Origin of the sequence: Streptomyces sp. NPDC090077 (assembly GCF_044747545.1) — a bacterium.
In the GTDB taxonomy this organism is placed as follows: Bacteria; Actinomycetota; Actinomycetes; order Streptomycetales; family Streptomycetaceae; genus Streptomyces.
The window spans coordinates 1-57,671 of sequence record NZ_JBIVEG010000006.1 but is presented as its reverse complement, the minus strand read 5'-3'; the positions used below and the strand labels follow the sequence as shown (position 1 = coordinate 57,671).

Genomic DNA, 57,671 nt, shown 5'->3' with positions numbered 1-57,671 from the left:
GCAGGACTACCGGGACGTCGAGGACGGCCCGTACGACGCGATCTCCTCCATCGGCATGGCCGAGCACGTGGGCTCCGAGCGCTACCGCGAGTACGCCGGGATCCTGCACGCGCTGCTGGCCCCCGGCGGCCGGCTGCTCAACCACCAGATCGCGCGGCGCCCGGAGCCCGACGAGCAGGCGTACGAGATCGACGAGTTCATCGACGCGTACGTCTTCCCGGACGGGGAGCTCTCCCCGATCGGCACCACCGTCGGCGAGCTGGAGCGGGCGGGCTTCGAGGTCCGGGACGTGGAGGCGCTGCGCGAGCACTACGCGCTGACCCTGCGGGCCTGGGTGGCCCGTCTGGAGCGGCACTGGGACGAGGCCGTACGGCTGACCTCGCCCGGCCGGGCCCGGGTGTGGCTGCTGTACATGGCGGCGTCCGCGCTGGGCTTCGAGCACAACCGGCTGGGGGTCAACCAGGTCCTGGCGGTGCGCGCCGGTGACGGAGGGGCCTCGGAGGTGCCGCTGCGGGCGCGCGTCTGGGGCACGGGGACCGCGTAGCGGCCCCGCGGCCCCGCGGCCGGGCAACGGGAAGGGCCCCGGGGCGTGTTGCCCCGGGGCCCTTCCTCGTGCGCCGTACCGCTACTCGGTCTTGATGGCGGTCAGCATGTTCAGCCGGGCGGCGCTGCGGGCCGGCCACATGGCGGCCAGGACGCCGACGACGGCGGCCAGCAGCAGGAAGATGCCGATCCGGTCGTAGGGGAGGACCAGTTCGTAGTTCGGCACCGACTTGGCGATGGTGGAGCCGACGGCCCAGGCGAGGAAGACGCCGATGCCGACACCGAGGACCGCGCCGAAGAGCGAGATGACCACGGACTCCAGGCGGATCATGTTCTTGACCCGGGCCCGGTCCAGGCCGATCGCCCGCAGCATGCCGATCTCCTGGGTCCGCTCGAAGACGGACATCGCCAGGGTGTTGACCACGCCGAGCACCGAGATGATCAGCGCCATGCCGAGCAGGCCGTACATGATGTTCAGCATCGTGTTGATGAGGCCGCCCATCTCGTTGCGCATGTCCTGCTGGGTGGCGACGGTCATCGCCGGGTTCTTGCCGAGGGCGTCGATGACGGCCTGCTGGCTCGCCTTGGACTGGCCGTCGGTGGTGTTGACGTAGACCTCGGGGATGTACTGCTGGTCCGTGTGCGCGGCGAGGATCTTGTTGTCGATGACGTACGGGGACAGCAGCCCGTCCAGGTCCTTGTAGACCGCGCCGACCTTCAGGGTGGTCTTCTGGCCGTCCTCGAACTGCGCCTGGAGGGCGGAGCCGACGGTCAGGTTCTGCTTCTTCGCGGTCTTCTCGGCGACGGCGACCTCGCCCTTGCCGAGGCTGTCCAGGGAGCCGCTGACGACCTGGATGTTCAGGACCTGGCCGATGGCGGCCGGGTTGACGCCGGAGGCGGCGCGGAAGCTGTCGCCGATCTTGAAGTAGCCGGCGGCCTGCGGGGAGACCGCCTTGACGCCCGGGGCCTTGGCGAGGGTCTCGGCCACCGACTTGTCCAGGCTGCCGATGCCGCCGGACATGGAGACCTTGTAGTCGGCCTTCAGCTTGTCGGTGCTCATCCGGTCGATGGCCTTGCCCATGGTGACGCCGAGCACGGACATGGTGGTGACGAGGGTGAGGCCGATCGCCAGGGAGGCGGCGGTGACGGCGGTGCGGCGCGGGTTGCGGACGGCGTTCTGCGCGGCCAGCTTGCCGGGGACGCCGAAGACCTTCTGGAGCGCCGGGCGGACGGACGCGATGACCGGCTGGGACAGCAGCGGGAGCAGCACGATCATGCCGATGAGCATGAGGGCCGCGCCGCCGCCGATGACCATGCGGCCGTCGCCGCCCATCGAGACGCCGAGGAAGACGATGCCGATGCCCGCCAGGCTGATCACGGAGCCGATGACGTTGCGGACCACGAGGGACTTGGCGGAGGCCGGCAGGTGCGCGCTGCCCATGGCGGCGATGGGGGCGATCCGGCCGGTGCGCCAGGCGGGCAGCAGGGCGGCGACGGTGGTGACGAGGACGCCGATGACCAGGGCGGCGATGATCGTGCCCGGGGCGACGACCAGGTCCCCGGCGGGGATCTTGGCGCCGATGCCGTCCATCAGGGAGCGCATGCCGACCGCGAGGCCGATGCCGCCGGCCAGGCCGATGGCGGCCGAGAGGGCGCCGACGACCAGGGCCTCGGTGAGCACCGAGCGCATGACCTGGCCGCGGTTGGCGCCGACGGCGCGCAGCAGGGCCAGTTCCTTGGTGCGCTGGGCGACCAGCATGGTGAAGGTGTTGTAGATGAGGAAGACGCCGACGAAGAGGGAGATGCCGGCGAAGGCGAGCAGCATGGTGCTCATGCTGCTCATCCCCTTCTCGATGTCCTTGGCCTGCTGGGCGGCGAGCGCGGCGCCGGTCTGGGCCTTCGCGCTCTTGTCGTTGATCAGCGGCTTGATGTCGGCGAGCAGCTGGTCGGCGGAGGCGCCGGGGGCGGCGGCGACGGAGAGCTCGTCGTAGAAGCCGGGCTGGAGGTAGAGCTCCTGGGCGACCTTGGTGTCGAAGAGGACCAGGCTGCCGCCGGCGTTGACGGCGCCGTCCTCGGTGGTGAAGACGCCGGAGAGGGTGAACTCGCGGACCGGGCCGTTGGTGGCGACGCGGACCTTGTCGCCGGTCTTGTAGCCGCCGGTGGAGGCGGTCTCCTTGTCGAGGGCGACCTGGTCGTCCCGGACCGGGCCGGTGCCGTCGGTGAACGTGTAGCGGGGGTCCTTGCCGTCCTTGACGGGGGCGAAGTTGGAGCCCTTGTTGTCCCAGCCGGAGCCGATCAGCTTGCCGTTCTCGTCGCCGACGCCGGCGAAGCCCGAGACGCGGCCGGAGACCGAGCCGACGCCCTTGACGGCCTTGACCTTCTCCAGGGTCTGCTGGCTGAGGCCGGGGTCGCCCTCCTTCTGGCCGTCCTCGCCGCGGGCCTGGCCGTGCGAGGTGACGGAGACGGCGACGCCGCTGTAGCTCTTGGCCGACTGGCCGGACAGGGCGTTGCTGAGGGTGTCGGTGAAGACGAGGGTGCCGGAGACGAAGGCGACGCCGAGGGTGACGGCGAGCACCGTCATCAGCAGCCTCGCCTTGTGCGCGAGGACGTTGCGCAGGGCGGTACGGAACATGGGGATCTCAGTCCTGGGGCTGGAGGTCTGTCAGGAGGGCTGCGGGGGCTCCGCGGAGCGGGGTGGTCCGGCTCCGGGTCAGCTGGTGCGGCCCTTGGCGTCGAAGGCCTTCATCCGGTCGAGCACGCCGTCGGCGGTGGGCGCGTACATCTCGTCGACGATGCGGCCGTCGGCGAGGAAGATGACGCGGTCCGCGTAGGAGGCGGCGACGGCGTCGTGGGTGACCATCACGACGGTCTGGCCGAGCTCGCGCACCGAGTTGCGCAGGAAGCCGAGGACCTCGGCGCCGGAGCGGGAGTCGAGGTTTCCGGTCGGCTCGTCGCCGAAGATGATCTCGGGGCGGGCGGCGAGGGCGCGGGCCACGGCGACGCGCTGCTGCTGGCCGCCGGAGAGCTGGGTGGGGCGGTGGGAGAGGCGGCCGGAGAGGCCGACCATGTCCACCACGGTGTCCAGCCACTGCTTGTCGGGCTTGCGGCCGGCGATGTCCATGGGGAGGGTGATGTTCTCCAGGGCGGTCAGGGTCGGCAGCAGGTTGAAGGCCTGGAAGATGAAGCCGATCTTGTCCCGGCGCAGCTGGGTCAGCTGCTTGTCCTTGAGGGAGCCGAGCTCGGTGTCGCCGATGCGGACCGAGCCGGAGGAGAAGGTGTCCAGCCCGGCCACGCAGTGCATCAGCGTGGACTTGCCGGAGCCGGAGGGGCCCATGATCGCGGTGAACTGGCCCTGGCCGAAGTCGACGGAGACGTTGTCCAGCGCGACCACCTGGGTCTCGCCCTGGCCGTACACCTTGGAGAGCTGCGTGGCGCGGGCGGCCACGGCCTGTGCGGTGTGCTGCCGGGCGTAGTTCATGGCGGTCACGGGGGGACTCCTGTCGAACAGTTCTGCGGTGGGGCGGGACCTTTCCATCCTCACCGGGGGCACCCCCGCCGGGGATCAGCCGCGGTGCCCGTTCGACGGCCCACTGGAGTCTGACCGCAGGGGGCGCCGTCTCCTCCTCTGGTATGACAGGAGCTAGCCGCGGGGGTCCGCGCGGGGGTCCGGCGCGCGGGGTGGCCCGGGGTGGCGGGCGGGGTGGCGCAGGGCAACGGAATCAGGTCAATCCCGGGGCGGGGCGGCGCATCCTCCGGAAGCGGGCCGACCGTGACTTATCGGGTCTGACGCCCACTCAATCGCCAATAAAATCAGACAACATCGGATAGAGGGCCCCCTGTCGGCGGGGGTGTTCCGGATAGGCTCGTCACTGCCTTCAAGGCATTTTCCACGGGGCCCGCCGCGCCTTGCCCGGATGGTGGAATGGCAGACACGGCGAGCTTAAACCTCGCTGGCCCTCGGGCCGTGCCGGTTCAAGTCCGGCTCCGGGCACACATGCGGCTCTTCCGTTTATCGGCGGCGGTTCGCCGAGCCTTCTCCTAAGATCCTCCTCCAGCAGTAGGGTGCTTTTTTTGCGAGCGCATTACTCTTGAAGGCAAGGCCGCGCACGGTGGCCATGGAGGAGTGAGATGAGGAGCAGTAACCCGGTCTTCTCGCGACGGGGGTTCAGCCGCGACAACGGCGGCTACGCGGGCTTCGAGGCGCAGCACGCGCAGGCCGGGACCGCGACCAACCCGTACGCGACGAATCCTTACGCCACCGACGCGGCCACCGGCATGCCGGCCGCCCCGGCCCGCGGCAACGCGATGACCATCGACGACGTCGTGACCCGCACGGCCATGACGCTCGGCACCCTGATCGTCACCGCGACCCTCGCGTGGATCTTCCTGCCCGTGGACGCGGCCAACGTCGGCATGTCGTACGGCGTCGCCGTGGGCGCGGCGCTCGTCGCGTTCGTGCTCGCCATGGTCCAGAGCTTCAAGAGCAAGCCGTCGTCGGCGCTGATCCTCGGCTACGCGGCGTTCGAGGGCGTCTTCCTCGGCGTCATCTCGATGGTGACCAGCACCTACATCAGCCCCGGCGTGGTCGTCCAGGCCGTGCTCGGCACGATGTGCGTCTTCGCGGCGGTGCTCTTCGCCTACAAGATGCGCTGGATCCGCGTCACCCGCCGCTTCACCGGCTTCGTGATGGCCGCGGCCCTCGGCTTCGTCCTGCTCATGCTGGCGAACTCGCTGTTCATGCTGTTCGGCGGCGGTGACGGCCTCGGCTTCCGCAGCGGCGCCCTCGGCATCGTCTTCGGCATCGTCGGCGTCATCCTCGGCGCCTGCTTCCTCGCCCTGGACTTCAAGCAGGTCGAGGACGGCGTGACGTACGGCGCCCCGCGCGAGGAGTCCTGGCTGGCGGCCTTCGGCCTCACGCTGACCCTGGTGTGGATCTACCTGGAGCTGCTGCGCCTGTTCCAGATCCTCTCGGGCGACGACTAGTCGTACCGGCAGAGCCAGGGGAAGGCCCCGCGAGCGTTCGCTCGCGGGGCCTTCCCGCGTCTGGGCTCGTGAGGGGGGCAACGGGTCGTCGGTGCGATCAGCCGAACCTGCGGGCGGCTCTGCGCAGGCCGTACTCGTGGATGATCGCCTTGGCCTGGCCGTGCGACAGCTCGTGCGCGCCGAGCAGCCAGCTGACCTTGTCCTCGAACCGGACGAGGGAGGGGCCTTCGTCCACGGTGCGGAGCCAGTCGGAGATCTCACGACCGGTGGTCTGGGGGATTCTGTCGATCATGTTGCGGTGGGTCTTCTCGGAGAACTCTACGGACATGGGCGCCTCCGGGGGGTGTCGCCGTGCTGTTCTCTTCACGTCACCGTGCCGCAGAGTTCGCCCGTTGGCAATGGTGCCGGGGCGGCGCGTAAGGTCGGCCGGGTGCTCGATACCTCACCCCTGAACGCCGCCGTGGAACGCTTCGCCGACCGGCTGCGGAGCGCCCCGCAGAGCCGGCTGCAGCGGGGTGCGGCCGCCGAGGCCCTGGAGCTGGCCCGTGAGCTCGCGCTGCGCGCCCAGCGGCTGGAGGACCCGGTCGGGGCGGCTCCGGCGCGCGTGATGCCGGAGGCGGGCCTCTTCACCGTGGGGGACCAGGTGGCGGTGGCCGGCCTCGACCTGGCCGAGGCGCTGCGCGCCGCGGACCGGGAAGGCGCCCCGGACGGCGCGAAGGCCCCGTCCGAGATGCTGGACGAGGCCGTGGCGCTGGTGGAGCGGGCGGAAGTCAGAGCGATGCGATGACGCGGTCCGCGAGGATGTAGACGTTGCTGTCGGGGTCCTCGGAGTCACCGCAGGAGAAGGTCAGGGCGTAGGCGCCGGAGATGCCGGAGCCGCCCAGCAGGACCGGGGCGGTGCCCGAGCGCAGGGCCTCGGCGAGGCGCTCCGCGGTCTCCCGGTGGCCCGGGGTCATGCAGAGCGTGGTGCCGTCGGTGAAGACGTACACGTCGAGGGTGCCCAGCGGGCCCGGACGGACGTCGGCGAGGGCCGTACGGGCCTCCGCGAGCTCCTCCAGGCGGCTGACGGTGCGCTCGTGGTCGGCGCCGGGGCTCGGCTGGACCGGGACGAAGTCGGGGTGCGAGGGGTGGCGGCGGCGGGCCGCGGCCAGCTCGGCCGAATCCTCCGGGTACTCGTCGGCGAGGTCGTCGCCCAGGACCGGCTCCAGGCCGACCAGGTCCGCCTGCCGGGGCAGGAACAGCGGGCTGTCCTCGCCGAGGCCCGGCAGGCCGCCCAGCAGCGACGTGGGGGCCTCCCCGGCGAAGCGGGGGGAGGTGTCGGCGGCGTCGCGGGCCTCCTGCGCGGCCCAGAAGGCCCGCGCCTCGGCCAGCTCGCGCTCGCGCTCCTCGGCCAGGGCCTCGGCCACGGCGGCTCGTATCTCGGCGGCGGGGGACGACGGCACGGCGGCGCGCGCGTGCGGGACGGCCGCGGCGCGCGGGTGCGCCGACACCGCAAGCTCACCGCGCAGGGCGGTGACCTGCTTGCGCAGTCCGTGGACGGCGTGCAGCGCAGCAGCGCCCACGGCCGTGGCAGCGGCCGTGGTCAGCAGCAGGGCAAGAGACATGGCGCTCACTGACTAACTCCTGGTTGATTCGATCCCCCGACTTCCTACATCAGCTTGTCCTGTGCTGTGAATGGCGTGCAGTGCATTACGTCATGAAATGGACAGGTCTTTCGTCCTTACGGATCACAGCTGATGGCGTCTGACCTGGGCAAATGCCGATCCCCCAGGACAAAGGTCACATCCTGGGGGAGATTCGGTCACAGGTCGGCCGCGACGGGATTGGATTTGCCGTCAGTAGAGCGCACCGACCTGGAGGATCCCTTGCGGGGCCTGGGTGCCCCGCTCGATCCGCCGGTCGGCGGGGCCGTCCGGGCTACGAGAGGCGCTCGATCACCATGGCCATGCCCTGGCCGCCGCCGACGCACATCGTCTCCAGGCCGAACTGCTTGTCGTGGAACTGGAGGCTGTTGATCAGCGTGCCGGTGATGCGGGCACCGGTCATCCCGAACGGGTGACCGACGGCGATGGCCCCGCCGTTGACGTTCAGCTTGTCGAGCGGGATCTCCAGGTCGCGGTAGGACGGGATGACCTGGGCCGCGAAGGCCTCGTTGATCTCGAACAGGTCGATGTCGCCGACGGTCAGCCCGGCCCGCTTCAGGGCCTGCTTCGACGCCTCGACCGGGCCCAGGCCCATGATCTCGGGGGACAGGGCGGTGACGCCGGTGGAGACGATCCGGGCCAGCGGGGTCAGGCCCAGCTCCCGCGCCTTGGTGTCGCTCATGATGACGAGCGCGGCGGCGCCGTCGTTGAGCGGGCAGCAGTTGCCGGCCGTGACCAGGCCGTCGGGGCGGAAGACGGGCTTGAGGCCCTCCACGCCCTCCAGGGTGACGCCGGCGCGCGGGCCGTCGTCCTTGCTGACGACGGTGCCGTCCGGGGTGGTGACCGGGGTGATCTCGCGCGCCCAGAAGCCGTTCTTGATGGCCTCCTCGGCCAGGTTCTGGGAGCGGACGCCGAACTCGTCCATGTCCCGGCGGGTCACGCCCTTGAGGCGGGCCAGGTTCTCGGCGGTCTGCCCCATGGAGATGTACGCGTCGGGGATCAGGCCGTCCTCGCGCGGGTCGTGCCAGTCGCTGCCCTCGCTCTGCGCGACGGCGGCCGTGCGGCCCTCGGCGTCGGCGAAGAGCGGGTTGTGGGTCTCCGGCAGGCCGTCGGAGGAGCCCTTCGCGAACCGGGAGACGGTCTCGACGCCGGCGGAGATGAACACGTCGCCCTCGCCCGCCTTGATGGCGTGCAGCGCCATCCGGGAGGTCTGGAGCGAGGAGGAGCAGTAGCGGGTGATCGTGGTGCCGGGCAGGTAGTCCATGCCCATCTGCACGGCGACGATGCGGGCGAGGTTGTGCCCCTGCTCGCCGCCGGGGAGGCCGCAGCCGAGCATCAGGTCGTCGATCTGGCGCGGGTCCAGCTCGGGGACCTTCGCGAGGGCGGCCTGGATGATCGTGGCGGTGAGGTCGTCCGGACGGACGTCCTTGAGCGAGCCCTTGCCGGCGCGCCCGATCGGGGAGCGGGCGGTGGAAACGATGACGGCTTCGGGCATCGGGACTCCAAGGGGTGCGTGCGTCGTTGCGGGACCGCAAGCGAAGTTACCGCCCCGTACGGTCGGGGTCACGGTGCGCAGCGTGTGACCCCGGACTCCTTTTGAACACGCCGCTCGCGCGGCTCGGCAGCGGCCCGCCCGCCCCGGGCGGGGTTACGCCGGGTCCTCGTGGGCGGAGCCGGCGGTGGTGGCCGGTTGTGGGGGCTGGGGTTCCGGGAGGCGCCGGCGGCGGCGGTGTTTCAGCAGGGCCCACGGGCCGCGGGCCGGGGTGACCTCCGTGCCGGGCTCGCCCGCCGCCGCCGAGGCCGCCTTCGCCACCAGCAGCATGTCCTCGTCCCGCGAGACGTCCAGCCGGTCCGAGCCCGGCCACAGCCCCAGCGCCGCGCACAGCGTCGGCAGCATCGCCATCGCCGCCGTCGCGTACCCCTCCGCCGACGGGTGGTAGGAGTCCGGGCCGAACATCTCGCGCGGGTTCGCCGCGAACTCCGGGCCCAGCAGGTCCCCCATCGAGATCGTGCGGGCGCCCAGCGCGACCACGCCGACCGTCTGCGCCGCCGCCAGCTGCCGCGAGACCCGGCGGGCCATCCACCGCAGTGGCTGGTACACCGGCTCGATGGTGCCCAGGTCGGGGCAGGTCCCGACCACCACCTCCGCGCCCGCGAGCCGCAGTCTGCGTACCGCCGCCGTCAGCAGCCGCACCGACTGCGTCAGCGGCATCCGCTTGGTCACGTCGTTCGCGCCGATGATGATCACGCACACGTCCGGCGCCGGCCCGCGCCCGTCCAGCAGCAGGCTCACCTGGCGGTCGAGGTCGTCGGACATGGCCCCGGACAGTGCCACGTTGCGCAGCTCCACCGGCCGCTCGGCCACCGCCGCCAGCCCGGATGCCAGCAGGGCGGCCGGCGTCTGGCGGGCCCGGTGGACGCCCAGTCCGGCCGCGGTGGAGTCGCCCAGCATGCCCATGCGCAGCGGCCCGGGGCTCAGTTCCGGCCCGCCGAACTCGCTCCCGTACAGACCGTCCGCCCGCGGCGGGTCGCCCAGCCCGTTGCCGACCGTGCGCTTCGCGAACTGCACCTCCGCCAGCACCAGCCCGAACGCGGCCACTCCGACCAGCCCGAGTCCGCCACCGCCGTACGCTGCACCCGCCGCGATCCGGCGGGCCGTCCTCGCCCTGGACACCCTTGGAGCCACCTCCTGCGTCGTGTTGACCTACCTGCCCCGTACTGCCGGTCGGCCAATCCCTTTCCGCATACTCTGGCCGGACCTCCCGGAGAACCCGTGGAGTCCCCTTCTTGGAGAACATGGTGCAATTCCACGACTCGATGATCAGCCTCGTCGGCAACACCCCGCTGGTGAAGCTCAACCGCGTGACCGAAGGCCTGCAGGCCACCGTGCTGGCCAAGGTCGAGTACTTCAACCCCGGCGGTTCGGTCAAGGACCGCATCGCCGTCCGGATGATCGAGGCCGCCGAGCAGAGCGGTGCCCTCAAGCCCGGTGGCACCATCGTGGAGCCCACCAGCGGCAACACCGGCGTCGGACTCGCCATCGTGGCCCAGCAGAAGGGCTACAAGTGCATCTTCGTCTGCCCTGACAAGGTGTCGATGGACAAGATCAACGTGATGCGCGCGTACGGCGCCGAGGTCGTGGTCTGCCCCACCGCCGTCGACCCCGAGCACCCGGACTCGTACTACAACGTGTCCGACCGCCTCGCGCGGGAGCCCGGCGCCTGGAAGCCCGACCAGTACAGCAACCCGAACAACCCCCGTTCGCACTACGAGACCACCGGTCCCGAGCTCTGGGAGCAGACCGAGGGGAAGATCACGCACTTCGTGGCGGGCGTCGGCACCGGCGGCACGATCTCCGGCACCGGCAACTACCTCAAGGAGGTCAGCGGCGGGAAGGTCAAGGTCATCGGCGCGGACCCGGAGGGCTCCGTCTACTCCGGCGGCAGCGGCCGCCCGTACCTCGTCGAGGGTGTCGGCGAGGACTTCTGGCCGACCGCCTACGACCCGAACGTCACCGACGAGATCATCGCGGTGTCCGACAAGGACTCCTTCCAGATGACCCGCCGCCTGGCGAAGGAGGAGGGCCTGCTGGTCGGCGGATCCTGCGGCATGGCGGTCGTCGCCGCGCTGCGCGCCGCCGAGGGCCTGGGCCCGGACGACGTGGTCGTCGTGCTGCTGCCGGACAGCGGCCGCGGCTACCTCAGCAAGATCTTCTCGGACGAGTGGATGGCCGGGCACGGCTTCCTGGAGGAGGCGGGCCCCGCGGCGCGCATCGGCGACGTCCTCGCCGACAAGGAGGGCGGCATCCCGTCGCTCGTCCACATGCACCCGGAGGAGACCGTCGGCCAGGCCATCGACGTGCTGCGCGAGTACGGCGTCTCGCAGATGCCGATCGTCAAGCCGGGTGCCGGCCACCCCGACGTGATGGCCGCCGAGGTCATCGGGTCGGTCGTGGAGAAGGAGCTCCTCGCGGCGCTGTTCGCGCAGCGGGCCTCCCTCGGCGACCCGTTGGAGAAGCACATGAGCGCGCCGCTGCCGCAGGTCGGCTCCGGTGAGCCGGTCTCCGAGCTGATGGCGGTGCTGGGCGAGGCCGACGCGGCGATCGTGCTGGTCGAGGGCAAGCCGACCGGTGTGGTGAGCCGCCAGGACCTGCTGGCGTTCCTGGCGAAGACCGCCAAGTAGTCCCCGCGTACGCGGCCGGGGAGGCGGCGGGCCACGGGGCAGCCGTCCTTCCCGGGGCGGGGGTGGTGGGCGGGGACCGCCGCACCCCCGGCGGGCCGGGGGGCGGGACGACGGCGGTCCCCGTCCGGGACACGGGCCGGGTCAGGGCCGTCCGCGTCCGTGGCGCCCGCGCGCTCCGGGAGCCGCTCCGGAGGCGTGCGCAGGTGCCGTGCGAGGTGTCGGCCGGGTCCGCTGCCTTCCCGGTCTCCCGGGCTCCCCTGCCGACGACCACCACTGTGCCGGAGCCGTGTTAAGCGGGTGCTGCCGTCACGTGTCGCGCCCGTACCGTTTGCGCGACGGCCTGGGAGGGGCGACGGCCTAGGGGGTGTCCGCAAAGTCCCGCCTGCCCCGCGGCGCCCGGCACGCACTCTCGCCGCACCGGGCGAAAGCCCGAGTACGTCCAGTACGCGGGCTTCCGCCCGGCACGCCGAGAGCACGCACCGGACACCGCGGAGCCCGCCCTCCGGGCGGACGGCGCCACTTTGCGGACACCCCCTAGGAGCGAGACCGGCGCAGCCGGCCGGTGTGGGCGAGGTTCACGCCCACGATGCCCGCCCAGGTCGCCACCAGGCCGCCGATGCCCTGGGTGATCCCGATGGCCGACAGCGGCACCGCCAGCACCAGCGTGACGATCGCGAAGCCGAAGCGCTCCCCGAAGGCGCTCGCCGCGGACCCGCCGGGGCCCGGCCCGCCGCGGGCCTGGAGCAGCCGCTCCTCCGCGAGCCGGCGCCGGACCTGGGTGTCGACCTTGTCCACGAAGGATTCCACCAGTGCGGCGTCGTACTCGGGCCCGAGCTCCCGCCGGGCCTCCAGCGTGGCGGCGAGTTCCTTCTTGAGCTCTGTCATGAGGCCACCGTAGGAAGGGCCGGTGCGGCCCGCACTGGGGGTAGCCCCCGTATCCGGATCGCGGGCACCGGCTTGCCCCGCTGCATAGACACATGCAGAGTGCAGGGTGACTGAATATCTCACCGGGGACGGGACGGAGGGGGCGGCGATGAACGACAGCCCGGCCGCGAGGCTGCAACAGCTGTTCGAGGGACACCGGCTGACGCCGACCCAGCGGCGGATCGCGCACTGCATGGTGCGCGGCGCGGCGGAGGTGCCGTTCCTGTCGAGCGTGGAACTCGCCGAGCTGGCCGGGGTGAGCCAGCCCTCGGTGACCCGGTTCGCCGTGGCCCTCGGTTTCGACGGGTACCCGGCGCTGCGCCGGCACCTGCGCGAGGTGGCTCCGGCCGGGCGCCCCGAGCCCGCGGCCGAGGGCGAGTACAACGAGTACCAGCAGGCCGTGCAGGGCGAGATCGAGAACCTCCGGCGGCTGTCGGCGATGCTCGCGGACCCGGCGCCGGTCGAGGAGGCGGGCCGGGTGCTCGCGGCCTCGGCGCCGCTCCCGGTGCTGGGGCTGCGGGCGGCGTCCTCGCAGGCGCGCGGGTTCGCGTACTTCGCCGCCAAGGTGCATCCGGACGTGCGCCTGCTCGACGAGGGCGGCTCGATGCTCGCCGACCGGATCGACGCGGCGGCCGCCGCCGGGGCCTCGGCGCTGCTGTGCTTCGCGCTGCCGCGGCACCCGCGCGAGGTGGTGGAGGCCCTGGAGCACGCGCGGGCGGCCGGGCTGACCGCGGTGACGGTCGCCGACTCGGCCTTCGCGCCCGTCGCCCGGCACTCGGACCTGCTGATCCCGGCGCCGGTCGGCACCGGGCTGGCCTTCGACACGGCGTGCGCGCCGATGCTGCTGGGCCGGGTGCTGCTGGAGGCGATGGCGGACGCCCTGCCGGACGCGCAGGCGCGGCTGGAGGACTTCGACGCGCGGGCCGCCGCGCGGGGCCTGTTCGTGGAGTAGCCGCCGGCCGGCCGGTGTCCCGGGCCGGCCCGCCCCTACAGCAGCGCGTCCGCGCGGGCGCCGCCCGCCTCCGCGACGATCTCCGCCGGGGTCTGTGCCGGGCGGGCCAGGGCGAAGCGGACGGGGTCCCGCGGGCCGGGGCCGGCCGTGAAGCCGTGGACCGCCGGGCGGGGGAGGCTGTTGTAGCCGTAGTGGGCCGTGAAGGCGTACGCACCCGTGTCCGGGACGGCGATCACGTCCCCCGGGGAGAGCTCCGGCAGCTCCCGGGCGGTGGCCAGCAGGTCCCCCGCGAAGCAGGCCGGGCCCGCGACGTCCTGGGCCACCGGGGGCCCGGTCCGGGGCGCGCCCCCGGCGTCGTACGCCAGGATCCGCAGCGGCCAGGCCGCCGGCGCGTACACGGTGCGGGTGGCCAGCTGGACCCCCGCGTGGGTCAGGGCGATGCGGCGGCCGCCGGCCGTCTTCGTGTACTCGACCCGCGCCAGCACCAGCCCGTGCTTGGCCAGCAGGGCCCGCCCGAACTCGGTGACCAGCCCGTACGAGCCGTCGAAGAGCGCGGGGACGGCCGCGTGCAGGGCCGTCACGTACTCCGCGAACGACGGCGCGTGCGCGTCCGAGGCGAAGTCCACCGGCAGCCCGCCGCCGATGTCGAGGGTGTCGACCCGGCGCTCCCCGGCCGCCGCGTTGATCTCCTCGGCCAGCCCGTGCAGCTCCCGCACCCCCTCGGCGATCCGCTCCAGCGGCACCCCCTGTGAGCCCGAGTGGACGTGCAGCCGGGTCAGCCAGGGCCGGTCCGCGAAGGCCCGTACGAGCTCCTCGCGGGCGCCGGGGTCGCGCAGGGCGAAGCCGAACTTGGCGGTGGCGGTGGCGGTGGACAGGGCGCCGATGGTGCCGGCGCCGGTCTGCGGGTTGATCCGCAGCCCGACGGGGGAGCGGGTGGGGGCCGCGGCGACCAGGGCGTCGAGGCGCTCCAGCTCCTGCCGGTTGTCGGCGTTGACGGCGATGCCGAGGTCCAGCGCCCCGCGCAGTTCGGCGGCCGTCTTCGCGGGGGAGTCCAGCACGGTCCGTTCCGCCGGGACCCCGGCCGCCCGGACCAGGGCGAGTTCGCCGGGGCTGGCCGCCTCGCAGCCGAGCCCGGCGTCCGCGAGCAGCCGCAGGACGGGCACCAGCGGGGCGGCCTTGACCGCGAAGGTGTGCAGGACGGGCGTGCCGGGTGCCACCGCGGCGGCGAAGGCCTGCGCGAGGGCGGCCGCGGAGGCGCGGATTCCGGCCACGTCGAGCAGGCAGACCACCGGCTCGCGGTCCAGCAGCCCCTGCTCCACGGCGGCCCGTACGGCCCGGTCACGGCGCTCCGCGGCGCCCTGCGTGTGCGTGTCGGCAGCCATGTGCGCCATCCCATCATCAGGCCGACCCGCCCGCAGCTGTTGACTGGAACTATTCATACAGCGAGGATGTGAATGGATTGACCAACATCGGAGGAGGCACCAGCCATGTCAGGACCCCGCCCCGTACGGGCCGCGCGAGGCACCGAGCTCAGCACCCTGGGATGGCAGCAGGAGGCCGCCCTCCGCATGCTGCAGAACAACCTCGACCCCGAGGTCGCCGAGCACCCCGACAAGCTCGTCGTCTACGGCGGCACCGGCAAGGCCGCCCGCGACTGGCGCTCCTTCGACGCGATGGTCCGCACCCTGCGCACCCTCAAGCAGGACGAGACCATGCTGGTCCAGTCCGGCCGCCCGGTCGGCGTGATGCAGACCCACGAGTGGGCGCCGCGCGTCCTGCTCGCCAACTCCAACCTGGTCGGCGACTGGGCCAACTGGGAGGAGTTCCGCCGTCTGGAGCACCTCGGCCTGACCATGTACGGCCAGATGACGGCCGGCTCCTGGATCTACATCGGCACCCAGGGCATCCTCCAGGGCACCTACGAGACCTTCGCGGCCGTCGCCGCCAAGAAGTTCGGCGGCACCCTGGCCGGCACCATCACCCTCACCGCCGGCCTCGGCGGCATGGGCGGCGCCCAGCCGCTGGCCGTGACGATGAACGACGGCGTCGCCATCTGCATCGACGTCGACCCGCGCGCCATCGAGCGCCGCATCGAGCACCGCTACCTGGACGTCAAGGCCGACAACCTGCGCCACGCCCTCCAGCTGGCCGTCGAGGCCCGCGACGCCCGCAAGCCGCTCTCCATCGGCCTCCTCGGCAACGCCGCCGAGCTGCTCCCGCAGATGCTGGCCGAGGGCGCCCCGATCGACATCGTCACCGACCAGACCTCGGCCCACGACCCGCTGTCCTACCTGCCGGTCGGCGTCGCCTTCGAGGACATGGCCGACGCCGCCGCCAAGGACCCGGCCGGCTTCACCACCCGCGCCCGCGAGTCGATGGCCAAGCACGTCGAGGCCATGGTCGGCTTCATGGACGCCGGCTCCGAGGTCTTCGACTACGGCAACTCCATCCGCGGCGAGGCCCAGCTGGCCGGCTACGACCGCGCCTTCGCCTTCCCCGGCTTCGTCCCCGCCTACATCCGCCCGCTGTTCTGCGAGGGCAAGGGCCCCTTCCGCTGGGCCGCCCTGTCCGGCGAGGCCTCGGACATCCACAAGACCGACAAGGCGATGCTGGAGCTGTTCCCGGAGAACGAGTCCCTGCACCGCTGGATCAAGATGGCCGGCGAGCGCGTCCACTTCCAGGGCCTGCCCGCCCGCATCTGCTGGCTCGGCTACGGCGAGCGCGACAAGGCCGGCGAGCGCTTCAACGAGATGGTCGCCGACGGCACCCTCGCCGCCCCGCTGGCCATCGGCCGCGACCACCTCGACTGCGGCTCCGTGGCCTCCCCGTACCGCGAGACCGAGGCCATGCTCGACGGCTCCGACGCGATCGCCGACTGGCCGCTGCTCAACGCCATGGTCAACGTGGCCTCCGGCGCCTCTTGGGTCTCCATCCACCACGGCGGCGGCGTCGGCATGGGCCGCTCCATCCACGCCGGCCAGGTCACCGTGGCCGACGGCACCCCGCTGGCCGGCGAGAAGATCCGCCGCGTCCTCACCAACGACCCCGGCATGGGCGTCATCCGCCACGTCGACGCCGGCTACGACATCGCCGAGAACGTCGCCGACGAGCGCGGCGTCCGCGTCCCGATGCGCGAGGGTGACCAGGCGTGACCTCGCCCCACGACCCGTCCCCGGCCGCGCGGCCGGGGACGGGGTCCTCCTTCCACGGCATGTGGAACGACCTCGCCCCCATCGGCCGCCACGCGGACTCCGGCGGCTACCGCCGCTACGCCTGGACCGGTGCCGACGCCGACTGCCGGGCCTGGTTCCGCGGGCAGGCCGAGGCGCGCGGGCTCGCGTACGAGGTGGACCGCAACGGCAACCAGTGGGCCTGGCTCGGCGACCCCCTCGCGGGCGACGCCGTGGTCACCGGCTCCCACCTGGACTCCGTCCCCGACGGCGGGGCCTTCGACGGCCCCCTCGGCGTGGTGTCCTCCTTCGCCGCCCTGGACGAGCTCCGCGCCCGCGGCGCCACCCTCACCCGGCCCCTGGCCATCACCAACTTCGGTGACGAGGAGGGCGCCCGCTTCGGGCTGGCCTGCGTCGGCTCCCGGCTCGCCGCCGGACAGCTGACCAAGGAGAAGGCGTACGAGCTGCGCGACGCCGACGGCGTCAGCCTCCCGCAGGCCATGGAGGCCGCCGGGTACGACCCGCAGGCCATCGGCGCCGACCCCGAACGCCTCGCCCGCATCGGGGCCTTCGTCGAACTCCACGTCGAACAGGGCCGCGCCCTCGACCTGTCCGGCGACCGCGTCGGCATCGCGTCCGCGATCTGGCCGCACGGCCGCTGGCGGTTCGACTTCCACGGCGAGGCCAACCACGCGGGCACCACCCGCCTGGTGGACCGCCGCGACCCGATGCTCACGTACGCGGAGACCGTCCTGGCCGCCCGCCGGGAGGCGGCCCTCGCCGGTGCCGTCGCCACCTTCGGCAAGATCTCCGTCGAGCCGAACGGCGTCAACGCCATCCCGTCCCTCGTCCGGGGCTGGCTCGACTCCCGCGCCGCCGACCAGGCCACCCTCGACACCGTCGTCACGGCCGTCGAGAAGGCCGCCCGCGAGCACGCCGACCGCGACGGCATCGACCTGAACGTCGTACGGGAGTCCTTCACCCCCGTCGTCGAGTTCGAGCACGCCCTGCGCGACGAGCTGAACCGCCTCCTCGGCGGCTCCGTCCCGGTCCTCGGCACGGGCGCGGGACACGACGCCGGAATCCTCTCCGCCGCGGTCCCGACCGCGATGCTGTTCGTGCGCAACCCCACCGGCGTCTCCCACTCGCCGCGGGAGTTCGCCGCCGAGGACGACTGCGTCGCCGGGGTCCTCGCACTCGCCGACGTACTGGAAGGCCTCGCATGCCGCTGAAGACGTACTGGCTGGAGCACGCCTGGCTCGGCAACACCGTCGAGCCGGGCGTCGCCCTGGAGGCGGGGGCCGACGGGCGGATCGCCGCCCTGCGCACCGGGACGGACACCCCGCCCCCCGGCGCCGAGGTGCTGCGCGGCCTGACCGTCCCGGGCCTGGCGAACGCGCACAGCCACGCCTTCCACCGGGCCCTGCGCTCGGTGGTCCAGGTCGGCTCGGGCACCTTCTGGACCTGGCGCGACGTCATGTACAAGGTCGCCCAGAACCTCACCCCCGAGACCTACTTCGACCTGGCCCGCGCCGTGTACGCGGAGATGGCCCTGGCCGGCGTCACCAACGTCGGCGAGTTCCACTACGTCCACCACGCCCCCGGCGGCACCCCGTACGCCGACCCCAACGCCATGGGCGAGGCCCTGATCGAGGCCGCCGCGGCGGCGGGCATCCGCATCACCCTCCTCGACACCGCCTACCTCTCCTCCGGCTTCGGCGAGGCCCCCAACGAGCACCAGAAGCGGTTCTCCGACGGCACCGCCGACGCCTGGGCCGAGCGGGTCTCCGCCCTCAAGCCCCGCGCGCACGCGCTGATCGGCGCGGCGGTCCACTCCGTGCGCGCCGTCCCCGCGGACCAGCTGGCCACGGTCGCCGGCTGGGCGCAGGACCGGCAGGCCCCGCTGCACGTCCACCTGTCCGAGCAGACGGCCGAGAACGACGCCTGCCGGGCGGCCCACGGGCGCACGCCCACCCAGCTCCTCGCCGACCACGGGGTGCTGGGCCCGCGCACCACCGGCGTGCACAACACGCACCTGACGGACGCGGACATCGCCCTGCTCGGCGGCACCACCACCGGCACCTGCATGTGCCCCACCACCGAACGCGACCTCGCCGACGGCATCGGCCCGGCCGGCCGGCTCCAGCGGGCCGGCAGCCCGCTGTCGCTGGGCAGCGACAGCCACGCCGTGATCGACCTCCTGGAGGAGGCCCGCGCGATGGAGCTGAACGAGCGCCTCGCCAGCCGCACCCGGGGTCACTGGACCGCGAACGCCCTGCTGCGGGCCGCCACCGAAGACGGGCACGCCGCGCTCGGCCTGCCGGACGCGGGCCGCCTGGAGACGGGCGCCCTCGCCGACTTCACCACCATCGCGCTGGACTCCGTGCGCACGGCCGGCCCGCTGCCGCGCCTCGGCGCGGAAACGGCCGTCTTCGCCGCCTCGGCCGCCGACGTCCGCCACACGGTGGTCGGCGGCCGCCACGTGGTCCGCGACGGCGCCCACACCCTGGTCGGGGACGTGGCCGGGGCCCTGACCGACTCGATCGCCGCCGTCCGCGGCTGACAGCCTGGAGCCCCCCGCCCCGCCCCTTCCCGTCCATGGCCCCGTCGGCGTCCGAGGCGCGGGGTCCGGGGCCGCAGGCCCCGGTTCCGGGAAGGGGCGGGGCGGGGGGAACAGACACCTCCGAGAGGAACCCCTCCGTGTCCACCACCCTGATCACCAACATCGGCAGCCTCGTCACCAACGACCCCGCCCTCGGCGACGGCTCGCCGCTCGGCCTCGTCGAGAACGCCGCCCTCGTCATCGACGGCGACACCGTCGCCTGGGCCGGCCCCGCCGCCGCGGCCCCCGCCGCCGACGCGTCCTTCGACGCGCAGGGCCGCGCCGTCATCCCCGGCTTCGTCGACTCGCACAGCCACCTCGTCTTCGCCGGCGACCGCACCGCCGAGTTCAACGCCCGGATGTCCGGCCGCAGCTACTCCGCCGGCGGCATCCGCACCACCGTCGCCGCCACCCGCGCCGCCACCGACGCGGAGCTGGAGGCCAACCTGCTGCGCCACCTCGACGAGGCACGCCGCCAGGGCACCACCACCTTCGAGACCAAGTCCGGCTACGGCCTCACCGTCGCCGACGAGGCCCGCGCCCTGCGCATCGCCTCCGCGCACACCGAGGAGGTCACCTACCTCGGCGCGCACATCGTCTCCCCGGACTACGCCGACGACCCGGCCGGCTACGTGGACCTCGTCACCGGCGAGATGCTGGCGGCCTGCGCCCCGTACGCCCGCTGGGTGGACGTCTTCTGCGAGAAGGGCGCCTTCGACGGCGACCAGGCCCGCGCGATCCTCACCGCCGGCGCCGCCGCCGGGCTGATCCCCCGCGTCCACGCCAACCAGCTCACCTACGGGCCCGGCGTGCAGCTCGCCGTGGAGCTGGAGGCGGCCTCCGCCGACCACTGCACCCACCTCACCGACGCCGACGTGGACGCGCTCGCCCAGGCCGCCGGCACCACCGTCGCGACCCTGCTGCCCGGCGCCGAGTTCTCCACCCGCGCGAAGTGGCCCGACGCCCGCCGGCTGCTGGACGCGGGGGCCACCGTCGCCCTGTCGACGGACTGCAACCCCGGGTCCTCGTACACGAGCTCCATGCCGTTCTGCATCGCCCTCGCCGTCCGGGACATGGGCATGACCCCCGACGAGGCCCTGTGGGCCGCCACCGCCGGCGGGGCCCGCGCGCTGCGCCGCACCGACATCGGCCGGCTGGCCCCCGGCGCCCGCGCGGACCTGGCTCTGCTCGACGCCCCGAGCCACGTCCACCTCGCCTACCGCCCGGGCGTGCCGCTCGTCTCCGCCGTCTGGCAGCGGGGGGTCCGCGCCGCCTGAGCGGGCGGCCGCGCGCCGGCCGCCGAACCGCCCGAAGTGCCGTCTGCCCTTTGTCTTCCCTCCGTAAGGTCCCGGGCGTACCTTGTGCCACCAATCTGATGTGTCGTCAGTAACTTGTGGCCCGAGGGGAAGACGAAGGTGTCCGACCGGAAACGCTCCACCGCACTCGCGCTGGCCTCCGCGCTCGCCGGGGCGGCGGTCCTGCTCACCGCCCCCGCGGCCCACGCCGACGTGGTCGACGTCGAGTACAAGTGCCAGACCCCCATCGGGGACAAGTCGGCGGTCTCGCCCATCGACATCAAGGCCGTCAAGGAGGGCGACGGCTACAAGCTGACGATGTCCTTCCAGAAGGGCGTCTCCTCCAGCCCCATCGAGCTCGGCAAGGGCGCGATGAACCCCAGCGCCGTGATCATGACCGACGGTGCCGAGAAGGTCTCCGTACCGGTCTCCGGCCCGCCCAACCCCGAGGCCGCGCCCGCCAACACCCCCATCAAGATCACCGACCTCTCGGGCACCTACACCCCGAAGAAGAGCGGCAAGGTCACCTTCACCGCGGGCGTCCTCACCATCAAGGCCATGGGGACCACCACCACCTGCACCCCGGGCAACAGCCCGAAGCCGTCCCTGGAGACGGAGGTGACGGCGGCCGGCGGCGGAGCACCGCAGCCCGACGGCGGGGGCGGCGGGGACACCCTCCCGCAGACCGGCCCCGCCGACTCCGCCCTCGCCCTCGGCACCCTCGGCGCCACCGTGCTCCTCTCCGGCGCCGCCGGAACGCTCTGGCTGACCCGGCGCGGCCGGGGGCCCCGGCGGACCGGGTCCTGAACGGAGCCGCCGCCCGTGCTCCCCGCCCCCGGCCGACGCGGCCCCCGCCGGCTCGGCGCCGCGCTCCTCGCCACCGCCACCGTCTGCGGCGCCACCGTCTGCGGCGTCCCGGCCGCGGCCGCCGACGAGCCCGGCTGGACCGCCGGGCCGGCCACCACCCGTCCCGGCCCCGCGCGCCCGTACTTCTACCTCGCCGGCCCCGCCGGCACCGTCCTGGAGGACCGCCTCGCCCTCGACAACCCCGGCGACCGCGAGCAGACCGTCACCCTGCGGGGGGCCGACGCCTACAACGCCCCGGACGGCGCCCTCGCCGTGCGCCCCGCCGCGCCCGGGGCCTCCGGCGCGGGCTCCTGGATCAGCTTCGGCGGCTCCGGCACCGTGAAGCTCCCGCCCCGCACCCGCGCGGTGGTCCCCTTCACCGTCACCGTGCCGCCCGCCGCCCCGCCCGGCGACCACCCCGCCGCCGTCGTCGCGACCGGGGACGGCCGCGAGGCGGGCGTACGGATCCACCTGCGCGTCGCGGGCCCGGCCGTCGCCGCCCTCACCGTCGAGGACGTCTCCGTACGCGGCCACGGCGCGGCCGCCACCGTGCACTACACCCTGGTCAACCGGGGCAACGTGGCCCTGACCCCGGAGCTCGCCCTGAGCGCCGAGGGCCTCCTGCACGAGCCGCCCGCCCGGCCCGCCCGGGCCCTGTCCGTCGAGCTGCTGCCCGGCCGGCGGGTCCGCCTCGCCGAACCCTGGCCCGACGCGCCCGCCCTCGACCGGGTCGCCCTCACCCTCACCGCCACCGCCCCCGGCGCCGCCCCGGCCACCGCCACGGCCGGAGCCTGGCTGGCACCCGGCGGCACCGCCGGACTGGCCGCCGGAGCCCTGTCCGCCCTCGGCGGGACCGCCCTGGCCGCACTGCTCCTCGTACGGGCCCGGCGCGACCGGCGCACCCGGCGCGCGGACCCGCCCGGGGCACCGGGGAGGGCGCCGGCCAGGGCCCGCGAAGACGTGGAACCGCACCGGCACGAGCTGACGGGAGCCCCCAGGTGAGCCGCACGGTCGGCGCGAAGGCCGCATCCCCCCTCGGCGCGGCCCTGGCGGCCCTCGCCCTGGCGCTGCTCGCGGTGCCGGCGCTGCTCCAGGCGGCCGCCCCGGCCGCCGCGGCGGAGGGCGAGCCCGCCGCGGCGCTCTCCCTCCAGGAGGCGGCCAAGGGCACCGAGATCACGGTCACCGGCACCGGCTGGCGGGCGAAGACCCTCGTCATGCTGCTGGTCTGCGGCCAGAACATGATCGGCGGCACCAACAGCTGCGCCAACGCCGACGGGGCCGCCGTCTCCGTCACCGACGACGGCCGCTTCACCGCCCGGCTGCCGGTCGCGGAACCGCCCAAGCCCTGTCCCTGCGTGGTCAACGTGACCTCCGTCAACGGGGACCAGTCCACGGTGGCGGTGCCGATCAGGATCACCGGCCATCCGGTGGCCGAACTGCCCGCCGAGTCCGGCACGGCCCGGCTCGCGATGCTGACCGGGGTCCGGCTGAAGGGCGAGGACGGGGTGCTGACCTGGTTCGGCGCCCCGCCCTCCCGCACGTTCACCGCCACCGTCGGCAACCTCGGCTCCGCCCCGGTCAAGGACCCCGTCTTCCAGCTCGGCACCGCGCAGGGGGTCTTCGCCCCGGTGTGGGAGGAGGCCCGCTGGAAGGGGACGATCCCGCCCGGCGGCAAGGCGGAGGTCGCCCTGGACGTGGCCCTGCCGGCGGGCGCCCACGGCGACTACACCGTCTCCCTCAAGTACGGGGACACCGTCCTGGCCGCCCAGCCCTGGGGCGTGGACCGCCCGTACGGGGTGCTGCTCTTCTGGGGCCTGCTGCTGGTGGTGGTCCCGACGGCGCTCTTCCGGGCCGGCATGGCCGTCGTCGACCGGGTCCGGCCCCGCGCGGCGGGGTCCGCCGGCCGCCACCGGGGCCCGAAGGCCGCCCCGGACCCGGCGGCCGCGGTGACCGCCCGGCTGCCCCGGATCACCGCCGCCGGGGCCCCTCCCGGGGCCGCGCCCCCGGCCCTCCCGTGGTTCACCCCGCAGCCGCCGCCGGATCCCGGGCCGCAGCCGCGGGACCCGGGACCCCCACAGACGTCCGCACCGTCCGATCACAGTCCGACGACGAAAGGACCATCGTGAAGACCCAACGGAGGGCGAGCGCGGCCGTGGTCGCGCTGCTGCTCGGCGGCGCGGGTGTCGCCGTGGCGGCTTCCCCCGCCCAGGCCGCCGAGGCCACGTTCAAGGTCAAGTGCGTACCGCCGGCCGGCGGCGGCGACCCGGTGGAGGGCGAGACCACCGCCAAGATCACCGCACCGGCCACGGCCAAGGTCGGCGACGAGGTCGACGTGTCGTGGGAGACGGTGAAGCCGGCCTCGAACAACACCGACCTGATGGTGATCCCGAAGGACTCGGTCCAGCCCACCGGCTGGCTCGCGGTCGGGGGCGGGGGAGGGGAGGTCAAGGTCGTCGGGGAGAAGAAGAACCCGGAGATCCCGAAGAAGGCCCCCATGGTGATGTCGGTCATGAAGGGCAAGCTGAAGCTGACCAAGACCGGGAAGATCACCGTGACCCCCGGCAAGTACGAGGTCGCGGTGACCTTCTCCTTCGGGACCTTCGTCACCAAGTGCTCCCCGGTGGGCGAGGTGAAGGGCGGGGCGGTCATCGACGTGACGGACGGCGGCGGCACCACCACCGGCGGCGCGACGACGGGCGGGACCACCACCGGCGGCACCACCACCGGCGGCGCGACGACGGGCGGGACCACCACCGGCGGCACCACCACCGGCGGCGCGACGACCGGCGGCTCCACCACCTCGGGCGGCTCGACCACCACCTCGGGCGGCTCCGGTACCACCGGCTCCACCGGCGGCAGCGGCGGCCAGACCGACTTCCCGGGCAAGGCGGTCGAGGTGGCCTACGACTGCGGCGCGGTCGTCCCGGGCGGCATCAAGACCCCGGTCACCGTCAACGCCAAGAAGAACGCGAGCGGCGCCTTCGACCTCACGGTCAAGACCGCCAAGGGCGCCATGGCCGCCCCCATGGCCCTGCCCGCGGGGGCCCTCAAGCCCTCGATGGCCATCAAGCTCGGCGGCGCCGACAGCGGCACGGTCAAGGTCACCGGCCCGGCCAACGCCGAGCCGATCCCGGACAAGGCCCCGGTCAGCCTCAGCGACATGACGGGCACCTACAAGCCCGGCAAGTCGGGCAAGGTGACGCTGAGCCCCGACCAGCTGACGATCGACGTCACGATGGCCCCGGGCTCCACCCCGATCAACGTGCCCTGCAAGGCGTCCAGCAGCGGCGTCTCCCTGGAGCTGGACACCACCGCCCAGCCGGGCGGCTCGGGCTCCACCTCCTCGGGTTCCGCCGCGGCCTCCGGCGGTTCCGCCGCCTCGGGCGGCCTCGCCGAGACCGGCTCCGACGACGACGGCGGCCTCAAGGCCCTCGCCCTGGTCGCCGGCACCGTCATCCTCCTCGGCGGCGCGGTCTTCACCTTCACCCCCTGGCGGCGCCTGCGCGGCACCCGCTAGCCCCTCCCGGTGACGGGGAGTGCGCACCCTTCTGTCCGAGGGTGCGCACTCGGGCTTCGCCGGTGCCGCGAGACCGGGACGGAATCAGGCCCCGATTACCGCCCCCGATGCGTGACGATTAAACATTTGTTGGTGATCCAACCGGCGAGTAACGTCCTCTCGTGATGAGGCCTACGGGGTGTGCATCCTCCATCCCATGGGAATGTCATCCGTTTCCGCCATTGAATGGCAAGAGCTCAAAGTACGGGGTAACAAGTGAAGTTCAAGTCTGTAGTCATCGCAGTCACTGCCGCGTCGGCGATGGCCCTGCTCGGTGCGCCCGCGGCTTCCGCGGCGCCGACGGGTGGTATCGACGGCGGCTGCAAGGCCACCGCCAGCCTGGACAAGCTCGGCCGTCCGACCGCCACGTCCCGCTGCAGTGGCCGGTTCCCCTCGGGGGCCGCCCACCGCGCTGTGATCACCTGTGACATCGTCCAGGGTGCGCGCGAGCACGTCGTCCGGCGGACCTTCCGCAGCGACTGGGCCACCACGGGCTCGGCTGTCTCCGTCGGCTGCGGATTCAAGGCGTTCCTGGTCGGGGCTTCCTCCGAAGTGAAGGGCGCCTGACTTTCAGGGCCCAATTCTTCGATTCGGGTAATCCGTCCGGGGTGTGAATGAATTCGGTCCGGAGCTGACCGTCCGGATATCTCCCGGGATTGTCGGGGAACCAAAAGGGGCGGCCCCGCACACCTTCCGGTGTGCGGGGCCGCCCCTGTGGGGCCGGTGCGTCAGCGCACCTCGCCCATCTGCTCCTTGACGTTCTTGCGGTACATGAAGACCGCGACGCCGGCCAGGACGGCGAGGGTGGCCTCGATGGCGACCGCGACCGTGCCGTTCAGGTCGACGGCGAACACCGCCGGGTCGGACAGGAGGCCGGTGACGGAGTCGCCGGCCGTGACCGCGAGGAACCACACGCCCATCATCTGCGACGCGTACTTGGCCGGGGCCATCTTCGTGGTGACCGACAGGCCGACGGGGGAGATGCACAGCTCGCCCACGGTCATGATCAGGTAGATGCCGACCAGCCACATCGGGGTGACGGCCTGGCCGTTGGCGGCCAGGGCGATCGGGACCAGGAAGAAGAAGAACGACACGCCGATGACGAACAGGCCCGCGGCGAACTTGCCGACCGTCGAGGGCTCCTTGCCCTTGCGGTTCAGCCACAGCCAGATCCAGGCGAAGACCGGGGCCAGGGCCATGACGAAGAGCGGGTTCAGCGACTGGTACCAGGACGAGGGGAACTCGAAGCCGAGCAGAGACCCGGCAGCCTTGGTCTCGCCGAAGGACTGGACGGTGGAGGCACCCTGGTCGTAGATCATCCAGAAGACCGCGGCCGCGACGAAGAACCAGATGTAGCCGGTCATCTTCGACTGCTCGGACCGGTTGAGGTCCTTGTCGCGCTTGATGCGGATCAGCACGCCCGTCGGCACGATCAGGCCGATCACGGTCAGCGGGATGGTCGCCCAGGCCTTGGTGAACATGCCGGCCATGCCCACGGCGGTGTAGAACACGGCGACGACCGCGACAACGGCGACGATCTTGCGGATCCAGGCGGAGCGCTCGTCGGCCGACAGCGGCTTCGGGACGACGGAGCTGACCGGGTTCAGGTTCTTCGTGCCCAGCAGGAAGGCGACCAGGCCGATGGCCATGCCCACCGCGGCCATGGCGAAGCCGAGGTGCCAGTTGACCTTCTGCCCGACGGTGCCGATGGCCAGCGGAGCGAAGAAGGCGCCGGCGTTGATGCCCATGTAGAAGATGGTGAAGCCGCCGTCACGGCGCGGGTCGTTCGCGTCCTTGTACAGCTGGCCGACCATCGTGGAGATGTTGGCCTTCAGCAGACCGGAACCGATGGCCACGAGGGCCAGGCCGACGAAGAAGGTCGCGCCGCCCGGCAGGGCGAGGACCACGTGACCCGACATGATCGTCACGGCCGCGATGGTCACGGTCTTGCGGGGACCCCAGACGCGGTCACCCAGCCACCCGCCCGGAAGGGCGAGGAGGTAGACCATGGAGGCGTAGATGGAGAACACGGTGATCGCCGTGCCCTCGTCCATCCCGATGCCGCCGGCCATGCTGCCCTTTTTGGCATCCGGGCCACCGGAGAGCAGGTAGACGAGGAGCAGGGCCTTCATGCCGTAGAAGCTGAAACGCTCCCACATCTCGGTCATGAACAGAGTGGCCAGGCCACGGGGGTGTCCGAAGAAGGTCTTTTCCGGCGCCGGAGTCGCCGAGTCCTTCGTCAGGCTGGAAGCCATGGTCGATCCTTGCTTGCTCGGGACGCTTGGCTTCGTGAGCTGTTCAGCGCCCGGTGGGGGTTGGCCGGCACCGGCGACGTATGTCCCACCCCACGCCCTGGGGTCTCGTGTCCCGCTATGGCGGGGTGACGGGGCAGCCGTAACCGGGATCCACGCCCTGCGCGCCTCCTCGCGCGCCGGGCCCGGCCCATAGGTCATTCACTGTCATCTGGGCCGGGGCGAACCGGCCAGAGCAGAATTTGAGGTTCTTGGCTCGGATTTGAGCGCAAATGTCCCCTCGATAGTGCATCGGGCGTTCCGCCACCATACGACAGGGGCCCGATGCATATGGAAGGGCTTGAGAGATGGATCACAGGTTTCGCGGGAACCGATCCATCAAGTTCGAAGGCGGATAGTAGTTCATAACCCCAGTTCGAGAGGGGTGTGCGGGCAAGCGCCTGCTTCAAGCCGCCGCGGACTACCATCACCCACATGACGCGTGTACTGCTCGCCGAGGACGACGCATCCATCTCGGAACCCCTCGCCCGCGCCCTGCGCCGGGAGGGTTACGAGGTCGAGGTCCGGGAGGACGGCCCCACCGCCCTGGACGCCGGACTGCAGGGCGGCGTCGACCTCGTCGTCCTGGACCTGGGCCTGCCCGGCATGGACGGCCTGGAGGTGGCCCGGCGACTGCGTGCCGAGGGCCACGGCTTCCCGATCCTGGTCCTGACCGCCCGTGCCGACGAGGTCGACACGGTCGTCGGCCTCGACGCCGGCGCCGACGACTACGTGACCAAGCCCTTCCGCCTCGCCGAGCTGCTGGCCCGCGTCCGGGCCCTGCTGCGGCGCGGCGCCACCGAGGCCAGCCAGGCCCCCGCCACCCACGGCGTGCGGATCGACGTCGAGTCGCACCGCGCCTGGATGGGGGAGGAGGAGCTCCAGCTCACCGCCAAGGAGTTCGACCTGCTGCGCGTCCTGGTCCGCGACGCCGGCCGGGTCGTCACCCGCGACCAGCTGATGCGCGAGGTCTGGGACACCACCTGGTGGTCCTCCACCAAGACCCTCGACATGCACATCTCCTGGCTGCGCAAGAAGCTGGGCGACGACGCCGCCAACCCCCGCTACATCGCCACCGTCCGCGGCGTCGGCTTCCGCTTCGAGAAGAGCTGAGGCCACGCCCTCCGGGGCATCGGGCATCCTCTAAGGCATGCGCCGCCGCCTCATCAACTCCACGCTCGCCGTGGTGCTCGTCGTGATCGCCGTGTTCGGGGTCTCCCTCGTCATCGTGGAGACCCGGACCATCACCAGCAGCGCCCAGGACCGCATCGGCTCCGAGGCGCTGCGGCTGCTCGGCATCGTCGAGGCGGACGCCCTGGAGCACAAGCCCGTGGACGCGGGCGCCATCGCCGAACAGCTCGACCTCGGCACGTACGCCCGCATCACCATCCCCGGCCGCCCGGTGGTCGAGGTCGGCGACCGGATCGACGACAGCGTCATCCGGGGCACCGCGCGCGGCGAGCAGGGCGTGAACGTGGTCGTCGAGGAGTCCCGCGCCACCGTCACCAGGGAGGTCGGACGGACCCTCGCCGTGGTCGGCGCGGTGGCGCTGCTCGCCGTCGTGGCGGCCGTACTGCTCGCCGTGCGCCAGGCCAACCGGCTGGCCTCCCCGCTCACCGACCTCGCCGAGACCGCCGAACGGCTCGGCTCGGGCGACCCGCGACCCCGGCACAAGCGCTACGGGGTTCCCGAGCTCGACCGGGTCGCCGACGTGCTGGACTCCAGCGCGGAGCGGATCGCCCGCATGCTGACCGCCGAGCGGCGCCTGGCCGCCGATGCCTCCCACCAGCTGCGCACCCCCCTCACCGCCCTGTCGATGCGGCTGGAGGAGATCACGGTCACCGACGACCTGGAGACCGTGCGGGAGGAGGCCACCATCGCCCTCACCCAGGTGGAGCGGCTCACGGACGTGGTCCAGCGGCTGCTGACGAACTCCCGGGACCCCCGGACCGGCTCGGCGGTCCCCTTCGACCTGGACGAGGTCGTCAAGCAGCAGGTGGAGGAGTGGCGGCCGGCCTACCGCAGCGCCGGACGGGCCGTCGTCCGCTCCGGGAAGACCGGCATGCGCGCCGTGGGCACCCCCGGTGCGGTCTCCCAGGTACTGGCGACCCTCGTGGAGAACGCGCTGATGCACGGCGGCGGCACCGTCGCCCTGCGCACCCGCGTGACCGGCAACCAGGCCGTCATCGAGGTCACGGACGAGGGCCCCGGCGTCCCCGCCGACCTCGGCAACCGGATCTTCGAGCGGACCATCAGCGGCCGCAACTCCACCGGCATCGGCCTGGCCGTCGCCCGGGACCTCGCAGAAGCCGACGGCGGCCGTCTGGAACTCCTCCAGAGCAGGCCGCCGGTGTTCGCGCTCTTCCTCAGCCGCACCGCCCCGGAGCGCGCGGAGCCGGAGCGCACGGTCAGGTAGGTCAGCCCTGCTTGGCCGCGGGCTCGGGGGTGCGGGGGGCGGTGGGCGCCTCGTGCCCGTCGCGCTGCTCGACGACCAGCGAGTGCGCGGCCGGAGTGGGCAGGGCCTTGAAGACCCAGGTCCGGTAGGACCAGAAGCGGAACACGGTGGCCACGCCCATGCCGAAGAACTTGAAGACGTTGTTGGCGAGCGAGCTGTCGAAGCCGAAGCCGTACGTGCCGACGTAGAGCACGCCGCTCTCGATGACCATGCCGATCCCGCTGAACAGGACGAAGAGGAGCATCTCGCGGCGGCGGCTGCCCAGGTCGCGGTCACGGTAGGTGAAGTAGCGGAACCCCACGTAGTTCGTGATGATCGCGACCACGATGGCTATGACGTTCGCGCGCACCGTCTGCAGGTCGGTCGTGCTGCGCAGCAGGTTGAAGACGCCGAAGTTGACCAGGACGCCCGCTCCGCCGACCGCTCCGAACTTGACGACCTCCCGGGCCAGACCGCGGAAGCGCTCGGACAGCGGTACGGCGTTCGGCGTGCTGCTCATGTGATGGTTCAGTCCCTGTCCGTCGTCGTCGCCCCGCGGCGGCGCGTCACCCGATCTCGTCAACCACACCATGCTAAGTGTCCCCCGTGGCGGGAGTCTGCGCCCCGGCACCCCTTGCGACGCACGGCACACGGGGCCTTCGCGACCCACCGAAGGGTCCGCGCCAGGGTCACGTCCGAATGGCGGAATACCGGCGGATACCCTGGAGGCGTGACGTTCCCGGTAGTCGGCATGGTCGGCGGCGGTCAGCTCGCCCGCATGACCCACGAGGCGGGTATCCCCCTCGGCATCAGATTCAAGATCCTCAGTGACACCCCACAGGACTCGGCGGCCCAGGTCGTGAGCGACGTCGTCATCGGCGACTATCGCGATCTGGAGACGTTGCGCGCCTTCGCGCGCGGCTGCGACGTGATCACCTTCGATCACGAGCACGTACCCACCGAGCACCTCCGGGCCCTGGAGTCGGACGGCATCCCCGTCCGGCCGGGGCCCGACGCGTTGGTGCACGCCCAGGACAAGGGGGTGATGCGCGCCAAGCTCGACGAGATCGGCGCGCCCAGCCCCCGCCACCGGATCGTGAGCGATCCGGCGGACGCGGCGGCCTTCGCGGAAGAGGTGGGCGGGTTCCCCGTCATCCTCAAGACGGTGCGCGGCGGGTACGACGGCAAGGGCGTGTGGTTCGTCCGCACCCCCGAGGACGCGGAGGCCCCCTTCAAGGCGGGCGTCCCGGTCCTGGCCGAGGAGAAGGTGGACTTCGTCCGCGAGCTCGCGGCCAACATCGTCCGCTCCCCGCACGGCCAGGCGGTGGCCTACCCCGTCGTCGAGTCCATCCAGGTGGACGGGGTCTGCGACACGGTGATCGCCCCCGCCCCCAACCTCTCCGAAGCCCTCGCGGGCGAGGCCCAGGCCCTGGCCCTGCGCATCGCCGCCGAGCTCGACGTGACCGGCCACCTGGCCGTGGAGCTGTTCGAGACCGCCGACGGCCGCATCCTCGTCAACGAACTGGCCATGCGACCGCACAACAGCGGCCACTGGACCCAGGACGGTGCGGTCACCTCCCAGTTCGCCAACCACGTCCGCGCGGTCCTGGACCTCCCCCTGGGCGACCCGCGCCCCCGGGCCCGCTGGACCGTGATGGCGAACGTGCTCGGCGGGGACTACCCCGACATGTACGCGGCGTACCTGCACTGCATGGCCCACGACCCGCAGGTGAAGATCCACATGTACGGCAAGGACGTGAAACACGGCCGCAAGGTCGGCCACGTCAACACCTACGGCGACGACCTGGACGATGTGCTGGAGCGCGCACGTCACGCAGCCGGCTACCTCAGAGGAACGATCACCGAATGAGCACCTCTCCCGTCGTAGGCATCGTCATGGGCTCGGACTCCGACTGGCCGGTCATGGAGGCCGCCGCCCAGGCCCTGGACGAGTTCGAGATCCCCTACGAGGTCGACGTCGTCTCCGCCCACCGGATGCCGCGCGAGATGGTGGCGTACGGCGAGCAGGCGGCCGACCGGGGCCTGAAGGCGATCATCGCGGGCGCGGGCGGAGCCGCCCACCTGCCCGGGATGCTCGCGTCGGTCACCCCGCTGCCGGTCATCGGCGTACCGGTCCCGCTGAAGTACCTCGACGGCATGGACTCGCTGCTGTCGATCGTCCAGATGCCCGCCGGGGTCCCCGTCGCCACCGTCTCCGTCGCCGGGGCGCGCAACGCGGGCCTGCTGGCCGTACGGATGCTGGCCGCGCACGACGCGGAGCTGCTCGGCCGGATGCGCGAGTTCCAGCAGGAGCTGAACGACCAGGCCACCGAGAAGGGCAAGCGGCTGCGCACGAAGGTCGCGGGCGCGGAGTCCTTCGGATTCGGCAAATGAGCGCGGCGGACCTGCTGGCGCAGGCCCGGGAGCTGCTCGCCGAGTACCCGGTCGTCGACGGGCACAACGACCTGCCCTGGGCGCTGCGCCAGCAGGTCCGCTACGACCTCGACCGGCGGGACATCGCCGGCGACCAGTCGGACCACCTGCACACCGACCTCCCCCGGCTGCGGGCCGGCGGGGTCGGCGCCCAGTTCTGGTCCGTGTACGTGCGCTCCGACTACAGCGGGGACGAGGCGGTCAGCGCCACCCTGGAGCAGATCGACGGGGTCGACCAGCTGATCACCCGTTACCCGGGCTCGCTGGTGCGCGCGCTGACGGCGGACGACATGGAGGCGGCCCGCGCCGAGGGCCGGATCGCCTCGCTGATGGGCGCCGAGGGCGGCCACTCCATCAACAACTCGCTCGCCACCCTGCGCGCCCTGCACCAGCTGGGCGTGCGGTACATGACGCTCACCCACAACGACACCATCGACTGGGCGGACTCGGCGACCGACGAACCCCGGCACGGCGGCCTCACCGACTTCGGCCGCGAGGTCGTGCGCGAGATGAACCGCATCGGGATGCTCGTGGACCTCTCGCACGTCGCCGCGACGACGATGCGCGACGCCCTCGACGCCTCGCGGGCGCCGGTGATCTTCTCGCACTCCTCGGCGCGCGCCGTCTGCGACCACCCGCGCAACGTCCCCGACGACGTGCTGGAGCGGCTGCCCGGCAACGGCGGGGTGGCGATGGCCACGTTCGTGCCCAAGTTCATCCTCCCCGCCGCCGTCGAGTGGACCCTCGCGGCGGACGAGAACCTGCGCGCGCACGGCCTGCACCACCTCGACACCACCCCCGAGGCGATGGCCCTGCACCGGGAGTTCGAAGCGGCGCGACCGCGTCCGGTGGCCACCGCCGCCACCGTCGCCGACCACCTGGACCACATGCGCGAGGTGGCCGGCGTGGACCACATCGGCATCGGCGGGGACTTCGACGGCACCGCCTTCACCCCGGCGGGGCTGGACGACGTGTCGGGCTACCCGAACCTGATCGCGGAACTGATCGGGCGCGGCTGGTCCCGGGCCGATCTGGCGAAGCTGACCTGGTCCAACGCGGTACGGGTGCTGCGCGACGCGGAGTCGGCGGCCCGGGAGCTCTCGGCCGCCCGGGGCCCGTCCAACGCCCGCCCCTGACGACCGGGGCACGGGGTCCGGGCCCGCCCGGACCCCGGCCGGCCGCGGGCCCGCCCCACCCCCTCGGAGCCCGCCGGAGGCAGGGCCACCACCCGAACGCCACATCCGCCGGGCGGCCCCGGCGCCCCACGTGTCACGGTGGCACCATCTTCTCTCCCTGCTGCCGCCGAGACCGGAGCCACTGCCATGGCCGACCTGCAGGACGAACCCCACTCCGTGGGCGTCGGAGCCGAAGACGTCCCCGTACCCGCCCCCGTCCTCGCGGGCGGCGCCCTGGACCGCGCGGCCGCGCTGCTGGCCGTCCATCCCGTCGCGGACGGGTGCAACACCCTCGTCTGGACCCTGCGCCAGAGTCCGTACCACGACATCGACACCCCGGACACCGGCGTCGACACCGACATCCCGCGGCTGCGCGCCGGCGGGGTGGGCGCCCAGTTCTGGACCCTGCTCGTGCCCCCGGGCCGGCCGCGCGAGGGCGCGGCCGCCGACCAGGTGGTGTCCGACACCCTCGAACAGATCGACGTGGCGCGGTCCCTGATGCGCCGCTACTCCGACAGCCTGTGCCTCGCGCTGAGCGCCGACGACATGGCCGACGCCCGCAACCGGGGCCGGATCGCCTCGTTCCTGGGACCCGTGCCCGGAAGTACGCTCACCGACTCCCTCGGCGCGCTGCGGGCCTTCCACGCGCTGGGCGTGCGCCTCCTCGCCCCCGCGGGCGCCCCCTGGGCCGAGGAGGGCCTGACGGCCTTCGGCCACGAGGTGGTCAAGGAGGTGAACCGGCTGGCGATGCTGCTGGACCTGACGGGCTGCCCGCCGGCCGCGGCCTGCCAGCTCGCGGCGGCGTCCAAGGCGCCGGTGATCATCTCGAACACCGGGGCCGCCGCCCTCACCCGGCATCCGGGCAACGTCACGGACGAGGTGCTGCTCGCGCTGCGGGCGGCGAACGGACTGGCGATGGTCACCTTCGACACCGCGCGGACCGGGGACTCCCTGCACGCGGTCGCCGACCACCTGGACCACGTACGGGCGATCGCGGGCCCGGAGGGCGTCGGACTCGGCGCCTCCTTCGGCGCCGAGCGGGGCGGCCCCCGCCCGACCGGCCTGACGGACCCCTCGGGCTACCCGCGGCTGCTGGCGGAACTCCTGGAACGGGGCTGGTCGGAGGCCGATCTGGCACTGCTGACCTGGGGCAACGCCCAGAGGGTGCTGCGCGACGCGGAGTTCACGGCCCGCGCCGCCCAGCACCGCAGAACGCCCTAGAGGGAGGCCGGTGCCCGCTTCGGCAGGACGGTCGCCTTCCACAGCCGGACCATGGACCACACCGTGGCGTAGAGCAGGAGCCCGTTGCGCGCGCACAGCAGGACCGTGCCGAGCGTGCTGGTGGTGAGGATGTCCGAGCCGTACCAGACCGGGAAGATCAGCGTGGTCAGCGCGTTGGCGGCGACGAGCAGCCAGGCGATCGGACGCTGGGTGGTGTTCCTGGAGGTCAGGCAGACGGCGGCGAGGCCGAGCAGCCAGATCATGTACTGCGGACTGATGACGCGGCTGGTGACCGTGAAGACCATGATCGCGCAGAGTGCGGCGTCGAAGGGCGTCGCGCTCGACCAGCGGTTGGCCCGCACGCGCCACAGCAGGAGCAGCAGGAAGCCGACCACGGTCAGGCCGAGCGAGGCCCGCGCGATGGCCGGCACGTACGGGCCGACGTACTCGAAGGCGCCGTACTGGAAGTTGATGTTGCCGGGCCACAGGTCCAGGCGGCTGGCCGCCATCAGCGCGGAGCCGCCGAGGGACTCGACCTGCACGCCGCGGTCGCCCTGGTTCCCGAGGAAGCCGAGCGTGTCGCGGAACAGCAGCGCGAAGACGGCGAGCAGCGCGGCGCCGGACAGCGCGGCCGCGACGAAGGCGTCCCGCGTCGACTTGCCGCGGGGGGTGCCGAGCAGGGTCAGCAGCGGCCACACCTTGACCATCGCGCCGATGCCGGCGATGACCCCGCCGAGCTTGGGGCGGTTGCGCAGGGCGAGCAGGGCGAAGACCGCGAGCAGGGTCACCTGGATGTCGTAGCGGGCGAACGGGGTCGCCATCATCATCGGCAGCGTCACCAGCCACACCAGGGCGCCGGCCATGCTGCCGTCGCTCCTGCGCGCCGCCCGGAGGAGACCGAGCAGGACCACGCCGTCGCACAGCACCGTCAGGGCCACGAAGGCCTGGAAGTAGGTGAGGAACGGCAGCAGGTCGGGCGAGAGGAAGATCGCCGCGGCGGCCGGGGGGTACTGCCACATGATGTCGTTCTGCGGCAGCGTCCAGGTGACCAGGACGTTGTACCAGTTGTGGTAGGTCGCGGTGACCTCCACGCGCACGACGTTCGAGCTGAAGAAGTCGTTGACGAGCATCCAGAGCATCGCGGCCCGGCTGGCCAGCCAGAAGCCGGCGATGCCCAGCAGGGCGCCGCGTCCCCGGACGGCCGCTTCGAAGGATGCCCGCCGGCCGTGCGGGGCGGGCGTCGCCGTCGCGGAGGCGGTCGGGTGGGCTGGGGGGCTGCTGGTCGTGGTCATCGGCGCAGAGTCTACCCAGTCATTTATTCCACTTTCTTGACTGAGATCCTTCAAAAGTGGGTATGGGTGTACGCCCTGTTCAGCCCGCCGCGCCCGGGATTCCCTACGCCTGGGACGGGGGCGGGGCTACGCCTGGGGGCGTCCCATCGCGCGGTACGTCCAGCCCGCCGCGCGCCAGCGCGCGGGGTCCAGCGCGTTCCGCCCGTCCAGGACGAGCCGGTCGGTGACGACGGCGCCGAGCTCGGCGGGGTCGAGGTCGCGGAACTCGCGCCACTCGGTGAGGTGCAGGACGACCTCGGCGCCGCGGGCCGCCGCGAGCGCGGAGTCCGCGTAGCCGAGGGTGGGGAAGACCCGGCGGGCGTTGTCCATGCCCTTGGGGTCGTAGACGGTGACCTGGCCGCCCTGGAGGTGGATCTGCCCGGCGACGTTGAGCGCGGGGGAGTCTCGGACGTCGTCGGAGTCGGGCTTGAAGGTGGCGCCGAGGACGGCGACCCGCTTGCCGAGGAAGGAGCCGCCGACGGCCTCGCGGGCCAGCTCGACCATGTGGCCGCGGCGGCGCATGTTGATGGAGTCGACCTCGCGCAGGAAGGTCAGGGCCTGGTCGGCGCCCAGTTCACCGGCGCGGGCCATGAAGGCGCGGATGTCCTTCGGCAGGCAGCCGCCGCCGAAGCCGATCCCGGCGCGCAGGAACTTCGAGCCGATCCGCTCGTCGTGGCCGATGGCCTCGGCCAGCTTGACCACGTCGCCGCCCGCGGCCTCGCAGACCTCCGCCATCGCGTTGATGAAGGAGATCTTGGTGGCCAGGAAGGAGTTCGCGGCCGTCTTGACCAGTTCCGAGGTCGGGAAGTCGGTGACCACCAGCGGGCTGCCCTCGGACATCGGGGTCTCGTACACCTCGCGCAGTACCTTCTCGGCGCGCTCGCCCCGGACGCCGATGACGATCCGGTCGGGGTGCAGGGTGTCCTGCACGGCGAAGCCCTCGCGCAGGAACTCCGGGTTCCAGGCGAGCTCCACGTCCGCACCCGCCGGGGCCAGTTCCGCCAGCTTCACCGCGAGCCGGGCGGCGGAGCCCACCGGGACCGTCGACTTGCCGACCACCAGCGCGGGCCGGTCCAGGTGCGGGGCCAGGGACTCGAACGCCGCGTCCACGTACGACATGTCGCAGGCGTACTCGCCGTGCTTCTGCGGGGTGTTCACGCACACGAAGTGGACGTCGCCGAACGCGCCGACCTCTTCCCACGACTGCGTGAACCGCAGCCGCCCGGTGGACCCCGGCAGCCCCTCCGCGTGCTTGGCCAGCAGTTCCTCCAGCCCCGGCTCGTACATCGGGGCCCGCCCGGCGGCCAGCATCGCGATCTTCTCCGGGACCACGTCCAGGCCCAGCACCTCGAAGCCGAGTTCCGCCATGGCCGCGGCGTGGGTGGCGCCCAGGTAGCCGGTACCGATCACGGTGATCTTGAGGGGGGCCATGGATGCTCCAGAGGTGCGGGGCCGTTTGCGGCCCCCGAGCATAGTCGGGGCGGTCCGGGGGGACGTTCCCAGGAGCATCCGGCTGTCACGCAGCTCACGTACGCGCCGCATATCGCTGTACGGACGCCGGGAACTAGAATTTGGGTTACTTAACGGTAGTTAGCATCCCGCGCCGGGCGTGCGGCAGCGACACACGGCTGTCGCCGCCCGACGGCGCGTGACCTTGGGGAGTGAGAGATCTTGGCGGGTTCTGCCGACTTCGACCTGTACCGCCCGGCCGAGGAGCACGACATGCTCCGCGAGTCCGTCCGCGCGCTCTGCGAGGCGAAGATCCTCCCGTTCGCGGCCGCGGTCGACGAGGAGGCCCGCTTCCCGCAGGAGGCCCTCGACGCCCTGGTCGCCAACGACCTGCACGCCGTCCACGTGCCCGAGACCTACGGCGGCGCCGGCGCCGACGCCCTCGCCACCGTGATCGTGATCGAGGAGGTGGCCCGCGTCTGCGCCTCCTCCTCCCTCATCCCGGCCGTGAACAAGCTCGGCTCGCTCCCGGTGATCCTCTCGGGCTCCGAGGAGCTCAAGGCCAAGTACCTCGGCCCGCTGGCCAAGGGCGACGGCATGTTCTCCTACTGCCTCTCCGAGCCCGACGCGGGCTCCGACGCGGCCGGCATGAAGACCCGCGCGGTGCGCGACGGCGACTTCTGGGTGCTCAACGGCGTCAAGCGCTGGATCACCAACGCGGGCGTCTCCGACTACTACACGGTCATGGCCGTCACCGACCCGGAGAAGCGCTCCAAGGGCATCAGCGCCTTCGTCGTAGAGAAGTCCGACGAGGGCGTCTCCTTCGGCGCCCCGGAGAAGAAGCTCGGCATCAAGGGCTCCCCGACGCGCGAGGTCTACCTCGACAACGTCCGCATCCCCGCCGACCGCATGATCGGCGCCGAGGGCACCGGCTTCGCCACCGCGATGAAGACCCTCGACCACACCCGCATCACCATCGCCGCCCAGGCCCTCGGCATCGCCCAGGGCGCGCTGGACTACGCCAAGGGCTACGTCCAGGAGCGCAAGCAGTTCGGCAAGCCGATCGGCGACTTCCAGGGCGTCCAGTTCATGCTCGCGGACATGGCCATGAAGATCGAGGCCGCCCGCCAGCTGACCTACGCGGCCGCCGCCAAGTCGGAGCGCGTCGACTCCGACCTGACCTTCTTCGGCGCCGCGGCCAAGTGCTTCGCCTCCGACGTCGCCATGGAGGTCACCACGGACGCCGTCCAGCTCCTCGGCGGCTACGGCTACACCCGCGACTACCCGGTCGAGCGCATGATGCGCGACGCCAAGATCACCCAGATCTACGAGGGCACCAACCAGGTCCAGCGCATCGTCATGGCGCGCAACCTGCCGTAGGGCAGTCCGGCCCGTACGCACGCGAAAGGCCCCCGCATCCGCCGGGGGCCTTTCCGTGCGCCCTCCTTTGTAACGATTCCGATCCAGCGGGCGGCCGGGCCGCGGACGCGCGCCCCCGGCGGGCCGCCGGGCCCCCCTCGCGGGCGAGGCGCCCCGCCCGGCCGCGCCGTCCGACGCGCCCGGGCGGCCGCCGCGGCCGGGGTTTCGCCGCTGAGCAGCGGGTCTTCGGCCGAGCAGCCCGTACGCCGTACATATAGAGGGGACGGACGGGCCCCCGCGCACGCGCAGAGTGAGGAACCCGCCGTAACCGGAACGTTGCCGCGGGCGGACCGCCCGGCCCGCCTCCGGGCTTTGCACCGCCCGGGATGGGCTAACTTTGAAGCTTCGTACGCCCGAACCGGTTGGGGAGAGAACAAAATGACGGAAGCGATCCTGCTGGTCGGCGGGCAGGGGACGCGACTGCGCCCCGTGACGGTGAACACCCCCAAGCCGATGGTTCCGGCAGCGGGCGTCCCGTTCCTCGCCCACCAGATAGCCAGGGCCGCAGCCGCCGGTGTCACGCACATCGTGATGGCCACCTGCTACCTCGCCGAGGTCTTCGAGCCCTACTTCGGCGACGGTTCCGACTTCGGCATCACCCTCGAATACGTCGTCGAGGACGAGCCGCTGGGCACGGGCGGCGCCATCCGCAACGCCGCGGAGCGACTGACGGGCGGCCCGGACTCCCCGGTCCTCGTCTTCAACGGCGACATCCTCACCGGTCTCGACATCGCCGGCCTGGTCGACTCGCACCGGGCGGCCGACGCCGACGTCTCCCTGCACCTCGTACGCGTCGAGGACCCGCGTGCCTTCGGCCTGGTCCCCACCGACTCCGAGGGGCGGGTGCTGGCCTTCACGGAGAAGCCGGAGACCCCCGAGGAGATCATCACCGACCAGATCAACGCCGGCTGCTACGTCTTCCGCCGCAGCGTGATCGACTCCATCCCGGCCGGCCGTCCGGTGTCCGTCGAGCGCGAGACCTTCCCGGGCCTGCTCGCCTCCGGCGCCAAGCTGCACGGCGTCACCGAGGACACCTACTGGCTGGACCTCGGCAAGCCCGAGTCCTTCGTCCAGGCCTCCGCCGACCTCGTGCGCGGCGTCGTCTCCTCCCCGGCCGTCCCCGGCCCGCGCGGCGAGGCACTCGTGCTCCCCGGCGCCGAGGTGGCGGAGGGCGCCAAGCTCTCGGGCGGTACCGTTGTGGGTGCCGGCGCCCGGATCGCATCGGGTGCTGTCGTCCAGGGCTCCATCGTGCTGGACGGCGCGATCCTCGGCGCGGACACGGTGGTGAGCGCCAGCCTCATCGGCGCAGGCGCCTCGGTGGGGACGCGCACGGTGGTGACGGGCGCGGTCATCGGCGACGGGGCCGTCGTGGGGGCTGACAACGAACTTCGCGCAGGGGTGCGGGTGTGGTGCGAGGCTGAACTGCCCGACGCCGCCGTCCGTTTCTCCTCCGACCGGTGACCAACTTCAGTGAGGCACAACCTGTGATAGGCGAGCAGCAGACTCCCCGCACGACCGACGTCGCAACCACCAAGCTCCCCGACACCTGGGCGGACACGCCGCTCACCGTGGTCATGCCCACCTACAACGAGGCGGGCAACCTGCCGGGCATGGTGGAGCTGCTCATGGGTCTCGACCAGCCGGGCCTGCGCCTGCTGATCGTCGACGACTCCTCGCCCGACGGCACCGGCAAGATCGCCGACGAGCTCGCCGAGGGCTTCCTCACCGAGGACGGCAAGCCCCGCATGTCCGTCCTGCACCGCACCGCCAAGGACGGCCTCGGCCGCGCCTACGCGGCCGGCATGGCCAAGGCCGTCGAGGACGGCGCCGAGTACGTGCTCCAGATGGACGCCGACGGCTCCCACCCGGCCGGCAAGATCGCCGAGATGCTGGGCGTCGCCCGCTCCACCGGCGCCGGTCTCGTCGTCGGCTCCCGCTACGTGCCGGGCGGCACCCTGTCCGACGCCTGGGGCGCGCACCGCAAGCTGCTCTCCCGCTGGGCCAACGCGTACGCGAGCACCATCCTGGGCACCCGCGTCCGCGACATCACGGGCGGCTTCAACCTGTGGAGCGCCGACGCGCTCAAGGCGATCGACCTCGCGTCGATCGGCAGCGCCGGCTACAGCTTCCAGGTGGAGATGAAGTTCAAGGCCCTGCGCCGCGGCTTCCAGGTGATGGAGGTCCCGATCCACTTCGAGGACCGCACCGTCGGCGAGTCCAAGATGAACCTGGCCGTCCAGCTGGAGTCCATCGCCATGCCGTGGAAGCTCCGCGCGGCCGCCGGCAAGAAGAAGTAACCGCACCCGGTCTTCGTGGAAGGGGCACCCCCGAGGGGGTGCCCCTTCCGCGTGCTCAGACCCGCCCCGCCGGCCGGGTCTCCAGGAAGCGCTTCAGCCTGCGTGCCGCCGGCCGTTCCACGAACCGCTGGATCAGCCAGGACGCCAGCAGCATCACGGCCATCGCCGACAGCAGCAGCGTCCACGGCTCGACGTCCTTGTGCCACTGCGTCAGCAGGGTCACCCCGATCTGCTGGTGCAGCAGGTACAGCGGGTACGACATGGCCCCCGCGACCGACAGCCAGCGCCAGTCGACCCGGTCCAGCCACCCCAGGGCCACCGCGGCCATCACCAGGTAGCACAGGGTCACGACGAGCAGGCACATCTCCCAGGACAGCCGGTCGCCCTTGACGGTGTTCCACTGGACGATGTCGTTCAGCCAGCGCTGCATCAGCAGCCAGGAGAACAGCAGCAGCGCCCACGGCTCGCCCGCGCGCGCCCCCTCACGGCGGATCAGGTAGAAGCAGATGCCGGAGACGAACAGCGGCGAGTAGGTCGGGTTCGCCAGCACCTGGAGCACCGGCAGCCCGGAGCCGGGCGCCAGCAGCGAGGCCACCGTCCAGATCCAGCAGAAGTTCAGCACCTTGCGGTACGTCAGCCCCGTCCACGCGACCACGGCGAAGATCAGGTAGAAGCGGACCTCGGACCACAGGGTCCAGTACGAGGCGTCCATCGGAGCGCTGCCCAGCGGGGTCTGCACCATCGTCAGGTTGGTGAGCACCTGGCTCAGCCCCGGCCCGGCCCCGCCGAAGGGCTTCTGGACGGCCAGCATCACCCCCATGGTGACCAGCACGCAGAACCAGTACGCGGGCCCCAGCCGGACCACCCGGCTGCGCAGGTAGCCGCCCAGCGGCCGCCCCCAGGCCGACATGCAGATGACGAAGCCGCTGATCATGAAGAACAGCTCCACGCCCATCCAGCTGTACCGGCCGACCATCGTCAGCCACCCGAAGGCGTCCCGCCCCCACACCTCCTGCCGGGTGTAGTGGTGCACCAGCACCAGCACGGCCGCGAGGATCCGCAGCCCGTCCAGCACGCGCAGCCGGGGCGGCCGCGCGGCCGACGTGGGTCCCGGTGGGGTTCCCCGACCCTGTCGGGGGGACAGCACAAGGGGGCGGTCGCCGTCCTCCCGCCGGTCTTCGACGACGCGCGGGGACGGATGCAGGGACATGGAGGCTCCACGGGCAGGCGGACGCGTGCCCGAATTTCTTACGGCCGCGCCGGTTCACGGGCCCGTTCGCGCCTTCCCCCGGGCGTCCGGGCCGCAACAGTCTTGCGAGAAACAGCCGGACTGTCCACAGGGAGTGACCAAGCGAACGCCCGGCCCTCACCCGTCCGGCCGATGCCTCACTGCCCCTTGACGGTCACCTTCTGGTCGTTCTGGATCTCCTTGACCAGCTGCTGCACCTTCGCCTTGTCCCAGACCAGGTTGCCGCCGCGCTCGCCCGAGATCGGCATGTTCATCGACACGCCGTCACCGCCGCTGATGCCCTTCATCGCGAAGAACATCTGCCCCATGTCCCACAGCCCCATGTCCTTGTCCACGATCAGCGTGTCCAGGCCGGCCCCCATGACCGGGTACAGGGAGAAGGGGTTGAGGACCGTGCCCGGGGTCGCCGCCTGGCTCGCGAGCGCCGACAGGAACTTCTGCTGGTTCTTCGTCCGCTGGAGGTCCGACTCGGCGAACGCGTACCGGGTGCGGACGAACGCGAGGGACTGCTCGCCGTTGAGGGTCTGCTTGCCCGCCTTGAAGTCGGCGCCCGACTTCTCGTCCTTGAACGCCTGCTCGATGTTCAGCTCCACCCCGCCGAGCGCGTCGACGATGTTCGCGAAGCCGGCGAAGCCGATCTCGGCGTAGTGGTCGATGCGCAGGCCGGTGTTGAACTCCACCGTCCGCACCAGCAGCTCCGGCCCGTCCTCCGCGTACGCGGCGTTGAGCTTGACCCGGCGCTTCTGCGAGGGGAACTTCTTGCCCGACTGGGAGCCGACGAAGGACGGGATCTCCACGTCCGAGTCGCGCGGCAGCGAGATCATCGTGTTCCCGCTGGAGCACTTCGCCAGGATCATCATCGAGTCGGTGCGCTTGCCCTCGGCGGAGCCCGTGTGGAGCTTCTTCTTCTCCTCGTCGGACATCCCCTCGCGGCTGTCGGAGCCCACGATCAGGTACGTGGTGCAGTCGCCCTCCTTCGGGCGCTCGATGACCTTCGCCAGGTCGACCTCGCGGCGCACCTGGGAGTCCGCCCAGAAGTAGGTGCCGATGCCGGTCACGAGGAGCACGGAGACCACCGCGATCGAACCGATCTTGATCCGCTTGCGCCAGTCCGGCGCCGGCCCCTGCGGCCGCCCCGGACCGCCCGGCGGACGCCCGCCCGGTCCGCCGCCCCCGGGGCCCGCGGGACGCCCGTACACCTGGCCGGTGTTGTAGCCGCTGTCGTACGCGGAGTCGGGCCCCTGCGCCTGCTGCGGCGGCACCCCGTACCCCGGACGGCCGCCGGGACGCCCGCCCGGCGGCGGGGACTGCGGCGGCACCGGCGGACGCGCCGGGCGCTGCGGCTGCCGCTGCTGCGGCTGCCGCTGGACGTGGGGCATCCGCTGCGCCCCGTCCGGCTGCGCCTGCCCGCCGCCGCGCCCGTACCCGTCATCGCGGCGGCCCCGCGCATCGCGCTCGCCGTACCCGTCCCAGTCACTCATGCGCACAAGGATGCCCGCCCGGGAGCACCGCCCGACACCCCGGTCCGTGCTTCGTACCGCGCCTGTTGCACACCTGATGCCTTCGGACCGCACTTAAGGTATTTGCATGACACAGATACCGGACGCACCCGAGGGCAAGCCGATCTCGGCGTCCCGGACCACCCTCAGCCACATCATGACGGCCAACGACACCAACCTGCTCGGCACCGTGCACGGCGGCGTGATCATGAAGCTGGTGGACGACGCCGCCGGCGCCGTGGCCGGACGCCACTCCGGCGGGCCCGCCGTCACCGCCTCCATGGACGAGATGGCCTTCCTCGCCCCGGTCCGCGTCGGCGACCTGGTCCACGTCCGGGCCCAGGTCAACTGGACCGGCCGCACCTCGATGGAGGTCGGCGTACGGGTCCTCGCGGAGCGGTGGAACGAGTCGAGCCCCGCCACCCAGGTCGGCAGCGCCTACCTCGTCTTCACGGCGGTGGACGCCGACGGCAAGCCGCGCCGGGTCCCGCCGGTGCTCCCGGAGACCGAGCAGGACGAGCGCCGCTACCAGGAGGCCCAGATCCGCCGCACCCACCGCCTCGCCCGCCGCCAGGCGATCACCGAGCTCCGCGAGCGGCGGGCCGCCGAGGGCCTGGGGGAATGATCCATTCGGCTGACGAAGCGGGCCGCACGTAGACTCCTCCGCTGACGTCCGACCGCCCGGTAACAGGGCGGTGGCGTGGCCCCCCACCAGTCGCTGCCGCGGAGATGCACTCACGATGTCGAAGGTCGCACCGCCACCGCTGGATCCGAAGTCCCTGCAGGCCATACCCGGCCCGCGCACGGGCTCGGGCTCGGGCACGGCCGCGGTCCGCCGGCCGCGCCTGCGCGCCCTGGACGGCCTGCGCCTGGTGGCCGCGCTGATGGTGGTCCTCTTCCACTGGGTCGGCGTCAACCGCTACCCGACGGTGTGGGGCGGGACCCCCGAGAAGCTGATGCCCGTGCTGCACGCGTTCAGCGCCTACGGCTTCCTCGGCGTCCAGCTGTTCTTCCTGATCAGCGGCTTCGTCATCTGCATGTCCTGCTGGGGGCGTACGCCCCGGCAGTACTTCACCTCACGCGTCGTGCGCCTCTTCCCCGCGTACTGGGTCGCCATCCTGCTGACCGGCCTGGTCGTCAACTACGCCGCGACGGCCCGCCCGACGCGTGGCCACCTGACGCTCGGTGACTTCCTGTCCAACATGACGATGCTCCAGCAGCCGCTCGGCGTGGCCGAGGTGGACCCGGTCTACTGGACCCTCTGGGTCGAGCTGCGCTTCTACCTGATCTTCGCCTTCGTGGTGGCCCTCGGCCTGACCTACCGCCGGGTGCTGGTCTTCTGCGGGATCTGGATGGTCCTGTCGGTCGTGGTCCCGGGCACGGACATGAAGATGCTGGAACTGTTCGTCATGCCCGAGTACGCGCCGTACTTCATCGGCGGCGTCATCATGTACCTGATCTACCGGTTCGGTGCGAACTGGCTGCTCCTCGCCTCGGTCGGGTTCACGTTCCTGGTGGCCCAGCACCAGCTGGTGGGCACGGGCAACAGCTTCAAGTACGGCGTGATGCACGCGATCAGCTGGGAGGTCATGGTGGTCGTCTGCCTGATCGCCTACGCCGTCGTGCTGGCCGCGGCCATGGGCGCCTTCGACCGCATCCAGTGGAAGTGGCTCACCACCGCCGGCGCGCTCACCTACCCCGTGTACCTGCTGCACCAGGAGATCGGCTTCGCCCTGATCCGCTGGTTCCGCAACCTCGGAATGGGCGCCTGGCCGACCCTCGGCGCCGTCCTCACCGCCCTCCTCGTGCTCTCCTGGCTCGTGCACCGGTACGCCGAGCGGCCCCTGTCCGCCCTCATGCGGCGCATGCTCGACGCCCCCGGCCTGGCCCTGCCGAAGTCCGACCCACCCGTACGCAGCCGCGCCGCGACCACCGAGCGCCCTGCCGTTCCCGCAGAAGGCGCTTCCACCCGATGACCTCCGCACGCACGCTGCCCGACTCCCCGGCCGGTCCGGCCGGGCGCCGACGCGCCGGGACGGACGAGGAGCCCGTGGCGGCCTCCCGCCGCGCCCTCCCGGCCCGCTACGACTGGCTGTGGGCCGCCCTGCTGACGCTCGCCGTCGCCGCCGTCGGGATCGGCCGGGCGCAGCCCTGGCGGGACGAGCTCGCCAGCTGGAACGCCGCCTCGCGCAGCACCGGCGAGCTGATCGACATGCTGGGGCACGTCGACGCCGTCTCCGGCCTCTACTACCTCCTGCTGCACGGCTGGATCTCCGTCTTCGGGGACTCCACCGCCATGCTCCGGCTCCCGTCGGCGCTCGCCATGGCCGGCGCCGCCGCCTTCGCCGTCCTGACGGCCCGCACGCTCTTCGACCGCCGCACGGCCGTCTTCACCGGGCTGCTCTTCGCCTTCGTGCCCGCCGTCTCCCGGTACGGCCAGGAGGCGCGGTCGTACGCCTTCGTCGTACTCGCCGTCAGCGCCGCGACCTGGCTGCTGATGCGGGCGCTGGAGCGGCCGGTCCTGCGGCGCTGGGCCCCGTACGCCCTCGCCGTGGCCGCGGCCGGGCTGTTCCACGTGGTGTCCCTGCTCTTCCTGCTGCCGCACGGCCTGATCGTGCTCGGCCGCTGGTGGCGGGACCGCCGCGGGCGCACCGTCGTCGCCTACGCGGCGACCGTGGCCGTCGCCCTGCTCCCCGTCGTGCCGCTGGTGCTGCTGGGCCAGAGCCAGGCGGGCCGCCAGATCGGCTGGATCAAGACCCCGCACCTGCGGAGCGTCGCCGACCTCTGGAACAACCTCTTCGGCTCCCCGACCATCGGCCTCGCCCTCGCCGCACTGGTGCTGCTCCCGCTCGCGTGGAGCCGGGGCCGGCGGCCCGCCGTGGAGCTCCTGCTCGTCGGCGCCGCCCCGATCGGGGCCGCCTGGGTGGTCTCGCAGGGCAGCACCTCGTACTTCATGGACCGCTACCTGCTCTTCACCCTGCCCGCCTGGGTGGTGCTCGCGGCCGCCGCCCTGGCCGCGCTGCGGCCGCTGCGGGCCGGGGCGCTCCTGCTGGCGGCGCTGGTCCTCCTCGGCCTGCCCGACCAGCGGCAGATGCGCACCGAGTGGGCCAGGGTCGGCCTCGACGGCCAGGCCGCGGCGCAGCTCATCACCAAGGGCTACCGGCCCGGGGACGGTTTCGTGCCGGTCCGCGGCGCCGACCGGGTCTTCATGATCGACTTCCAGGTGGAGTACTTCCTGCCGGAGCGCGTCCGGCTCCGGGACGTCTTCGCGGAGCGCTCGGCGCTCGACAGCGACGACCTGTTCCCGCAGGAGTGCGCCCGGCCCGTGGACTGCCTGCGCGCCACCCCGCGGGTGTGGGTGGTCACCTGGAGCGGCACGAAGGACCCGTTCCACAAGCTCCCGAAGGAGCAGGCCGACGCGCTGCGCGGACACTACAAGGTGGTCGAGAGCAAGACGGTCCGCGGCCTGAGCGTCACCCTGCTGGAGCGCGCCGCCTAGGCGGACACCCCTAGGGCCCGCACACCACCTGGTCGCCGGTGACGGCCTGGGCGGCCCCGCCGCCCTGGTAGGGGTCCTCGGCCCGCACCGGCACCACCTTGCGGTACTCCGACCCGGCCGTCACCAGCACCGTGCGGCCCTGCCCGGCGACCGCGCGCAGCTCGCTGCCCGGCAGCGCGGCCGCCACCGTGCGCGCGGAACGGTCCCAGCGCGGGTCGTACGCGATCACCGTGCGCCGCACGTCGCGGCTGGCGCCGTTGCCCGGGGCGCGGGTGGTGTCGAAGCCGGTGGCGCGCAGGGCCTCGTCCACCCGGCCGCCGAGCCCGTCGATCCGGGTCCCGTTCTCCACCTGGACCCGGATCTGCTGCGGCGGCACGTCCACCGGCACGGCGGCGGGCCGCTGCCGCCCGCCCGGACCGCCGCCGGGCCGGGGCGGGGCGAGCGGGCGGTCCTGGCGCAGCGACTCGAAGAGCCGGTCGGCCTTCGGCCCGTCCCACTTCACCGTCGAGCCGATGCCCTTCACCGGGTACGCGGCGTCCCCGACCGGCACCGAGGCGAACTCGGACGAGGAGGGCGTGAAGCCGCGCATGGCCTGCCCCAGGGCCAGCATCTGCTCCGACCCGAAGTCCCGGTCGGCCCGCACGGACCCCAGCAGGGTGGCGCTGACCTCCTTGAACTTCACCGGGTTGAGCAGCACCCCGCCCCCGGTGGCCTGTTTGACGAGGGCGGCGACGAACCGCTGCTGGCGCTGCATGCGGCCCAGGTCGGAGGCCCCGTCGACATGGCGGGAGCGCACGTACTGCAGGGCCTGGCCGCCGCCCAGCCGGTGCGTGCCGGGCAGCAGGTCCAGGCCGGTGTTCTGGTCGTGCAGGGCCTTGGCGGTGCAGATCTCCACGCCGCCCATCGCGTCGACGGTCTTCATGAAGCTGCTGAAGTCGACCTCCAGGTAGTGGTCGATCTTGACCCGGGTCATGTTCTCCACGGTGCGCACGGTCAGGTTCGGCCCGCCTTCCGCGTAGGCCGCGTTGAGCTTCACGGGGTGGGGCCGGTGCGGCTTGCCGGTCACGGGGTCGCGGTGCGCGGGCAGCTCGGCGTAGCTGTCGCGGGGCAGGCTGACGACGCTGGCCCGCTCCCGGTCGGCGGAGAGGTGCACCAGCATGATCGTGTCGGTGCAGTGGCAGGGGGCGCCGCCGAGGCGGTACGCGCGCTTCTCCTCCGGGCTGATCCGGTCCCGCCCGTCGGTGCCGACGAGCAGGAAGTTCATCCCGTGTCCGGCCTGCGGGCGGTTCTTCATGTCCTTGAAGGGGTCGACCCGTTCGATCCCGGTGTCCAGGCCGGTCATCACCGCGTGCCCGACGGCCCCGGAGCCCAGCACCACCAGCGACAGGCCCGCCGCGATCCGCACCCCCCACCGGGGGCGGCCCTCCCGGCGCCGGCCCCGGTGGCCGCCGCCGCGCGCACGCTGCGGCTGGGAGGGCCTGGCGGGTGGGGTGGGACGGTGCGGCTGGGGCACGGTGGACACCTCCGCGGGGGACGGCAGGGGGACGGAGCCGGCCGTTCGTTCACGATGCCGCCCGGCCGGCACATCGGGCAGATTTGTCAGAACAGTAGGCCCATACGATCAGCCTCTGTCCGTACCGCTCGTCCGCCGCGCACCCGGTTCCCCCGTACGCGGTAACGTGACACCGATACCCGACCGTGAAGGACGACATGCCCGCCCAGCAGCCCGCAGTCTCGGTGATCATGCCGGTGCTCAACGAGGAGCGCCATCTGCGCGACTCCGTCCGGCACATCCTCGGACAGGAGTACGCAGGCGAGATGGAGGTGGTGATCGCGCTCGGGCCGTCCACGGACCGCACCGACGAGATCGCCGCCGAGCTCGTGCGCGAGACCGCGTCCAATGGACGAGCCCGCGTCCACACCGTCCCCAACCCCACCGGACGGACCCCCGCCGCCCTCAACGCCGCGATCAAGGCCTCCCGCCACCCGATCGTCGTCCGCGTCGACGGCCACGGCATGCTCTCCCCGGACTACATCGCCACCGCCGTCCGCCTCCTGGAGGAGACCGGTGCGCAGAACGTCGGCGGCATCATGCACGCCGAGGGCGAGAACGCCTGGGAGCAGGCCGTCGCCGCCGCGATGACCTCGAAGATCGGCGTCGGCAACGCGGCCTTCCACACCGGCGGCCAGGCCGGCCCGGCGGAGACCGTCTACCTCGGCGTTTTCCGCCGCGAGGCCCTGGAACAGCAGGGCGGGTACAACGAGGAGTTCATCCGCGCCCAGGACTGGGAGCTGAACTTCCGCATCCGCGAGGCGGGCGGGCTCATCTGGTTCTCGCCCGAGCTGAAGGTCCAGTACCGCCCGAGGCCCTCCGTACGGGCCCTGGCCAAGCAGTACAAGGACTACGGCCGCTGGCGCCACGTCGTGGCCCGCTACCACCCGGGCTCCATCAACCTGCGCTACCTGGCCCCGCCGACCGCCGTCTGCGCGATCGCGGCCGGTCTCGTCGCGGGCGCGACCGTCACCCCGTGGGCCTTCGCCGTCCCGGCCGGCTACCTCGCGGCGATCACCGCCGGATCCGTCCCCGCCGGCCGGGGACTGCCGCTGAAGGCCCGGGCGCAGATCCCCGTCGCCCTCGCGACCATGCACATGTCCTGGGGCTTCGGCTTCCTCACCAGCCCGCGCTCGCTGGCCCGCAAGGTCATCGAGAGCCGCCGGCCCGCGGTCCCGGCCCGGGACCGCTCGCAGGTCTGACACCGCCCGCCCGCCCGGGATCCGGGCGGGGCGGAACGACGGAAGGGGTGGCCCGGTCCTCCACGGACCGGGTCACCCCTTCGCGTTCAATCCGCCCGGCTCACCAGCGGTACGGCTTGTAGACCTCCATGCAGGCCCCGGTGTCCGAACCGTTGAGGGCGTCGGCCGTGTCCGGCACGGAACCGGCCTCCGGCGGCGCCTGCTGCGGGTAGACGGCGCCGTCGCGCCAGTCGGCACCGACGACCAGGGTGATCCGGGAGACGTCCGCCGACTGCTGCACCGCGGTGCCCGGGATGCCCATGGCCGCCGCCACGCTCTGCGCCTCGTCGGCCAGGTCGGGGCTCGGGTAGCGCACCACGGTGGTCTTCTCCGGGGTCAGCGCGCTGTCCGCGCGGGCCCCGGTGAAGCCCTTGGAGACCAGGGCGTCCGCCACCACGTTCGCCCGCCGGGGTGCCAGCGGCATCTTCTCCACGGCGGTGCCGTTGACCACGTTGACCTGGATCTTGTCCGGGGCGGTCGACGGCTGCGCCGACGCCCCCTGGCTCGGCTGGCCCGGCTGAGCCGACTGGCCCGGCTGCGCGGACTGCGAGGCCCCCGGGGCGGGGGCGGAGGCCGAGGCCGAGGCCGAGGCCTGCGCGGAGGGGCTCTCCGGGGCCGTCGGGGTGCCGTTCTTGTCGAAGGCCACGTCCTTGCGGAGCATCGTCCACAGCTTGTCGGCGTCCGCCGGGTTGACGACGAGGCGGTCCGGGTCCGAGGGGTCCTGGAAGGTCGGCATCGTCGTCATCGTGATGCGGTTGGTCGGCACGTCCTTGAGCTGCATGGCCAGGTTGTAGAGCTTCTTGACCGAGCCGATCTCCTCGGAGACCTCCAGCGCCTTGGTGCCGGCCTCGGCCAGCGCCGTGATGCGGCCGACGTCGGTGAACGCGTTCTGGCTCTTGAGCTCGCGCATCATCGAGTTCATGTACATGTGCTGGGCCTGCGCCCGGCCCAGGTCGCTGCTGAAGGCGTGCCGGGTGCGCAGCCACTGGAGGGCCTGCTCGCCCTTGACCCGGGTCGTGCCCTTCTGGAGCTTGAGGCCGGAGCCGCCGCCGGAGGTGGCCAGGGGCCGGTCCCAGACGTTGTCCTTGACGCAGACCGGGACGCCGCCGACCGCGTCGGCCATCTGCACCACACCGGAGAAGTCGATCATCATCCAGTGGTCGATGTAGACGTTCGTCAGCCGTTCCCAGGTGGCCAGCGTGCAGCCGGGGCCGCCGCGGCCGAGCGACTCGTTGATCATCGCCCGGGTCTTCTTGAACTTCTCGCCGCTCTTCGGGTCCGTGCACTCGGGTATCTCGACCCGGGTGTCGCGCGGGATGCTCACCACGGAGGCGTTCTGCCGGTCGGCCGAGACGTGCAGCAGCATCTGCACGTCCGCGAGCGGGGCGTTGCCCACGGTGTCGCGGCTGCCGCCGAGTTCGACGTTCTCCGGCTTGTTGCGGCTGTCCGAGCCGATCAGCAGGATGTTCAGCGGCCGCTGGCCCTTGGCGTTCGCGTGGGTCTTCTCCACGCTGCTGTCCCCGCTCAGGCGCTGCCCGCTGCGGATGTTGCCGTTGAGATGGCGGTAGTAGAGGTACCCGGCCGCCGAGGTCCCCAGGATCAGGAACGCCATGACGGACGCCACCCAGAACAGCACCCGGCGGCGCCGCCGCCGGACCGGTATCCCACTCTCCGCGGGCTCGGACGCGTCCGAGCCCTTCCGGGGCGGGGGCACCGATGCGGCGGTCTTCTGCTCGCCGTCGGATATGCCGTCGGCGGCCTGGTCGGGCGCCCCCTCCCCCCGCACGCTGCTGTGCTTCACGCGTCCCCCCTCAAGATCACTACTGGTCGGTATCGTGCCGGTCCTACCGGCTACCGCCCGTCATACGCCGGTCGGTCGGAAAGATTCGGTGGTACTGGTGCCGTGCTGTGCCGTAACAGCCGTCCGCCCACGTGGTGCGGACCGCTCACTTCGCGCAGACCGCCTTGTCCGCCTCGACCCGCTGGAGCCCCTCGGGCGCCTGCTGCGGAGTCTCCGGCGCACCGAGCGGCTTGCCGGGCTCCTTGAAGTCGGAGCCCAGCGTCAGTTTCATCGGCGTCCTCGGACCCGCGTCCACGGACCCCATCTTCAGGGCCGCACCGGACAGCCCCATCATGTCCGCCAGCGCCCGCGCCTGGTCGGCCTGGTTCGGGGCGAACTCCAGCTGGGTGGCCCCGAGCCGGGTGGAGGCGTTGCCGTGGTTGCTGGCCTTGAGGACGCCCTTGGCGTTCTGTAGCCAGGTCAGGGTAGTGGAGGCCGATCCCGGGGGACCGCCGCCGTTGTACACGTCCACCCTGACGTCCCCCGCCGGCGCGCGGTTGCCCTGGAGCACCGCGTCCTGCCGGCTCTTGGCGTCGGCGTCGGCCGCCTCCTTCGCCGCCGCCTCCTTCTTCTCGACCTCGGTCAGCGAGACGTCCCCGCGGATCATCCGGAGCAGCGGTTCGGCCTGCGAGGGGTTGAGGACGACGGTCGACTTGCGGTTCGCCGGCTCGTTCGGGTTGTCGAGCACCGGGAGCGTGGTGAAGGTGACGTTCTTGAGGTTGATGTCCTTCAGCTCACCGGCGAGATCGGTCAGCTTGCCGATCGACCCCAGCCCCTGGTCCACCGTCAGCGACTTGGTGGCCGCCTCCGCCAGCGACACGAACTTCTTCGGACTGGTCAGCGTCTCCTTGGACTTCATCTCCCGCAGCATCGAACCGAGGAACTGCTGCTGCGTCTTGATCCGGTCCAGGTCGCTCTCGTTGCCGAACGCGTGCCGCGTCCGTACGAAGGCCAGCGCCATCTCGCCCTGGAGGCGGTGCTCGCCCGCCTTCAGGTTCAGCTTGGAATCCCGGTCGTTGACGTCCTTCTCCACGCAGACGGGCACCCCGCCCACCGCCGTGCTCAGGCTCTTCACCGCGTTGAAGTCGACCATCATGAAGTTGTCGACCTCGATGCCGGTCAGCTGCTTGACCGTGCGCATCGTGCAGCCCGGGTCGCGCCCCTCCTGGCCCAGGCTGTTGTTGAAGCGGGTGCCCGAGGTGGCGGGAACGTCCTTCACCGAACCGTTCGGCTGCTTCGTCGGGCAGACCGGGATGTCGGTGATCAGGTCGCGCGGGATGGACAGCGCCGTCGCGTTGGTGCGGTCCTTGGACACGTGGAAGAGGATCGTGGTGTCGGCGTGGCCGACGCTCTCCGCGTCCCCGTAGCCCTCGTTGCCCTTGCCGCTGCGCTTGTCCGTGCCGATCACCAGGATGTTGATCGGCTGGTCCTTCTTGAAACCGGAGCCCACGCCACCGGTGTCGATGACCTTGAGGTTGCCGTTCAGGTGCTGGTAGTAGAGGTACGAACCCAGCCCGCCGCCGACCAGCAGCAGCGCCAGCGTCCCGCCCGTCGCCACCAGGACCTTGCGGCGCCGGGGCGGACCGCCGCCCTTGCGGGGACGCCCGCCGCGCCGCCCGCCGGACGGTCCCTCGCCACGGCGGGGCTTGGGAACGGCGGGGGAGGGGGCGGTCGGCGCGGAGGGGGCCGTGGCGTTCCTGCGGGTTCTGCGGGGCGCGGCGACGGTGTGCTGCTGCGCAGCGGAATCTCCCAGTCGCAGTTCGTAGTTGCCGGTGCGGGGATTGAGCACCCACTGGTCTGCGGGGTCGATCTCGTCCGCCCGCCCACGGCTTTGCGCATCCACGGTTGCTCGAATCCTCCGTCGGTGCTTCGCGACGCGCCTCCCCCCAGGCACGCGGTCAACGATCCGGCTGCTGGTGCACGGCCTCTTTCACGGCCGGTGCACCGGATCGCTCACCTTATCCGGCCAGGTCAGCGCCAAACCATGCTGGTGACAAAATCCACTCTCTCTATAACGGGCCAAAGCGCCCATCGGGCTCGGTTGCACCCCGGGCTTTTGGATTGCTTTACCGGCAGTCGGCCGCGGCCGCCGTCGTTCCCGTGAAAGTCGGCGCCGGAGCGGTCGGCACGGAGCTTCCGCTTTTCCCCGGTGAGGGCTCCGGCGAAGCCGCCGCCGGTCCGGTGGCCGTGGCCGGTCCGGCCCCCTCCGGGACCGGTTCCGAGGAGCTCGCGAGAGGCTCCGGATCGGGTGCCCGATCCGGTTCCGGTCGGACCTGCGGATCGGCCTCCGGAGAGGTGATCGTCACCGGCCGGTCCATGCGCAGCTGCTCGAACAGCCGCGCCGCGTCGGGCTCCACGAGCTCGTCCCGGTTCGGATCCGCCGCGAACGGGCGACGCGGCACGGTCAGGAACTTGACCTGGTCGGTCGGTATGTCCCGTACGCCCCGTACGAGTTCATACAGGCCCCGCAACGACGCCAGCCCCGGATCGGTGGTCACCGAGGAGGTGGCCGCGTCCAGCAGCGGATAGAGCCGCGCCGGATTCAGCAGCACCCCGTTGCTCTGCACCTTCTCCACCAGTGAACCCAGGAACTGCTGCTGACGCTCCATCCGCTCGGTGTCGCTGCCGTCGCCCAGACCGTACCGGGCCCGGACGAACCCGAGCGCCTGCTCGCCCCGGAGCAGCTGGCGCCCCGCCGGGAGCCTCAGGTGCGCCTCCTCGTCCACCACCGGCCGCTTCAGACAGACCTCGACCCCGCCGACCGCGTCCACCATCTTCTTGAACCCGCCGAAGTCCAGCACCATGTGGTGGTCGATCCGGATACCGGTCAGCCGCTCGACCGTACGGATCGTGCAGGCGGCCCCGCCCCACTGGAAGGCCCAGTTGAACTGCGCGAACCGCTCACCGGTCCGGGTGCCGTCCGGCTTCAGGCAGCTCGGGATCTCCGTCATCAGGTCCCGGGGCAGGGAGACGGCCGTGGCGCTCCCGCGGTCCGCCGGCAGGTGCAGCAGGATCGTGGTGTCCGAGCGCTGGGTGCCCTCGTCCTGCCCGTACCGCGAGTTGGCCGTGCCCGACCGGGAGTCCGACCCGATCAGCAGGATGTTCTGGGCGCCCGCGCCGAAGTGCGCCGGGCGCTCGCGCTCGTAGCGCCGCAGCTCGGCCTCGGCGGACGTGTCCTCGGTGATGTTCCCGTCCAGCTTCGCGTACAGCCACCAGCCGGCCGCCGCCCCCGCCAGCACCAGCAGCACGAGCCCCAGCCCGATCCAGCGCAGCAGCCGGCGCCGCCGGCCGCGCGGAGGCGTCCCACTGCCTCCGGCCACCCCGGAGCCGTACGGTATGCCCGCGCTGCCCGTCACTCGCGCTCCGTCCCCTCACCTGGCCGGCGACCAGCCGTACGGGTGAGCACGGCCTGGAGCCGATCCTGCCCCCGGGTGACGTCGAGGGCCCGGGGGCAGGGGCCGGGCAAGGGCCATGTGGGTGACAAATCGCAGCGGAGCCGCCGCCCGGCCGGGTGCGGTCAGACCCTGACGGTGACCCGCTCGCTCTCCACGCGCTGCTCCAGCGCCTGGGGCGACAGCGCGTCCAGGTTGCGGCACAGCACCACCGAGCCGCCCGTGGCTAGTGCCCCGTACAGCCCGGCCGACAGCCCCTCCCAGCTGTCGTAGCCCAGGCCCGACAGCACCCGGGCGCCCTCGCCGGCGCCCCGGCCGGCCGCGTCCGCACGCGCCCGTGCGACCAGGTCCGCGTACGACAGCTCCTCGCCGCCCACCACCAGTCCCGGGCCGTCGGCGTCGACCGGCGCGAACGGCGCGAACCGGTCACCCTGGCCCGGTACCTCCACCGCGTAGTCCGCGAACCCGGCCGGCGGCTGCGGGAACCGCCCGCCCAGCGGACGCAGCGCCAGCGCCACCCGCTCGCCCGAGCAGGCGCGGGCCTCCTCCAGGGTGTCGGGCCCGCTCACCACCAGGTCCGCCCCGGCGGGATCCCCGCCCACCTCGGCCACCACCCCGACCGAGGCGCAGGCGAGCAGCCACACGGCGCTCTGCCAGTGCGCGGGGAGCAGCAGCGCCAGGCGGTCGCCCGGCTCGGCGCCCAGGTCGCCCTGGAGCAGATTGGCGGTCTTGGCCACCCAATTGGCGAAGGTGGCGACGGACAATTCCACGCGCTCGCCCGTGGCGTCGTCGTAGAAGGTCACGAGCGGGCGGCCCGGATCGGCGGCGAGCGCGGATCGCAGCAGGTCGGCAGGGGTGCGGTCAGTGGCGTTCACCCGGCCCAGCGTACGCGGGCCCGTCCCCCGTACGGGGGGCGGCGGCTCCCCCGTACGGGGGCGGGCGGCCGCACTGATCATCGGACGGAGCGTCAGTTCTCCGATGGCGTTTCGTGGAGGCTGTGCCCAGCATCGATTGCATGCGCGGATTCCTTGCTTCCTCCATCGGCGTCGCGACGGCTGCCGCACTGGCCCTGCCGCTCGCGCTATCCACCCCTGCCCTCGCCGAGTCGGCCCCGGCGGACCCCGCCGGCTCCACCCAGTCGCTGCCGCTCGTCGCGCTGGCACCCCCCGACGCCCGCATCCCCGGCGTGCCCGGCATGAGCGCCGCCCCGGACCCGGCCGAGACCCGGGGCCTTCCGGCGCGCGAGGTCAAGACGTTCTCGCTGGTCGGCCTCGTCTGGGACGACGTGACCACCCCGCTCGTCGGCCGCGTCCAGGTCCGCACCCGCGCGGCAGGCACGCAGCAGTGGTCGGACTGGCAGGACCTCGACACCCACAACGGCGAACACGCCGCCGACCCCGACGCGACGGAACGCGGCACCGGCCGCGTCCGCGGCAGCACCGCCCCCCTGTGGGTCGGAGCCTCCGACGGAGTGGAGGTCCGCGTCCAGGCGGAGACCGCCGGCACCCGGGCGGCGTCCCGGCTGCCGTCGGGCATGCGCATCGAGCTCGTCGACCCGGGCGCGGCGGCACCCGTCGCCGTACTCGACGGCAAGAACGGCTCCGGCACCACCACGACCCGCCCGGCGCAGCGCCCCTCGGACGACTCGGACGACGACAAGGGCGACACCGCGGTACAGGCCGGCATGACCATGGAGACGGCGGAGGCCTCCTCCGCCAACCTCCCGCACGCCCCGCTCGGCGCACTGGAGATCCCCGCACTGAACAAGGCGGACACCACGGCCGACGCCGCCTTCGCCGCCGAAGGCGAACTCACCGCGGCCGCCGCGCCGTACATCGGCCCCCGCCCGAAGATCGTCACCCGGCGCGGCTGGGGCGCCGACGAGTCCCTGCGCGAGACCGGCTTCGTCTACACCAGCACCGTCAAGGCGGCCTTCGTCCACCACACCGCCTCCGGCAACAACTACGCCTGCAAGGACGCCCCGGCGGTGCTCAGGAGCCTGTACCGCTACCACGTGGTGAGCAGCGGCTGGCGGGACTTCGGCTACAACTTCGCCGTCGACAAGTGCGGGACGGTCTACGAGGGCCGGGCGGGCGGAGTCGCCAAGCCGGTGCTCGGCGCGCACACCATGGGGTTCAACGCGAACAGCATGGGCATCGCGGTGCTCGGCAGCTACTCCTCCACCGCCCCGCCCGCCCCGGCGGTGGACGCGGTGGCCCGCCTCACGGCCTGGAAGCTGGGCCTCTTCGGCGCCGACCCGCGGGCGAAGACCACCCTGAAGTCCGGCGGCGGCAACCGCTACCCCAAGGGCAGCAACGTGAAGCTGAACGTCATCTCGGGCCACCGCGACGGCTTCGCCACCGAATGCCCGGGCCGCCTCCTCTACAACCAGCTCCCCCCGACCCGCACGAGCTCGGCGAAGCTGCAGGGGCGGTAGGGGGGGGCGGGGCGCGAGCCCGCTATCTCCCCCTCGACCCCCGCCGGTCGATCGGCGCCTGCCCACCCGCCTCCCAGGGTGCGGGTGGGTGGGGCTGGGGGCGGTAGCCCCCTGGACCGGATCAGAGCTGGTTGGGGGCTTCCCGTCAGTCCCATCGTCCTTCCGGTTCGTGCCGGCCTGTCAAGGGCGCTCCCTTCGGTCGCGTCGCTTCGCGAT

47 protein-coding genes and 1 tRNA gene (1 of these 48 running past the window's edge) are annotated in these 57,671 nt (G+C 72.4%); 29 read left to right on the top strand and 19 right to left on the bottom strand.

Annotation, left to right across the window (positions count from 1 at the left end):
• A protein-coding gene (locus ACIPW5_RS12700) for a class I SAM-dependent methyltransferase (RefSeq protein WP_401243945.1) crosses the window boundary here: on the top strand, positions 1-544 show its final stretch. It extends 842 nt beyond the left edge of the window; the window shows 544 of its 1,386 coding nt (coding positions 843-1,386); its start codon lies off the left edge, out of view; its stop codon occupies positions 542-544.
• Between the two features lie 81 nt (positions 545-625).
• Here ACIPW5_RS12700 and ACIPW5_RS12695 read toward each other — a convergent pair whose 3' ends face one another.
• Complete coding sequence (locus ACIPW5_RS12695) at positions 626-3,175, bottom strand: ABC transporter permease (protein WP_401243943.1); 2,550 nt, start codon at positions 3,173-3,175, stop codon at positions 626-628.
• Positions 3,176-3,253: 78 nt separating this feature from the next.
• Positions 3,254-4,021 (bottom strand): ABC transporter ATP-binding protein, encoded by a 768-nt coding sequence (locus ACIPW5_RS12690; protein WP_385762965.1) that lies wholly within the window; start codon positions 4,019-4,021, stop codon positions 3,254-3,256.
• 430 nt (positions 4,022-4,451) lie between these two features.
• On the opposite strand from ACIPW5_RS12690, the gene ACIPW5_RS12685 reads away from it, so the two are divergent.
• Together ACIPW5_RS12685 and ACIPW5_RS12680 are read left to right on the top strand one after the other, a co-directional pair.
• Positions 4,452-4,534: transfer RNA gene (locus ACIPW5_RS12685), tRNA-Leu, on the top strand.
• A 137-nt stretch (positions 4,535-4,671) separates the two neighbouring features.
• Positions 4,672-5,526 (top strand): Bax inhibitor-1/YccA family protein, encoded by an 855-nt coding sequence (locus ACIPW5_RS12680; RefSeq protein ID WP_401243941.1) that lies wholly within the window; start codon positions 4,672-4,674, stop codon positions 5,524-5,526.
• Between the two features lie 97 nt (positions 5,527-5,623).
• On the opposite strand, the gene ACIPW5_RS12675 is transcribed toward ACIPW5_RS12680, so the two are convergent.
• Complete coding sequence (locus ACIPW5_RS12675; RefSeq protein ID WP_401243939.1) at positions 5,624-5,854, bottom strand: DUF4287 domain-containing protein; 231 nt, start codon at positions 5,852-5,854, stop codon at positions 5,624-5,626.
• A 102-nt stretch (positions 5,855-5,956) separates the two neighbouring features.
• Here ACIPW5_RS12675 and ACIPW5_RS12670 point away from each other — a divergent pair, with 102 nt between their 5' ends.
• Positions 5,957-6,313, top strand: coding sequence for a hypothetical protein (locus ACIPW5_RS12670; RefSeq protein WP_401243937.1), 357 nt, complete (start codon positions 5,957-5,959; stop codon positions 6,311-6,313).
• Here the strand turns inward: ACIPW5_RS12670 and ACIPW5_RS12665 are convergent.
• The 3 genes from ACIPW5_RS12665 to ACIPW5_RS12655 all read right to left on the bottom strand — a co-directional run bounded on the left by ACIPW5_RS12665 (position 6,297) and on the right by ACIPW5_RS12655 (position 9,843).
• Positions 6,297-7,130 carry a hypothetical protein gene (locus ACIPW5_RS12665; protein WP_401244373.1) on the bottom strand — a complete coding sequence of 278 codons (834 nt, stop codon included), beginning with the start codon at positions 7,128-7,130 and terminating at the stop codon, positions 6,297-6,299. The two genes, ACIPW5_RS12670 and ACIPW5_RS12665, sit on opposite strands and share 17 nt — an antisense overlap.
• A gap of 313 nt (positions 7,131-7,443) precedes the next feature.
• Complete coding sequence (locus tag ACIPW5_RS12660; protein ID WP_401243936.1) at positions 7,444-8,664, bottom strand: acetyl-CoA C-acetyltransferase; 1,221 nt, start codon at positions 8,662-8,664, stop codon at positions 7,444-7,446.
• Positions 8,665-8,817: 153 nt separating this feature from the next.
• Positions 8,818-9,843: an SGNH/GDSL hydrolase family protein gene (locus tag ACIPW5_RS12655; RefSeq protein WP_401243934.1), complete on the bottom strand. Its 1,026-nt coding sequence runs from the start codon at positions 9,841-9,843 to the stop codon at positions 8,818-8,820.
• 125 nt (positions 9,844-9,968) lie between these two features.
• Between ACIPW5_RS12655 and ACIPW5_RS12650 the strand changes: the two genes are divergently transcribed.
• The gene (locus ACIPW5_RS12650; RefSeq protein ID WP_401244371.1) at positions 9,969-11,351 is read left to right on the top strand and encodes a cystathionine beta-synthase; all 1,383 of its coding nucleotides are present in this window, start codon (positions 9,969-9,971) and stop codon (positions 11,349-11,351) included.
• Between the two features lie 534 nt (positions 11,352-11,885).
• Here ACIPW5_RS12650 and ACIPW5_RS12645 read toward each other — a convergent pair.
• A complete protein-coding gene (locus tag ACIPW5_RS12645) occupies positions 11,886-12,236 on the bottom strand; it encodes a hypothetical protein (RefSeq protein ID WP_401243932.1) in 351 nt (116 codons plus the stop codon).
• A 148-nt stretch (positions 12,237-12,384) separates the two neighbouring features.
• Here ACIPW5_RS12645 and ACIPW5_RS12640 point away from each other — a divergent pair, with 148 nt between their 5' ends.
• Entirely contained in the window at positions 12,385-13,227 is an 843-nt protein-coding gene (locus ACIPW5_RS12640) for a MurR/RpiR family transcriptional regulator (protein WP_401243931.1), read from the top strand.
• 35 nt (positions 13,228-13,262) lie between these two features.
• Here ACIPW5_RS12640 and ACIPW5_RS12635 read toward each other — a convergent pair whose 3' ends face one another.
• The gene (locus tag ACIPW5_RS12635; RefSeq protein ID WP_401243930.1) at positions 13,263-14,609 is read right to left on the bottom strand and encodes a diaminopimelate decarboxylase; all 1,347 of its coding nucleotides are present in this window, start codon (positions 14,607-14,609) and stop codon (positions 13,263-13,265) included.
• Between the two features lie 105 nt (positions 14,610-14,714).
• Here ACIPW5_RS12635 and hutU point away from each other — a divergent pair, with 105 nt between their 5' ends.
• The 9 genes from hutU to ACIPW5_RS12590 all read left to right on the top strand — a co-directional run bounded on the left by hutU (position 14,715) and on the right by ACIPW5_RS12590 (position 25,263).
• Positions 14,715-16,379 (top strand): urocanate hydratase, encoded by a 1,665-nt coding sequence (gene hutU, locus ACIPW5_RS12630; protein ID WP_401243929.1) that lies wholly within the window; start codon positions 14,715-14,717, stop codon positions 16,377-16,379.
• A gap of 59 nt (positions 16,380-16,438) precedes the next feature.
• On the top strand, positions 16,439-17,629 hold the full coding sequence (locus tag ACIPW5_RS12625) for an allantoate amidohydrolase (RefSeq protein ID WP_401244369.1): 1,191 nt from the start codon (positions 16,439-16,441) through the stop codon (positions 17,627-17,629).
• Entirely contained in the window at positions 17,620-18,960 is a 1,341-nt protein-coding gene (locus tag ACIPW5_RS12620; RefSeq protein ID WP_401243927.1) for a formimidoylglutamate deiminase, read from the top strand. The genes ACIPW5_RS12625 and ACIPW5_RS12620 overlap by 10 nt, the downstream gene beginning before the upstream one ends.
• 137 nt (positions 18,961-19,097) lie before the next feature.
• Positions 19,098-20,276: an imidazolonepropionase gene (gene hutI, locus ACIPW5_RS12615; RefSeq protein WP_401243925.1), complete on the top strand. Its 1,179-nt coding sequence runs from the start codon at positions 19,098-19,100 to the stop codon at positions 20,274-20,276.
• Positions 20,277-20,414: 138 nt separating this feature from the next.
• Positions 20,415-21,101: an LPXTG cell wall anchor domain-containing protein gene (locus ACIPW5_RS12610; protein ID WP_401243923.1), complete on the top strand. Its 687-nt coding sequence runs from the start codon at positions 20,415-20,417 to the stop codon at positions 21,099-21,101.
• A gap of 15 nt (positions 21,102-21,116) precedes the next feature.
• Entirely contained in the window at positions 21,117-22,142 is a 1,026-nt protein-coding gene (locus tag ACIPW5_RS12605; protein ID WP_401243921.1) for a hypothetical protein, read from the top strand.
• Positions 22,139-23,266, top strand: a complete 1,128-nt coding sequence (locus ACIPW5_RS12600; RefSeq protein WP_401243919.1) for a neocarzinostatin apoprotein domain-containing protein — start codon at positions 22,139-22,141, stop codon at positions 23,264-23,266. Before ACIPW5_RS12605 ends, ACIPW5_RS12600 begins: the two co-directional genes overlap by 4 nt.
• Positions 23,263-24,657 carry a hypothetical protein gene (locus tag ACIPW5_RS12595; protein ID WP_401243917.1) on the top strand — a complete coding sequence of 465 codons (1,395 nt, stop codon included), beginning with the start codon at positions 23,263-23,265 and terminating at the stop codon, positions 24,655-24,657. Before ACIPW5_RS12600 ends, ACIPW5_RS12595 begins: the two co-directional genes overlap by 4 nt.
• A gap of 255 nt (positions 24,658-24,912) precedes the next feature.
• Complete coding sequence (locus tag ACIPW5_RS12590) at positions 24,913-25,263, top strand: hypothetical protein (protein WP_401243915.1); 351 nt, start codon at positions 24,913-24,915, stop codon at positions 25,261-25,263.
• Between the two features lie 161 nt (positions 25,264-25,424).
• Here the strand turns inward: ACIPW5_RS12590 and ACIPW5_RS12585 are convergent, their stop codons facing one another.
• Positions 25,425-26,951: a peptide MFS transporter gene (locus ACIPW5_RS12585; protein WP_401243913.1), complete on the bottom strand. Its 1,527-nt coding sequence runs from the start codon at positions 26,949-26,951 to the stop codon at positions 25,425-25,427.
• A 471-nt stretch (positions 26,952-27,422) separates the two neighbouring features.
• Between ACIPW5_RS12585 and ACIPW5_RS12580 the strand changes: the two genes are divergently transcribed.
• Positions 27,423-28,100: a response regulator transcription factor gene (locus ACIPW5_RS12580; protein ID WP_007264490.1), complete on the top strand. Its 678-nt coding sequence runs from the start codon at positions 27,423-27,425 to the stop codon at positions 28,098-28,100.
• Positions 28,101-28,137: 37 nt separating this feature from the next.
• Complete coding sequence (locus tag ACIPW5_RS12575; RefSeq protein ID WP_401243910.1) at positions 28,138-29,403, top strand: ATP-binding protein; 1,266 nt, start codon at positions 28,138-28,140, stop codon at positions 29,401-29,403.
• Position 29,404: 1 nt separating this feature from the next.
• On the opposite strand, the gene ACIPW5_RS12570 is transcribed toward ACIPW5_RS12575, so the two are convergent.
• Complete coding sequence (locus ACIPW5_RS12570) at positions 29,405-29,941, bottom strand: GtrA family protein (RefSeq protein WP_401243908.1); 537 nt, start codon at positions 29,939-29,941, stop codon at positions 29,405-29,407.
• A gap of 210 nt (positions 29,942-30,151) precedes the next feature.
• On the opposite strand from ACIPW5_RS12570, the gene ACIPW5_RS12565 reads away from it, so the two are divergent.
• The 4 genes from ACIPW5_RS12565 to ACIPW5_RS12550 all read left to right on the top strand — a co-directional run bounded on the left by ACIPW5_RS12565 (position 30,152) and on the right by ACIPW5_RS12550 (position 34,250).
• A complete protein-coding gene (locus ACIPW5_RS12565; RefSeq protein ID WP_401243907.1) occupies positions 30,152-31,291 on the top strand; it encodes a 5-(carboxyamino)imidazole ribonucleotide synthase in 1,140 nt (379 codons plus the stop codon).
• Positions 31,288-31,815, top strand: coding sequence for a 5-(carboxyamino)imidazole ribonucleotide mutase (gene purE, locus ACIPW5_RS12560; protein WP_401243905.1), 528 nt, complete (start codon positions 31,288-31,290; stop codon positions 31,813-31,815). The genes ACIPW5_RS12565 and purE overlap by 4 nt, the downstream gene beginning before the upstream one ends.
• Positions 31,812-32,990, top strand: coding sequence for a dipeptidase (locus ACIPW5_RS12555; RefSeq protein WP_401243903.1), 1,179 nt, complete (start codon positions 31,812-31,814; stop codon positions 32,988-32,990). The genes purE and ACIPW5_RS12555 overlap by 4 nt, the downstream gene beginning before the upstream one ends.
• A 186-nt stretch (positions 32,991-33,176) precedes the next feature.
• On the top strand, positions 33,177-34,250 hold the full coding sequence (locus ACIPW5_RS12550) for a membrane dipeptidase (protein WP_401243901.1): 1,074 nt from the start codon (positions 33,177-33,179) through the stop codon (positions 34,248-34,250).
• On the opposite strand, the gene ACIPW5_RS12545 is transcribed toward ACIPW5_RS12550, so the two are convergent.
• Positions 34,247-35,542: a glycosyltransferase 87 family protein gene (locus ACIPW5_RS12545; protein WP_401243899.1), complete on the bottom strand. Its 1,296-nt coding sequence runs from the start codon at positions 35,540-35,542 to the stop codon at positions 34,247-34,249. The genes ACIPW5_RS12550 and ACIPW5_RS12545 overlap by 4 nt on opposite strands.
• A 126-nt stretch (positions 35,543-35,668) precedes the next feature.
• Positions 35,669-37,012 carry a UDP-glucose dehydrogenase family protein gene (locus ACIPW5_RS12540; protein WP_401243897.1) on the bottom strand — a complete coding sequence of 448 codons (1,344 nt, stop codon included), beginning with the start codon at positions 37,010-37,012 and terminating at the stop codon, positions 35,669-35,671.
• Between the two features lie 240 nt (positions 37,013-37,252).
• On the opposite strand from ACIPW5_RS12540, the gene ACIPW5_RS12535 reads away from it, so the two are divergent.
• The 3 genes from ACIPW5_RS12535 to ACIPW5_RS12525 all read left to right on the top strand — a co-directional run bounded on the left by ACIPW5_RS12535 (position 37,253) and on the right by ACIPW5_RS12525 (position 40,746).
• Positions 37,253-38,410, top strand: a complete 1,158-nt coding sequence (locus ACIPW5_RS12535) for an acyl-CoA dehydrogenase family protein (protein ID WP_365146144.1) — start codon at positions 37,253-37,255, stop codon at positions 38,408-38,410.
• Positions 38,411-38,827: 417 nt separating this feature from the next.
• Positions 38,828-39,910: a sugar phosphate nucleotidyltransferase gene (locus ACIPW5_RS12530; protein ID WP_401243895.1), complete on the top strand. Its 1,083-nt coding sequence runs from the start codon at positions 38,828-38,830 to the stop codon at positions 39,908-39,910.
• Positions 39,911-39,933: 23 nt separating this feature from the next.
• A complete protein-coding gene (locus ACIPW5_RS12525; RefSeq protein WP_401244368.1) occupies positions 39,934-40,746 on the top strand; it encodes a polyprenol monophosphomannose synthase in 813 nt (270 codons plus the stop codon).
• A 55-nt stretch (positions 40,747-40,801) separates the two neighbouring features.
• Here ACIPW5_RS12525 and ACIPW5_RS12520 read toward each other — a convergent pair whose 3' ends face one another.
• Positions 40,802-41,956 carry an acyltransferase family protein gene (locus ACIPW5_RS12520; protein WP_401243893.1) on the bottom strand — a complete coding sequence of 385 codons (1,155 nt, stop codon included), beginning with the start codon at positions 41,954-41,956 and terminating at the stop codon, positions 40,802-40,804.
• Positions 41,957-42,132: 176 nt separating this feature from the next.
• Entirely contained in the window at positions 42,133-43,476 is a 1,344-nt protein-coding gene (locus ACIPW5_RS12515; protein WP_401243891.1) for an LCP family protein, read from the bottom strand.
• Positions 43,477-43,582: 106 nt separating this feature from the next.
• Between ACIPW5_RS12515 and ACIPW5_RS12510 the strand changes: the two genes are divergently transcribed.
• The 3 genes from ACIPW5_RS12510 to ACIPW5_RS12500 all read left to right on the top strand — a co-directional run bounded on the left by ACIPW5_RS12510 (position 43,583) and on the right by ACIPW5_RS12500 (position 46,993).
• Positions 43,583-44,119, top strand: a complete 537-nt coding sequence (locus ACIPW5_RS12510; RefSeq protein WP_401243889.1) for an acyl-CoA thioesterase — start codon at positions 43,583-43,585, stop codon at positions 44,117-44,119.
• A gap of 115 nt (positions 44,120-44,234) precedes the next feature.
• A complete protein-coding gene (locus ACIPW5_RS12505; protein WP_401243888.1) occupies positions 44,235-45,470 on the top strand; it encodes an acyltransferase family protein in 1,236 nt (411 codons plus the stop codon).
• A complete protein-coding gene (locus ACIPW5_RS12500; protein WP_401243886.1) occupies positions 45,467-46,993 on the top strand; it encodes a glycosyltransferase family 39 protein in 1,527 nt (508 codons plus the stop codon). Before ACIPW5_RS12505 ends, ACIPW5_RS12500 begins: the two co-directional genes overlap by 4 nt.
• A gap of 10 nt (positions 46,994-47,003) precedes the next feature.
• On the opposite strand, the gene ACIPW5_RS12495 is transcribed toward ACIPW5_RS12500, so the two are convergent.
• A complete protein-coding gene (locus ACIPW5_RS12495) occupies positions 47,004-48,398 on the bottom strand; it encodes an LCP family protein (RefSeq protein ID WP_401244366.1) in 1,395 nt (464 codons plus the stop codon).
• A 305-nt stretch (positions 48,399-48,703) separates the two neighbouring features.
• On the opposite strand from ACIPW5_RS12495, the gene ACIPW5_RS12490 reads away from it, so the two are divergent.
• Positions 48,704-49,747 (top strand): glycosyltransferase family 2 protein, encoded by a 1,044-nt coding sequence (locus ACIPW5_RS12490; RefSeq protein WP_401243885.1) that lies wholly within the window; start codon positions 48,704-48,706, stop codon positions 49,745-49,747.
• Between the two features lie 100 nt (positions 49,748-49,847).
• On the opposite strand, the gene ACIPW5_RS12485 is transcribed toward ACIPW5_RS12490, so the two are convergent.
• From ACIPW5_RS12485 to ACIPW5_RS12470, 4 genes are all read right to left on the bottom strand, one after another.
• On the bottom strand, positions 49,848-51,398 hold the full coding sequence (locus ACIPW5_RS12485) for an LCP family protein (RefSeq protein ID WP_401244364.1): 1,551 nt from the start codon (positions 51,396-51,398) through the stop codon (positions 49,848-49,850).
• A 334-nt stretch (positions 51,399-51,732) separates the two neighbouring features.
• A complete protein-coding gene (locus ACIPW5_RS12480) occupies positions 51,733-53,469 on the bottom strand; it encodes an LCP family protein (protein WP_401243883.1) in 1,737 nt (578 codons plus the stop codon).
• Between the two features lie 223 nt (positions 53,470-53,692).
• Complete coding sequence (locus ACIPW5_RS12475) at positions 53,693-54,982, bottom strand: LCP family protein (protein ID WP_401243881.1); 1,290 nt, start codon at positions 54,980-54,982, stop codon at positions 53,693-53,695.
• A 161-nt stretch (positions 54,983-55,143) separates the two neighbouring features.
• Positions 55,144-55,893: a TIGR03089 family protein gene (locus ACIPW5_RS12470; RefSeq protein ID WP_401243879.1), complete on the bottom strand. Its 750-nt coding sequence runs from the start codon at positions 55,891-55,893 to the stop codon at positions 55,144-55,146.
• Between the two features lie 140 nt (positions 55,894-56,033).
• On the opposite strand from ACIPW5_RS12470, the gene ACIPW5_RS12465 reads away from it, so the two are divergent.
• Complete coding sequence (locus tag ACIPW5_RS12465) at positions 56,034-57,455, top strand: peptidoglycan recognition protein (RefSeq protein ID WP_401243878.1); 1,422 nt, start codon at positions 56,034-56,036, stop codon at positions 57,453-57,455.
• The last annotated feature ends 216 nt before the right edge of the window (positions 57,456-57,671 follow it).

Coding starts and splice junctions, on each gene's coding strand:
- hutU (WP_401243929.1), top strand. CDS start 14,715: ATGTCAGGACCCCGCCCCGTACGGGCCGCGCGAGGCACCGAGCTCAGC.
- ACIPW5_RS12530 (WP_401243895.1), top strand. CDS start 38,828: ATGACGGAAGCGATCCTGCTGGTCGGCGGGCAGGGGACGCGACTGCGC.
- ACIPW5_RS12545 (WP_401243899.1), bottom strand. CDS start 35,542: ATGACCACGACCAGCAGCCCCCCAGCCCACCCGACCGCCTCCGCGACG.
- ACIPW5_RS12555 (WP_401243903.1), top strand. CDS start 31,812: ATGAGCGCGGCGGACCTGCTGGCGCAGGCCCGGGAGCTGCTCGCCGAG.
- ACIPW5_RS12645 (WP_401243932.1), bottom strand. CDS start 12,236: ATGACAGAGCTCAAGAAGGAACTCGCCGCCACGCTGGAGGCCCGGCGG.
- ACIPW5_RS12625 (WP_401244369.1), top strand. CDS start 16,439: ATGTGGAACGACCTCGCCCCCATCGGCCGCCACGCGGACTCCGGCGGC.
- ACIPW5_RS12515 (WP_401243891.1), bottom strand. CDS start 43,476: ATGAGTGACTGGGACGGGTACGGCGAGCGCGATGCGCGGGGCCGCCGC.
- ACIPW5_RS12680 (WP_401243941.1), top strand. CDS start 4,672: ATGAGGAGCAGTAACCCGGTCTTCTCGCGACGGGGGTTCAGCCGCGAC.
- ACIPW5_RS12580 (WP_007264490.1), top strand. CDS start 27,423: ATGACGCGTGTACTGCTCGCCGAGGACGACGCATCCATCTCGGAACCC.
- ACIPW5_RS12500 (WP_401243886.1), top strand. CDS start 45,467: ATGACCTCCGCACGCACGCTGCCCGACTCCCCGGCCGGTCCGGCCGGG.
- ACIPW5_RS12635 (WP_401243930.1), bottom strand. CDS start 14,609: ATGGCTGCCGACACGCACACGCAGGGCGCCGCGGAGCGCCGTGACCGG.
- ACIPW5_RS12620 (WP_401243927.1), top strand. CDS start 17,620: ATGCCGCTGAAGACGTACTGGCTGGAGCACGCCTGGCTCGGCAACACC.
- ACIPW5_RS12540 (WP_401243897.1), bottom strand. CDS start 37,012: ATGGCCCCCCTCAAGATCACCGTGATCGGTACCGGCTACCTGGGCGCC.
- ACIPW5_RS12520 (WP_401243893.1), bottom strand. CDS start 41,956: ATGTCCCTGCATCCGTCCCCGCGCGTCGTCGAAGACCGGCGGGAGGAC.
- ACIPW5_RS12550 (WP_401243901.1), top strand. CDS start 33,177: ATGGCCGACCTGCAGGACGAACCCCACTCCGTGGGCGTCGGAGCCGAA.
- ACIPW5_RS12570 (WP_401243908.1), bottom strand. CDS start 29,941: ATGAGCAGCACGCCGAACGCCGTACCGCTGTCCGAGCGCTTCCGCGGT.
- ACIPW5_RS12485 (WP_401244364.1), bottom strand. CDS start 51,398: ATGGCGTTCCTGATCCTGGGGACCTCGGCGGCCGGGTACCTCTACTAC.
- ACIPW5_RS12665 (WP_401244373.1), bottom strand. CDS start 7,130: ATGTCTCTTGCCCTGCTGCTGACCACGGCCGCTGCCACGGCCGTGGGC.
- ACIPW5_RS12510 (WP_401243889.1), top strand. CDS start 43,583: ATGACACAGATACCGGACGCACCCGAGGGCAAGCCGATCTCGGCGTCC.
- ACIPW5_RS12690 (WP_385762965.1), bottom strand. CDS start 4,021: ATGAACTACGCCCGGCAGCACACCGCACAGGCCGTGGCCGCCCGCGCC.
- ACIPW5_RS12575 (WP_401243910.1), top strand. CDS start 28,138: ATGCGCCGCCGCCTCATCAACTCCACGCTCGCCGTGGTGCTCGTCGTG.
- ACIPW5_RS12675 (WP_401243939.1), bottom strand. CDS start 5,854: ATGTCCGTAGAGTTCTCCGAGAAGACCCACCGCAACATGATCGACAGA.
- ACIPW5_RS12465 (WP_401243878.1), top strand. CDS start 56,034: ATGCGCGGATTCCTTGCTTCCTCCATCGGCGTCGCGACGGCTGCCGCA.
- ACIPW5_RS12695 (WP_401243943.1), bottom strand. CDS start 3,175: ATGTTCCGTACCGCCCTGCGCAACGTCCTCGCGCACAAGGCGAGGCTG.
- ACIPW5_RS12660 (WP_401243936.1), bottom strand. CDS start 8,664: ATGCCCGAAGCCGTCATCGTTTCCACCGCCCGCTCCCCGATCGGGCGC.
- ACIPW5_RS12585 (WP_401243913.1), bottom strand. CDS start 26,951: ATGGCTTCCAGCCTGACGAAGGACTCGGCGACTCCGGCGCCGGAAAAG.
- ACIPW5_RS12640 (WP_401243931.1), top strand. CDS start 12,385: ATGAACGACAGCCCGGCCGCGAGGCTGCAACAGCTGTTCGAGGGACAC.
- purE (WP_401243905.1), top strand. CDS start 31,288: ATGAGCACCTCTCCCGTCGTAGGCATCGTCATGGGCTCGGACTCCGAC.
- ACIPW5_RS12490 (WP_401243885.1), top strand. CDS start 48,704: ATGCCCGCCCAGCAGCCCGCAGTCTCGGTGATCATGCCGGTGCTCAAC.
- ACIPW5_RS12505 (WP_401243888.1), top strand. CDS start 44,235: ATGTCGAAGGTCGCACCGCCACCGCTGGATCCGAAGTCCCTGCAGGCC.